This window comes from Demequina sp. (genome assembly GCF_016278775.1).
GTDB lineage: Bacteria > Actinomycetota > Actinomycetes > Actinomycetales > Demequinaceae > Demequina.
On sequence record NZ_JADQBF010000110.1, the window covers coordinates 1 to 54,443 of the forward strand.

Genomic DNA, 54,443 nt, shown 5'->3' on the forward strand with positions numbered 1-54,443 from the left:
GGCTGACGGGGGGGCGGCGTCGGTCATGACGCCCACTGTAGCCAGCCGAGCGCTACGCCAAGTAGTCGTCCACCAGCTTCTCGGCCAGGCCAACGTACGACGCTGGCGTCAGGGCGATCAGGCGCTCCGTGGCGTCGGCGGGGAGCCCCAGCCCGGCCACAAAGGTGCGCACGTCGTCGGCGTTGATGCGGCGACCGCGGGTGAGGTCGCGCAGGGTCTCGTAGGGGTTGTCCATGCCGGGAGCGCCCGCGATCGCGGCGGCGCGCATGGCGGACTGGATGGGCTCGGCGAGCACCTCCCAGTTGGCGTCCAGGTCGGCCTCGAGCGCGGCGGGGTTGACGTCGAGCCCGGCAAGGCCGCGCTTCACGTTGTCGATCGCGAGCAGCGAGTGGCCGAAGGCGACGCCGATGTTGCGCTGGCTGGTCGAGTCGGTGAGGTCGCGCTGCATGCGGCTCGTGACGAGCGTGGCGCCAAGGGTGTCCAGCAGGGCGCCGGAGATCTCGAGGTTGGCCTCGGCGTTCTCGAAGCGGATGGGATTGACCTTGTGCGGCATCGCGCTGGACCCGATGGTGCCTTGGCCACGCACCTGCGCGAAGAAGCCCAGAGAGATGTAGGTCCACACGTCGGTGGCGAGGTTGTGCAGGATGCGGCCAAAGCGGGCCACGTCCGCGTACAACTCCGCCTGCCAGTCGTGCGACTCGATCTGGGTGGTCAGCGGGTTCCACGCGAGGCCAAGCCCCTCGACGAAGGTCCGCGACACCTCGACCCAGTCGGTGCCTGGCACCGCGGCGGCGTGCGCGCCGAAGGTTCCGGTCGCGCCGTTGATTTTCCCTAAGTACTCGGCGCCGTCGATGCGGCGCAGTTGGCGCGTCAAGCGGTGGGCGAGAACCGCGAGCTCCTTGCCCAGCGTCGTCGGCGTGGCGGGCTGGCCGTGGGTGCGCGCCAGCATCGGCTGGGATTTGGCATCGCGGGCCATGTGGGACAGGTCGCCCACCAAGCCCTGCGCGGCGGGCAGCCACACGTTCCGCACGGCGCCTTGAATCATGAGCGCATAACTCAGGTTGTTGATGTCCTCTGACGTGCACGCGAAGTGGACGAGCTCGCGCAGCGGCTCCAGTGAGGTGCCATCGATGCGAGCCTTGATGACGTACTCGATCGCCTTGACGTCGTGCACGGTCTCGCGCTCAAAGGAGGCGTGCTCGGCGATGGTGTCGGCGTCAAAGCCGTCAGGAATCGCGCGCAGCAAGCCCACCTCAGCCGTGGTGAGTGGCCTCACCCCGGGCACCGCATCCATCTCGCACAGGTGGATGAGCCACTCGACCTCGACGTGCAGGCGCATCCGATTGAGCGCGGGCTCGGACAGGTAGTCGACCAGTGCTGCGACGGCGCCGCGATAGCGGCCGTCGAGCGGGCCGAGCGCGATGGCGGGCTCCAGTGCCGCGAGGGACACCGTGGGGGTCAGCGGGTGGGCGGCAGGGTCGCTCGGCGTGGTCACGCGTCCATTGTTTCACGGGAAACACCGCGCGACCGGGAGCGGGACCGCACTCTAGTCCCGGCGCTTCCGCTTCTTGGCGCCGGGAACGACCGCCTCGAGCAAGGCGCTGACCAGAGCGATCACCACGGCGGCGAAGAGGGTCTTCCAGAATCCGCCAACCGTGAGCGTCGCGAAATCGATCTTGTCGGTGATCCACGACGTGAGCCACAGGATGAACCACGCGATCACAAATGAGAACAGGCCCAGCGTGAGGATCTGCACCGGGAGCGTCAGGACCTTGATGAGCGGCTTCAGGATGGCGTTGAGCAGCACCAACACCACGCCGATGATGAGGAATACCAGTGGGCGATGCCACCAGTCCCCGCTCTCCCCGCCCGTCACGACGACGTCGAGCGGTAGCTCCGTCGCCACCCACACGGCCACTGCGGCAATTGCCGACTTGATCACAAATCTCATGCATCGATTCTGGCACGACGCTGGCATGCTTGGACAATGGTGCTACCAGAAGCGTTGCCCAATGTTTCCTCTTTGCCGAGTTACGTGCCGGGTGCGCGGGGATCGGCTTCGGGTCCAGCGCCCATCAAGTTGTCCTCCAACGAGAACCCCTTGCCGCCCCTGCCGTCGGTCTCGCGGGCCATCGCGTCGGCAGGGGAGTCGGTGAATCGCTACCCCGACATGTTTGCCGCTGACCTGGTGAACGCGCTCGCGCAGCGACAGGGACTTCCCGCAGAGAACGTCATGGTGGGGGCCGGTTCGGTGGCGGTCCTCGCACACCTGCTGCAGGCCTACGCGGGGCCCGGTCGCGAGGTCGTCTACGCGTGGCGCAGTTTCGAGGCGTACCCCATTCTCACCGCGCTCACGGGGGCGACGCCGGTGACGGCACCCCTCGCACCCTCCGGGCGCCACGACCTGGACGCGATGGCCGCCCTCATCTCCGATCGCACGGCTGCGGTCATGGTCTGCTCGCCCAACAACCCCACTGGCCCGGCCGTGATGGCGGATGAGTTTGCCGCTTTCGTCGACCGGGTGCCGTCCCACGTGCTCGTGGTGCTCGACGAGGCCTACGTCGAGTTCGTGAGCGATCAGGCGTGCGTCGATGGCAACACCTACATTGGCGCCGATGCGTGGGAAACCCACCCCAACGTCGTCGTGCTGCGGACCATGTCCAAGGCATATGGCCTGGCGGGGTTGCGTGTCGGCTTCGCCTTTGGCCACGCCGACGTATTGGCACCGGCTCGTGCGTGCGTCACCCCGTTCTCCGTCTCTTCCGTCGCGCAAGTGGCGGCGCTCGCGTCTCTTGAGGCGCAGGCAGAGCTGCTGGAAAGGGTCGAGGGCATTGTGGCGGAGCGGGACCGGGTGTTCGCTGCGCTCACCTCCGACGGTTGGTCGATCCCCGAGCCGCAAGGTAACTTCATATGGATAGGAGCCGGTGACCGCACCGCCGAACTGGTCACTCACCTGGGGGCTCAGAGCCCCGCCATCTTGGTACGACCCTTCACCGACGAGGGCGTTCGCCTCACCATCGGCTCCCCCACAGACAACGACGCGGCACTCGCTGCACTCGCGGGGTTGACGTGGCGCGTGTAGAAACGAAGTAGGTGCAGGTAGCGCATCTGCTGCTTGCACACGACGGAAGTCTTGACGACGGACGTCCCAATGAAAGGACCGATCATGCTTAGCTCCCTTAGGGTTCTGGCCCCAGAAGATAGCGAGGAGGTGGGCACCCGAGTCTCTGACTTCCTCGAGACGGCAGGGTGGACCGCGCTCATCGTCACCGCCGCGGTCTTTGTGCTCACCCTCATCTTCACCATCGTCATCGCCAAGAAGGCCGGCTACTCCGGCTGGTGGGGCGCGCTGGCCGTGCTGGTACCCGGCCTGGGCTTCATCCTTTTCCTCCTGTTCGCGATGCTCAAGTGGCCCTCCCTCAAGGAGCGCGACGAGGCGATCGGCGTGATCGATGCGAACGACCTCATGCTTCCCAGTCGCGAGCGCGCCGCCGTCAAGGAGGCCGAGCGCCGCAAGCAATTGGAGGCGGACGCCCGCGCCCGCATGGAGCAGGCCCGCGCCGACCGTGAGAAGGCCGAGGCAGAGAGCGCCAGGTATCGCAGGGCTCAGGCCGCAGATGAAGCAGAGGCGGCCGCCGCAGCCACGGCCGCAGCCGACTCCGCACCCGCCGCAGCGCCAGAGGAGACTCCTGCCAAGAAGGACGACGCTCCTGCCGAGAACGCCGAGGCAAAGCCCGCCGACGCTCCTGCCAAGGAGTCCGAGCCTGCCAAGAAGCGGTCCGCGGCCCCCAAGCCGGATGACAAGCCCGCCGACAAGCCCGCCGACAAGCCCGAAGGGGCCAAGGAGGACTAGCCTGCCGGTCAGCGCGCACAGGGGCACCTGCTTGCCAACCTACGGAACCGTAGCCTACGCTTGCGTAGGTTGCTGGCGGGTGCCCCCGCGCGCAACCATCGACCGACACCACTGAGACCGCAAAGGGGTTCGCATGGCAGGCATCGGGCCGCTGTCAGAAGAGGGACTCGTCCGTCTCCTGAACTACAAGGGCAAGCGGGTCAAGAACGCCAAGTTTGCCTCCTACGCAGAAGACCTGACCCCTGACGACTTGCGCGGGTTCTGGCGCGACATGATGCTTACGCGCGCGTTCGACAACGAGGCCACTAGCCTCCAGCGTCAAGGCGAATTGGGACTGTGGGTCGCGTCGCTCGGCCAAGAGGCCGCCCAGATTGGCTCCGCCAGCGTGCTGCGCGACCCCGACTACGTGTTTCCCAGCTACCGCGAGCACGGCGTCGCCCTGAAGCGCGGCATCGATCTACCCGAGATTCTGCGCACGTTCCGCGGCCACCAGCACGGCGCATGGGACCCCGCGGCCCACCGCTTCCACCTCTACACCTTGGTGATCGGCGCGCACTCGCTGCACGCCGTCGGCTACGCGCAGGCCATGGACTGGGACGGCCTGGTGGGCTCCGGCAAACCGGAGGCCGACGGGGCCGTGATCTGCTACTTCGGCGACGGCGCCACCAGCCAAGGCGACGTCAACGAGGCGCTCATCTTCGCTTCGGTCAACAACGCGCCCATCGTGTTCTTTGTGCAGAACAATCAGTTCGCCATCTCCGAGTCGACCACGCGCCAGTCCAAGGTGCCGCTCGCGCAGCGCGCCGACGGCGTGGGCATGGAGAACGTACGCGTTGACGGCAACGACGCGATCGCCGTACACGCCGTCACCGCATGGGCCATGGAGCACGCCCGCTCGGGCGCGGGTCCCGTGATGATCGAGGCGCTCACGTACCGCATGGGAGCCCACACCACGTCCGACGACCCCACCAAGTACCGCACCAAGGCAGACGAGGACTACTGGCGCGAGCGCGACCCGATCGCGCGACTCGAGGCGCACCTCAACTCGCTCGGCGAACTACCGGAGGACTTCGTGGACTCCGTGGCGGCCGAGTGCAAGGAGATGGGCAAGCGCACCCGCGAGGCAGTGCGCTCGTGGCCCAAGCCACCCAAGCACCTGATCTTTGAACACGTCTACGCCGAACCCCACGCCCGTGTCGAGGCGGAGCGCACCTGGTTCGAACGCTACGAGGCAACATTTGCCGACGCGGAGGTGGCCCGATGACCGCGACAGTCTCCTCTCAGGGCGAGGCCGCGCCGGAGGCTCCCTCCACCGTGCGCACCCTGACCCTCGCAGCCGCCATCAATGCCGGCCTGCGCGCCGCCATGGACCGCGACCCCAAGGTCGTGCTGATGGGCGAGGACATCGGCCCGCTCGGCGGCGTGTTCCGCGTGACGGATGGCCTGCACAAGGACTTTGGCGAGCGCCGCGTGATCGACACCCCGCTGGCCGAATCCGGCATCGTCGGTACCGCGATCGGCATGTCGATGCGCGGCTACCGGCCGGTGGTGGAGATCCAGTTCGACGGGTTCATCTTCCCGGCGTACGACCAGATCACCACCTCCCTGGCCAAGCTCCACTATCGCTCGCAAGGCCGCATCACAGTGCCCGTGGTGATCCGCGTGCCCTTCGCTGGCGGCATCGGCGCGATCGAGCATCATTCCGAGAGCCCGGAGGCGCTGTTCGCGCACACCCCAGGGCTACGCATCGTCGCCCCGGCGACCCCGCAAGACGGCTTCGACATGATCCAGCAGGCCATCGCGTCGCCAGACCCGGTGTTGTTCTTCGAGCCCAAGGCCCGCTACTGGGACAAGGGCGAGGTGGACACCGCCCGCGTGGCCACCCAGTTGGACGCCGACGCTGGCGCCTCCCAGGGCACGGCAGAGATGGGCAGCGCCCGCGTGGCAAGCCCCGGGTCTGACGTGACGCTGCTGGCCTATGGGCCGACGGTGCGGCTGGCGTTGCAGTCCGCTGTGGTCGCGGCCAAGGACGGCGTGTCCGTCGAGGTCATCGACTTGCGATCCATCTCCCCCATCGACTTCGACACCGTGCTGGCCTCCGTCAAGCGCACCGGGCGGGCCATCGTGGTGCACGAGGCGCCCGTCGCCTTCGGGACCGGCGCGGAGATTGCCGCCCGCATCAGCGAGCTCGCGTTCTTCCACCTCGAAGCCCCCGTGCTGCGCGTGGGCGGCTTCCACACCCCGTACCCCGGCTCGACCCACGAGCACGACTACCTTCCCTCACTCGACCGAGTGCTCGACGCAGTCGACGCCGTGATGGCCCACTAGGAGTTCCGATGCCTCAGTTCCAGAGTTTCCCGCTGCCAGACGCGGGTGAAGGCCTCACAGAGGCCGACGTGGTGACGTGGCGCGTCGCCGTGGGCGACCGCGTGGAGATCAACCAGCCGCTTGTGGAGATCGAGACAGCGAAGTCCCTGGTGGAGCTGCCGTGCCCGGTGGACGGCGTCGTCACCGAGCTCGTGGCTCGCGAGGGCGACACCGTCGAGGTGGGCTCGCCCATCTGCATCTTCGACATCGACCCAGACGGTCCGCCCGCGCCGGAGGGGGTTGCTCCCGTGGTGGCGGATCCCCCGCCGTTCGCCGACCACGTGGAAGACGCCCCCGCAGAGGAGCCCGCGCCCGCAGCGTCGTCCGCGCCCGCAGCGTCGTCCGCGCCCGCAGAGCAGGAAGGCTCAGGCGCCGTGCTCGTGGGCTACGGAGTCAAGGCCGACGCTGCGCACCGCCGCCCCCGCAACGTCGAGGTGGTCGAGCAGATCGGCGGAGTGGGCGACACCGAGTACCCCGTGCTCGCCAAGCCCCCGGTGCGCAAGCTTGCCAAGGAGTTGGGTGTTGACCTCACGACGATCAACCCGTCTGGCCCAGGCGGGCTCGTGACGCGAGGAGACGTGGAGCAGAAGGTCAAGACCATGTCCGCGCAGACGCTCGCCACGTACGCGAACGACGACCAGCCGTGGCTCGAGACCGGCTACTCGAACGACGGTGGCCGTTCGACGCGGGTGCCAGTGAAGTCGGTGCGCAAGCGCACGGCAGAGGCGATGGTGCAGTCTGCCTTCACCGCCCCGCACGTCACCGAGTTCCTCACGGTCGACGTGACCGAGACCATGAACCTGGTGGCCAAGCTCAAGGCTGACAAGGACTTCGCCGACGTGCGCGTCACGCCGCTCCTGCTGGTGGCCAAGGCGTTGCTGCTCGCGGTGCGACGCCACCCCGAGGTCAACGCGTCATGGGACGACGCGAGTCAGGAGATCGTCTACAAGCACTACGTCAACCTCGGCATCGCCGCGTCGACCCCTCGCGGTTTGGTGGTGCCGAACATCAAGGACGCCCACCGGCTTCCCCTGAAGGCGCTCGCGACCGAACTGCAGCACCTCACGGCCGAGGCTCGCACCGGTCGCGTCTCGCCGGCGCGCATGGCCGACGGCACCATCACCATCACCAACGTGGGCGCGCTCGGCATCGACACCGGGACCCCGATCCTCAACCCCGGCGAGTCGGCGATCCTGGCATTCGGTGCGATCCGCCAGCAGCCGTGGGTCCACGAGGGCGAGATTCAGATCCGCTGGGTCACGCAACTCGCGCTGAGCTTTGACCACCGCCTGGTGGACGGGGAGCTGGGCGCGCGGTTGCTGTTCGACGTGGGTCGCGTGATGAACGACCCCGCCCACGGGCTGGTCTGGGCTTAAGTGGCCCGGCCCCTCCCGGGGCCTGCGAGAAGGCTCAGCCCTCCATCACCACGCCGTCGAGCAAGGTGCCGTCTGCGATCGCGTTGCGGCGACCGTCGTCGTCCTGAAGCACCACGGTGCCACGCACCACCACGTTCTTCCCGAATGTCCAGTCGCCCTTGACGGTGAGCGACGATGCCTCGCGCAGCGAGGGCGCGCCGTGGGGGAACCGGGCATCGAATTCTGCCATGGTCTTGTAGAAGGCGGGGTCGAGTTCCACCAGCGGGGCACGGCGTACCGCGAGCCGCAGTGCGCCGTCGTCCTGGAGCTCGTAGGCATCCGAGCGCAGCAGCAACAAGTCGTTGGTGGTCTTGACGGGCAGGAACCTGTCACGGCCCACCACAATGGCGGTCGCACCCTCAAACACCTCGATGGCCGCACCCATGGCAGTCTCAATCTGGAGGACCTGCGGCGACTCCTTGTCGGCGGGGTCAACGTTCTTGGTGTTGCGGATGAGCGGCAGGCCCAGCACCGCGCCGCGTTCCGTGAGCGCGGCTTTCAGCTTCTCGAGGTCCCACCACAGGTTGTTGGTGTGGAAGAACGGGTGGTGCTCCTCGTCGGTGAAGAAGTGCATCTCGTCCTCAGCCGTCTGGGCGGTGTCGCGCAGGATGAGTTGCCCATCGGCCTTGCGCACTGCCAAGTGGCCGCCCTTGCGATCGGCGGCGGTGCGCTCACACAGTTCGGCGGCATAGGGGGCGCCCGACGCTGCGAACCAGCCGGCGATGCGCGCATCTGGGACGGCGCCGAGGTTGTCGGAGTTGGAGACGCTCGCGTAGCGGAAGCCAGCCTCCAGCAACGCGTCGAGCACGCCCGACGCGAGTATCGCGGTGTAGATGTCGCCGTGGCCGGGAGGGCACCACTCGAGGTCGGGGTCCGGGGGCCACTCGACGGGCGTGAGGCCGTCCACCAGCAGCTTGGGTTCCTTGTTCTGCACAAAGTCGAGCGGCAGCCCATCGAGCTGGAGGCCCGGGTGCGCGGCAAGGGCCGCGAGGGAGTCGTCCCGCGTGCGGAACGAGTTCATGAGCACCAGCGGCAGCTTTGCGCCCGTGGCGGCCCGCGCCTTCTGCACCTGCCCCACGATGACGTCGAGAAAGCTCTGCTCGCCGCGCACCGGCAGCAGCGACTTGGCGCGGTCCATGCCCATCGAGGTGCCGAGCCCGCCGTTGAGCTTGATCATGGCCGTCTTGGCGAGGGCGGTGCGTGCGGCCTCTTCGTCGACGTCCACGCTATCCAGGTGAGTGGGGTCGGTAAGAGGCTCGATGGTCTCCTCGAGAATGAGGCCGGTGGCCCCCGCCTCGAGCTTGCCGTAGTAGTAACTGAACACGTCGATCGCGGCCTGGTTCACGCCGGCGTTACGCATCTTGTTCTGGGCAGCTATCAGTCCGGGTGCATCGCTCATACCCCGAGCCTAGAGACCTGAGGCAATTGCGCGCGATTCCTGGGGGCCAGCGGCTGAGGGAGTCCCGCCGCACGCCCCGCGCCGTTGCCCCTCGCGTGTGGCGGAGTAAGCCTCTAGGCTTGATGCCACAATCTGAGGAGGTGTCCCCATGAACGAAGACCAGATTGACTCAGAACGGCACAAGAACGTCCAGATGGGCATTGACGGCAAGCCCTTTGAAGTGTGGACTCCGCAGGTGAGCGAGACGGGGCCGTCGAGTCCCCCGCCAGCTCAAGGCGGCTTCACTCACACCCACGACAATGCTGGGCCGCAATACACGAGTCCGGCTCGAGAGGTCCCCGCGTGGGAGCCAGAGCCCACCTACGAAAGGGCCCCCATTGTCGAGGAGTCGTTCCCGTCGTCCGAGAACACCTTGGCGCGAAACAGTTACGCCTGGCTATCGATCGGGCTCGGAGGCGCGTCCTTGCTGAGCTCTTTGATGGTCTACTTCGGCACTCGGGGTGGCCTGACGTGGACGGCGTCGATTGCTCTTGCCCTCGCGGGGCTCTACTTTGGACTGCGCTCGCGAAGTGTGAACTCGCGCGGGTTCAGTCCTCAGAGCAGCCTTGGAATCGCGGGAATCTCCATTTCCGTGCTGGCGGTGATCGCTACCGTGGCACTGGTGGCGCGATTCCTGACGGCGCTATCCCGCATTTTCTAGCGGCGCAGTCGCACGCCGCCACGCCCGGCCTCTACGGCTCTTGCTGAGCCCTCGCGTCGGCTGGTCCAGCCGACTCGCCGTCGGGAACCTCGCCCGGCACCTCGCCCGGCACGTCGCCGGGGACGACGCTGACGCCCGCAGCCGCCGACGCGGCCTCGTCCCGCATCGTCTCCAGGCCAGACTTCTCCTGCAAGGGCACGTGGGGGATGAACAGCGCGAACAGCAAGCCGCCAAGGGAGATGAAGCCCGACAGCAACAGCACACGCGTGATGGCGTCCGCGAAGCCCTCTCGGAACGGCGACGCGAGTACGGGGTCGGCTTCCTTGAGGAACGAGGTGTCGTCGAGCGAGAGGCCCGCGTTCTCAGCGCCCGCGATCGATCCAGCTTCCAGCGTGGCGATAATGGCCGCGTTGGTGGGGTTCGCGGCGGTGGCCGGATCGGCGATCACCTGCTGGAACTCGGCGGTCTGGGAGGCCGCTGAGATCTCGTCGGTGATGTCCCCGGCAACAGTGCCGAACATGATCGACAGGAACACCGCAGTGCCGAGCGAGCCGCCGATCTGCCGGAAGAACATCACGGAGGCGGAGCCCGTGCCCATGTCGCGCGGCGCCACAGCATTCTGTACGGCCAGCATGTTGGGCTGCATCACGCCGCCAAGGCCCAGGCCAAACAGTGCCGCGCCCACAAAGAGGTGCCACAGCGGGCTGTCGGCGGACAGTGTCGACAGGTCAATGCATGCGATCACCAGCAGGGAGGTGCCGATGATGGGGAAGACGCGGTAGCGGCCCGTCTGGTGGATGACGCGCGCCGATATCCCGGCCATGGCGATGATGCCGAACGTCATGGGAAGCATGGCGAGGCCAGACGCAGTGGGTGACATCCCCTTGGCGATCTGCGTGTACAGCGGCAGTCCCGCCATGCCGCCGAACATCGCGAAGCCCATGATGAAGTTCAGGCCCGTCGACACGGCAACCGTGCGGTTTCTGAACACGCGCGGAGGCAGCAGGGCGTCGTCCCCTGCCGCGAATTCGGAGCGCACAAAGCCCAGGATCCCCAGAATCGCAACCCCCGACAGGATGAGCACGCTGGAGGAGGTCCACCCCCAGTCCCTTCCCTGCTCCACCACAATCAACATCGGGACGATGGCGAGAATCAGCGTGCCGACGCCCCACCAGTCGATGCGCACCCGCTTGTGCGTGGCTGGCAGGTGCAGCACGCGCAGGATCACGAACAGCGCGACCGCACCCAGCGGCACGTTCATGAGGAAGATCCAGCGCCAACCGGCGAACCCCAGCAACTCGTCGGCGTCGGCAAAGAAGCCTCCCAGCACGGGCCCCAGCACCGATGCGACCCCCCACACGCCAAAGAACAGCGCCTGGTACTTGGTGCGCTCGCGGGGCGACAGCATGTCGCCCAAGATGATCAGCGCGAGCGCCATCAGGCCGCCGGCGCCCAGGCCCTGGACGGCGCGGTAGGCGGCCAGTTCGTACATGGAGCTCGCCGTGCCGCACAGCAGTGAGCCCACCACGAACGCGCCAAGAGAGAACACGTACAGGGGCTTGCGGCCAAAGATGTCGGACAACTTGCCGTACAGCGGCGTCGAGATGGTCGCGGCGATCAGGTAGGCCGTAGTGACCCAGGCCTGAAGGGTGAGGCCGTTGAGGTCGTCGCCGATGGTGCGGATGGCGGTGGCGACGATCATCTGGTCGAGCGCGGCCAGGAACATGCCGACCATCAGGCCGCCGACGATGAGGTTGATCTGTCTGCGGCTCAACGGCGGAGCGGGGGCAACTGCGGTCACGCGTATTCCTTTCGAGCGCCTGAGGACGATCCGGCGGGGACTGCCGCGTCCATGCGGCGGGTGTGGCGCGGGGCGGGGGTCGCTCGCGGCGCGCAACTCGACAGATTCTACTCACGCGCCGCCCGCTCCTGCAGGCCCCTTACGCTAAACACATGATCCTGGTGACGGTCGCCGCGGTGGTGCGCGACCTGGGCGTGGCTGCGGTGGTGGGCGGCCTCCTGATGGTGGCCGCGGTGGCGCGCGGAGCCGCCGCCGAGCGCGCAGCGCTGGTGGCACGGGTTGGCGCGCTCGTGTGGATCGCGGGCGCGGGCGTGTTCCTCATGGCCTCGTACGTCGAGATCGCGCAAGTGGGGCCATCGGCCCCCGACTTCGGCGCCCAGGTCTGGAGCTTCGTCGCCGACATCGACCTGGGTCGCGCCTACGGGCTCAACATTCTCGCGGCCGTGGTGACCTCGATCATCGTGACACTAGTGCGCACACCGTCGGAGGCCGCGTGGGGGCTCGTCCCCGTCGCGTACGGCCTGGGCGTGCAGGCGATGACCGGACATGCCGCCGGGGCAGAAGACCACCACCTCGCCGTGACCTCGCTCTACGTGCACCTCGCGTCGTCGGCGGTGTGGCTTGGCCTGTTGATCGCGCTTGTCGCGGCGAGACGTCCCCTCGGCAACGACGCGAAGGCCGCCGTGCAGCGCGTGTCCCGCATGGTGCTGTGGGCCGCCGCGGCCATCGTCGCGTCCGGTGCGGCCAACGCGTGGTTGCGCATCGGCTCGGTGACCGACCTCTTCACCACCACGTACGGCCGGTTGCTCGCGCTCAAGTTGGTGCTGATGTCGGGAGCGATCGCGCTGGCCGCCTGGCATCGACGCGTCACGATGCCGCGGCTGAGCACGGCCGACGTGCGGCGTCAGTTCTACCGAGTGCTCGCCTGGGACGTCGCGCTACTGGCGGCGGTGGCTGGCATCGGCGGCGTGCTGTCGAGAACGGCTCCCACCATCCCCGTGGTGGTGGTGCCAAACCCCACCCCGGCCTTCCTGTTGACCGGATACCCACTGCCGCCGCGGCCAGACGCGATCGAGTGGATCACCCAGTGGCGGCTCGAGATTCTCTCCGCCATGGTGGTGCTCGCACTCGTGGTGGTGTACCTGCGGTGGGCCTCCAGGCTTCGGCGCAGGGGTGACGACTGGCCGTGGCAGCGCACGGCGGCGTTCCTCGTCGGCATGGCCGGAATCGCGTGGATCACTCAGGGTGCGCCAACCGTCTACGGGATGGTGACGTTCAGCGGCCACATGATGGAGCACATGTTGCTCGCGATGGCGGTGCCGCTGCCCATCGTGTACGCCGCCCCGATCACGCTGGCGCTGCGCGCGCTGCCGCACCGCACTGACGGCACCCGCGGGCCGCGCGAGTGGATCCGCACCATCGTGGAGTCGCGGTGGATGGCGTTCCTCGCGCACCCTGTGGTCGCGGCCGTGAACTTTGCCGGCTCCCTGCTGGTGTTCTACTACTCCCCCCTGTTCGAGTTCGCGTTGAGCAACCACGCGGGGCACCTGTGGATGATCGTGCACTTCACGCTCGCGGGGTACCTGTTTGCGAACGCGCTCGTGGGAATCGACCCTGGGCCCACCCGGCCGCCGTACCCGCTGCGCGTCCTGCTGCTCTTCGCGACGATGGCGTTCCACGCGTTCTTTGGTGTCTCGCTGACCTCGTCTGAGGTATTGCTCGCGCCCCGGTGGTTTGGGCTCATGGGCCGAGACTGGGGCGCCGACGCCATCACGGACCAGCAGTACGGCGGTTCCCTCGCGTGGGGGCTGGGTGAGTTTCCGGTGCTCATCCTGGCGATCGGCGTGCTGGTGGCGTGGAGGCGCGCCGACGCCCGCACGGCCAAGCGCCAGGATCGCGAGGCAGAGCGCACAGGGGACGCCGACCTCGAGGAGTACAACTCCATGTTGGGTGGACTCGCCGACTCTGACGACGCCCCCACTGCCGGTCGCTAGCGCACTCGGGACCGGCGAGCGGCGGCGAGCGGCGGCCAGCGGCGGCCAGCGGCCCCTCACCGGCGATGGGCGATTGGCGTGTGGCCACGCGCCGATGCGCTGTATCCACAGATTTTATCCACAGCGGTGTGGGCGAATTGGGAAATACCTGGAAAAGCCGGTGGATAAAGCTGTGTATAGGGCATGTGTCAAAGTCGACGCCCCCTGGCCTTGCGTTGGGCACTTCAAGTCCGCTACTACTGGGGTATCGAGAAAGTCACGGCTCGCTCGACCGGGGTCTCCGCCCTGGTGTTCCGTGTCGCTGGGAGACCAACGGCGCGGCGACTGAGGGCGTGTGGGGATGGACTCGGGCGCGTCGGACAACGGCAGTTCACGTTGTGGGGCGGGACCTAGGTTCCGTGTCACGACCTGTGGGTGACGGCACAGGAACTGGCGGCTCCTCGCGTCGACCGATAGGTCGTTTTCCTCGGAAAACGAGGCCGCAACGTCAATTACGGCATTCGGGATTGCCCCTCGGGGCGGTGCCGAGAACTTGAGGTCATGGCAGGGCCCCTCGAACGCTTACTTCGAGGGGCCCTTCGCCTGTCCCCAGCCTGTCCCCAGCCTGTCCCCAGTTGCGAGACCTGTGGACGTCGCGAGGCCAGCTGGCGCGCGGCGACGTGCCCCGCAGTCGCCACGAATCAAGAGGGTTCCTCCACAGATTTCCTCCACAGGCCGGTGGATTTCTCGAAGCCAGACTGGGAAAACGGTGGAAAAACCTGTGCAACAAAAGTGGAAAAAGAAAACCTCGAATTCCGCTTGCGCGCCCCTATGGGCAGGTGTAGACATGGGTTATTCGGATCGCACGAAGAGGAACGAAGTGGTCGGGGCAACCTGGCCGCAGCGGGACTTGAGTCGATGCGAAGTGGTTCACAGGATGTTGTGCTTGCCCCGCAGGATCTCCTCGGAGAGAACGTGGGGGCCGCCAGTAACGAGGTGGTAGCGACGGGCCGTGAACCGCAGAGTGAGGAGGGCTCCGCTTGCGGGGTTCGCTGACCGGGTTCGTGACCCGGCGGTTGCGTCAGGCGCCTAGCGTCGGGCGTGGTCCTCATCTCGACAGCAAGGCCCCCCGGACGCTTACTCCGGGGGGCCTTTGCTGTTGAGTACGGACCGAACCGCTATCTCAGAAATCACCTTACGGGCGCCCGCAGCGTTCGGCCGCGAGCGACACGCGATGTTCACGCTGATGCGGCGCGCTCGCGAATGTGCCAACCTGGGCCTGCGGGTCCCGAGACCCGCGGGCCGGTCAAGCCGATCTGTTCAGCACCCGCCGCAACTCACCTTCGGGCTACCGTGGCCGATAGGACGACAGAGCTGGCAGAGGAGGAGGCGGGCGTGAGCGACTCTGATCCCGAGGCCGACCCCGCCGGAGCGGACGCAGCCGCGGCGCGCCTCGCGCGGCTAGAAACCATCCTCGAGTTGGCCCCAGTCGGTATCGGCTTGGTCGACTTCGAGGGTCGCACCACCATGACCAACAGCGCTCTGCACCGCATGCTCGGCTACTCGGAAGAGGAGTTCGCGGCCATGCCGTGGACGGAGTTCACGCACCCAGACGACATCGAGCCGAACGTGGTGCTATCCCGCCGCTTGGCCGAAGGGGAGATCGACCACTTCACGCTCGAGAAGCGCTTTCTGCGCAAGGGCGGTGGATACCTGTGGACCGCGCTGACCGTGTCCCTGGTGCGCGACGCCGACGGCAATCCCGACTACGAGATCGGGATGACGCTGGACATCACCGAACGCAAGCGACTCGAAAGTGACCTGCGTGCCGCGGAGGAGCGGTTCCGGCTCCTGGTCGAGCGGGTGCCAGCGGTGGTCTATGTGATGCAGGCCAGCCCGGAGCCGATGGGGGTGTACGTGAGCCCCCAGATCGAAAGGGTGCTCGGATTCACGGCCGAGGAGTGGACGGCCGATCCCGAGTTGTGGATACGCCAACTGGATCCGGCCGACCGCGACGAGGTCTTGGCGAGCAGGTTACGGATGATCGACTCTGAGACCCTCGCGGAGCCACGCTCTGACACCTACCGACTCCATCGCGGCGACGGCACTGTGGTCTGGGTGCGTGACGATGCGATGGTGCTTCGCGACCAGGACGGCACCCCCTCGCTGCATGGTGTGATCGTGGATGTCACAGAAGAGAAGCGCCTTGAGGAGCGACTCGCCTATCAGGCCTTCCACGACGCGCTCACAGGACTACCGAACCGCGAACTCTTTCGCGAACGGGTCGACCAGGCGCTGGCCGCTCCCGCCTCGCCGGATGGCGAGGACGTCGTGATCTTCATTGACCTCGACAATCTCAAGACGGTGAACGACACCTTCGGACACGCGTCAGGCGACGAGGTGATTATCTCGGCCGCACGCCGCATCAGGGCGAGCGCTCGGGCCGGCGATATTGCCGCGCGTCTCGGCGGTGACGAGTTTGCGTTGCTGCTCAAGAAGACGACCCTTGAACAGGCGAGAGCTCTCGCGGACAGGATTCTCAACGCCCTACACGACCCGCCCGTCGAGTTCGGCGGCCGCACCGTGGTGATTGGCGCCAGCATCGGCATCGCCGCCGCGGGCGATGGAGAGTCGACGGAGACGCTGCTCCGCAGCGCAGACCTTGCGATGTACCAGGCAAAGCTTCAGGGAAGGGGTCGCCACGTTGTCTATGAGCCGGGCATGCACCAAGATGCGCTCGCTCACTTTCGACTCGCTGCGGCGTTGCAGAAGGCCGTCGCCGCAGGCACCATCGCGCTCGCCTACCAGCCGATCGCGGATCTTCACACCGGGGCAGTCGTTGGGCTTGAGGCCCTGGCCCGCTGGTCCGATCCCGACCTGGGCGACGTCCCACCGTCGTCGTTCATCCCCGTGGCCGAGCGAACCGGCCTCATCCACGAACTTGGCAGGCAGGTGATCGCGCGGGCCTGTCGCGACCTCATGCGGTGGCGCACGGCGAGCGGTAGCGAGGCATACGTGAGCGTCAACGTGTCGCCACTCCAACTGGGCGACGACGAGTTGCCGGACTTCATCGCAGAGACCTTGCGGGATTGCGGTCTGGAACCAGGCAGCCTCGTGCTTGAAATCACCGAGGGTCTGCTCCTGCAGGAGCGCAGCCGCGAGACGCTACGTGAACTCCGGACTCACGGGGTGCGAGTGGCCATCGACGACTTCGGCACCGGATACTCCTCGCTCAGCTATCTGCGCGAGCTCCCAGTGGACATGGTCAAGATCGATCAGGCGTTCGTCACTCCGGCCGTGCCAGGAGCCGCTGACCACGAGTTTCTGCAGGCGATCATCAGGCTGGCTGAGACGCTGCACATGGTGACGATCGCGGAGGGCATCGAGACGGCGAGCCAGTTGGGCGAACTGCGGTCAACGGCGTGCGGGTACGGTCAGGGCTACTTCCTCGCGCGCCCGGGCCCCATTGCGGACACGCCCGCGATTCTCGACACGATGAACTAGGCGCACCACCGCCGGGTATGGGGCCCGTCGGTGCGACGCGGTTACGGCGCCCAGGTGAACGTGAAGGTGCCCTCGTCGGTGGTGGCCAGCAGTGTGGTGCCTTCGCACTCGTACGCGAACGATTCGCCGACGTTCGTCGGGACGCCGTCGGTGGTGGGCATGTCGATACGCCCTTGAGGGGACTCGACATACCCGGTGACCGCAGAACCTGACGACTCGTCTGTCAGGACGGCGCGTCCGTCGCGATCCGCCCAGGTGCCGCTGTCTGTGCCATCGCGAGTGATCACGGCGGTGCCGCCTTCAACGGACATGGTCATGGTCCAGTCCTGATACACGGTCGAGTACGAGCCGTCCGCGCCGAGGCTCAGGAAGACCTCGCCTTCCACCGAGTCAAGGGAGCCTTCAGACGGAATCATGGACCGCAACAGGTCTCCCCACACGTCGTTGTCCAGCACCCAGCGGCCGGTGGGGCAGCCTGCCGCGATCTGTGACTCCAACGGCTGTTCCGTGTTCGTCGGAGTGGGCGACCCAGCGGTCGCCGTGGTTGAGCTGGAGGCGGCCGGGCTACCGGAGCCATCGGTGCCGGTGGCGTCTCCCGTGCCAGCGGAGTCGCTGCAACCGGCAAGTGCCAGGGCCGCTGTCGCGATCAGGGCGAGGGGCATGGGGGGTGTGCGCACGGTGAACTCCCTTGGAACTCGAGTGCTTGGGGGACTCTTCGACGCTAACCGAGCCACACGCCGTGGTCAAAGGGATTGCAGGCGAAGGGGCACTTGCGAGGGTCGATAGCATGAGGGCATCGATGGCGATTGAGGGGGCCCACCATGAGTGACCGCAACGAGTACGACCCGTTTGCGTCGCCGCAATCCCAGCCGGGAGTGGGCGAGCCGTCGTCCATAGCCCCGCAGCCGCTGGCGCAGCCAGGCATGGGAGACGTTCCGCCGATGCCGAGCGCCCCCTACGGCTATGGCGCCCCATCCCCTTACGGCGCCCCATCCCCTTACGGCTACGGCAACCCGTCGCCCTACGGCGGCCCTCCGATCGCGGGCTCCAGCCAAAAGAACTACTTGGGCATCCTCTCGCTCATCTTCCCGTTCGTGTTCCTGAGCCTTGTGGGAATCATCATGGGCCACATGGGTCTGTCTGCGGTGAGGAAGGGCACGGCGAACAACCGCGGAGTAGCGCTCGCTGGCACGATTGTCTCGTGGGTCTTCACGGGCCTGGCAGTGCTCGGCCTGCTCTTCGCGGCTGCAGTCCCGGTCTACGACAGTCAGCAGGACAGGGCCTACGAGGCGGCGGCCAAGTCCGACGTGGCCAATCTCCGGTATGCGGTGGCGACACACTTTCTCTTTCGATCCGACCCCCCGGTCGTCGCCATCGAAGGCGATCACTACGTGGTCGGGGACAACACCGAGGTCAAGTCAGCCATCGTCGAGGACGTTGACTTCGTCATGTTGGGCGACCTCGACTACTGCATAGCGGTGACCTACGACGGGGGCCAGGTGATCTCGAGCAGCGCGGTGGGTTCCTACACTGCTAGCGGCTGCCCCGATGCTGATCAGCAGTATGACGCGCAGGGCGACGGGAAGCCCTCCGAGGGCAGTGTCGCCTTCATTGACCTTGAGGTGGGGGACTGCATCTTGGACCCCTATGCGACCTCGGAGTCAGACGACTCGGCAGAGACGTGGGTCTACGGGGTGACGGTCGTCAATTGCGCCGATGCTCACTATGGCGAGGTGTATGCCTTGCCTGTCCTGCAGGCCGAGACGTATATCGAGTACAAGATCGCGGCCGAGGCCGACGAGTTGTGTCACGCCGCTTACGAGGGCTACATGGGCGTCGACTACGCCGACTCCACGTTCTACTACGTGCCGTACTACCCGAGCCGCCAAGGCTGGAAGCTCGGCGACCACGAGATCACGTGCGTCGTGACGTCGCTGATGTCAGACACGTTGGGGAGCCTGAAGGGCTCCGGTCGGTAGCCGCGACGTGGCTTGATCTGCGTCAAGGAGGTCCGGTTGCGATCTCCGTAGCGTGAGGGGTGACTCAAGAGAAGGAGCACCCCATGTTCATCAAGAACATCATGACCCTGCTGGGCTCGCTGAGGCCCGCCACCGTCGAGGCCCACTGCGATACTGCCGACGGTCCCGCCGTCACGGATGGTCGCAAGGCATTGGTCACGGGCAACATCAACTACGCCCTCAAGTGGATCCCGGCCGACGGCGAGGCCGAGTTGCGTGACGTCTTCGACAAGGCGTTGCAGGTTCGCACCCTCGGCACGGAAGCCGCCGAACTGGCCGATCGTCTCTTCCTGGAGACGATGGTCCGCATCCACCGCATGGGCGAGGGCGTCGGCTTCACCGGCGTCCAGCCCGCAGGAACCGAGATCGATCCGGTGGTGACGGCGGCCGACGAGGCCATTGCCTCTGGTACGGCCGTCGACTTGCTACCGATGGTGCCTCAAGAGCGCCGCACGGAACTCGCCGAGCGCTTCCGGGCCGCGATCGCCGCCAAGGAGTTCGATGTCGACGACGTCGTGGCTGGCCGTCGCTACCTCGCCGCCTACGTCAACTTTTTCAAGTATGCGGAGGGCGAGGACCACGATCACCACGGGCCCGTCCACGAGGGCGACGCGCACGGCGAGCCCTGCCACGCCCACGCTCACTAGGCCACGAGCATGAGGCGTGTGGTCAAGGTGGCTGGCCAGTCCATGGCCCCCACCTACCGCCGGTCCGACCTGCTGCTGACGCGGCCGGTCGGGCGGGGCGGGGCGCGCGTCGGCCGCGGCGATGTGGTGGTCCTCCGTCGCGGCGAGGTGCCGATGATCAAGCGCATCGTCGCCGTCCAGGGTGACCTCGTCGAACTTGAGGCGGGGCGCCTGGTCGTCAACGGCGTCTGCGTTGACGGACGGCCACGGGTGGCGGGCGCCTTCACGCAGGCGTGGACGGTGCCTGGTGATAGCTACTTCATGGCTGGCGACAACCAGGCGGCCTCTGACGACTCCAGGGTGTGGGACGAGCCGTTCGTTGCGGCAGGGAGGGTGGAGTCGGTGGTGACGCGCCGTTTGATGGGTCGGCCCCTCTGGCCGCGTGGCCTCACGCCCCGTCGGCCAGTCGCCGTAGTTGCTCGGGCTGAGTGATCGTCACCGACCGTCCCGCGCCGATCACGATCAACTCCTGCGCTGCCAGAGTCTTGAGGGCGCGGCTAAGGCTCTCAGGCGTGGTGTCGATGAGCGAGGCGACGTCCTTCTTGGCCATCGGCAGGGCCACCGTCACCGCGCCGCCGCTTCGCGTGGCTGGCAGACGGAGCAGGTAGTCGGCGAGTCGGCTCTCCACATCGCGCGAGGTCAGCGAGTTGAGCCGATGTTCAGTATCGGACAGTCGTTCGCTGACCATCGCCAGCATCCGCAGGCCGGTGTCGGGGTACTCGCGCACCAAGGACTGGAGATCGTCGTGGCGGAACACACACAGTTCGCAGCCGTCTAGCGCGGCGGCGTAATCGCCGGGTGGCTGGCCAGTGAAGACCGCCGTCTCGCCGGTGAAGTCGCCGGGCCCCAAGACCCGGACGAGCTGCTCGGACCCATCGGGGGAAACCCGGAAAATCTTGAGGCGTCCCGTGTGCACCACAATGAGCCGCGAGACCTCGTCGTTGGCGGAGTACGCAAACTCACCCGCCTGCAGGCGTACCGGACGCGCCAACTCGGCGACGAGTTGTTGGTCGTTCGCAGCCAGTCCCGCGAAGACCGGGACGCGCGCGACGCAGGTGTCGGCCATCCGGAAAGCGTAGCCGGGTGTGCCGTGGTTGCCGGGACTTAGGTATGGGATGAGGTGGTGCGGCCCGCGTATGCTTCAAACGTGGTTGAATCAAGCGAGACTGATACGACGCTTCCCGGCGCGGACGGAGAGGTCGCCCTGCTCATCGCGGTTGCTGACCCCATTCGGTGGGCCGTGCTCGAGGCATTGGCCGACGCCCAACGCTGCGTCTGCGATCTTCAGGAGCGCGTGCCCGTCCCGGGAAACCTCCTCAGCTACCACCTCAAGGTGCTGCGCGAGGCGGGCCTGGTCACCGCCACCCGCAGGGGCCGGTGGATCGACTACGCGCTCGCGGACGACGCACAGGAGCGCATGCGCCGCGCCCTTCCAGGCGCCCGGACGATGGCACAAGCATGAGCGTCGCCGAGCGTCTGCGCGCCAAGACCCCCACCCGGCGCTGGGTAGGTCTTGGAGCGTCTGCCGTTGTCTGGTTCGCGCTCTACCAGGTCAACCGGCCGTTCTGGGACTGGTTGATCGGCGGCGCGTTCGGGTTGGACCTCGACAGTCGACTCGGGTCCGGGTTGCACTTCTTCTTCTACGACTCGGTGAAGATCGCCCTCCTGCTGATCGGCATCATCTTCCTCATCACGGTGCTCCGCTCCTTCATGAGCGTCGAGCGCACGCGCGCGCTGCTGGGAGGCAAGCGGGAGGGCGTCGGCAATGTCATGGCGTCTGGGCTCGGCGTCGTCACGCCGTTCTGCTCGTGCAGCGCGGTCCCCGCGTTCATCGGCTTTGTGGCCGCGGGCGTTCCCTTGGGCGTCACCATGAGCTTCCTCATCGCCAGCCCGCTGGTCAATGAGATCGCCATCGCGCTGATCTTCGGCCTCTTCGGCATCGGCCCCACCCTGCTGTACGTGGGAGCAGGCCTGGTCATCGCAATCGTCGCCGGGTTTGTCCTTGGACGCCTCAAGCTGGAACGGTGGGTCGAGCCGTTCGTCTTCGAGACGCGCCTTGGCGGCCAGGTCATCGACTCCACGTTCGGGCTCACTTGGGACGACCGGATCCAGATGGGCATCGAAGAAGTCACGAACATCCTCAAGAAAATCTGGCCGTACCTGCTGGTCGGCATCGGCGTCGGCGCTGGCATCCATGGCTGGGCGCCGGAGGACTTCTTCACCCAGTACGCGGGCGAGGGCAACCCGTTCGCCGTGCTGATCGCGGTGCTGATCGGGATCCCGCTGTATTCCAATGCCGCTGGCATCCTGCCGCTCGTCGACGCTTTGCACGACAAGGGCCTGCCGATGGGCACGTTGCTCGCGTTCATGATGGCCGTCGTCGCGCTTAGCCTGCCGGAGATGATCCTGCTGCGCCGGGTCCTCAAGCCCCAGCTCATCGCGACCTTCATCGGCGTGGTCGCCGTCGGCATCGTCGGCGTCGGCTACCTGTTCAATGCCGTGTTGGGCTGACTTGCCCCTCAACCGAAAGGACACTCCCATGATCATCAAAGTGCTAGGCCCTGGTTGCGCGAACTGCGTCAATCTCGAAAAGGTGACCCGCGAGGTCGTCGCCGAACTCGGCGTTGCAGCGACCATTGAGAAGGTCACCGACTATGGTGCGATCGCCGGCTACGGCGTGATGCGTACGCCAGCCCTTGTGGTGGACGAGGCTCTCGTGCTGTCCGGCCGCGTGCCGACCGCGGCCCAAGTGCGCGACATCCTGGAGCCGCTCGGCTCCGGCTCTTGACCGACCCCGGCTACGTGCCGATCAGGGTGAGCCAGCCGACAAGCGCGAGGAGTGTGACGGCGAGCACGGGGATGGTCAGCACAATGCCGACCTTGAAGTACGTGCCCCAGCCGATGTGCATGCCCTTGCGGTCCAGCACGTGCAGCCACAGCAGGGTCGCGAGGCTGCCGATGGGCGTGATCTTGGGGCCAAGGTCGGAGCCGATCACGTTGGCGTAGATCATGAGCTCGCGCGTGAGGCCAGACGCGTTGGCGGCCTCGATGCCGAGGGCCGCGACCAGCACGGTCGGCATGTTGTTCATGACGGAGGACATCCCTGCCACCAGGAAGCCGGTGCCGCCCGCCGCCGCGAGTGGACCCTGGTCGCCGAACCACGCGAACACGTCGCCGAGTGAATCCGTAAGGCCCTGGTTGCGCAGCCCGTACACCACCAGGTACATGCCCAGGCTGAACAGGACCACCTGCCAGGGCGCGGACTTGAGTACCGGCGCGATGGGGATGCGGCCGGCGGGTCGCGGGGCCGACCGGGGTGCCTCGTCCGTGTCGGCCGCCGACGCGTGAGCCGCCACCGCGGCGGCGTGGGCGTCAACCTCCGCCATCGTCGGCGACAACCGGGCGAATACCCAGGCCGGCTTGCGCGCGGCGATCAACAGGATCACGATCGCGCCGAGCCCGGCAACGGCGGCGATGGGGATGCCGATGGGGTCCGCCACGAAGTACCCGACGAGCAAGGCGGCCAATACGACCCACCCGGCCCTAAAGGTGACGTGGTCGTGGATGGCATCGGCCGGTCGCGCCAGGTCGGCGACGTCGTACCTGGCGGGGATGGACTTGCGGAAGTAGATGCGTAGCACCACCAGGCTGGCGACGAGCGAGACCATGCTGACAGGGATCATCACGAGCGCGTAGCGGGCAAAGCCGATGTCGAAGAAGTCCGCAGAGACGATGTTGACCAGGTTCGACACCACGAGCGGCAGGCTGGTGCTGTCGGCCACAAAGCCGGTGGCCATGACGTAGGCGAAGGCGGCCTTGGGGTCGAACTTGAGCGCCAGCAGCATCTGGTAGACGATCGGCGTGAGGATGAGGGCCGCGCCGTCGTTGGCGAAGAAGGCTGCGATCGCGGCGCCCAGCACGACGATGAGGTTGAAGAGCATCCGCCCGTTGCCGCGGCCCCACCTGGCGACGTGGAGCGCGGCCCACTCGAAGGTGCCTGCCTCGTCCAACACGAGCGAGATGAGGATGATGGCCACGAAGGTGAGCGTCGCGTTCCACACGATCACCCACACGTCAGGCACGTCGCTGAACTGGATCACTCCCGTGATGAGGGCGACGGCTGCGCCGCCAAGCGCGCTCCACCCGATGCCGAGACCGCGCGGCTGCCAGATGACCAGGACAAGGGTGAGGACAAAAATGATGACGGCGATCAACAAGGGCTGGTCTCCTGCGTTCTGGTCTGGTGCCAAGCGATTCGGGTGCAGAGCGAATATCCCACGCATCACGATGCGCTGATATCACGCCACACTGATGCACGGTAGCGTATGGGACATGAGTCCGGTCACCGCCCCGTTGCCACGAGTCCCGTTTCCTGCCGCTGTCGGGTCCCAGTTCAGTCTCCTGGCGGACCCGCTGCGACTCAAAATCGTGGAGGCGCTCGCGAGCGAGCAACTGTGCACGTGCCACCTGATCGACATCACGGGTGCCCGCCAAAGCACCATCAGCAATCACCTGCGTGTGCTGCGGGAGGCTGGCGTGGTGACGAGCGAGGCCGACGGGCGCTACACCTGGTATCGGCTGGCCCCCGGCGCCTTCGCCGACGCTCTGGGTGCGCTATCGCGCGTCGTCGCCGATGGTCTTTCGGCTCCGCGGTTGCGCCCCGCCTGCGCGACGTGACGGGGGCCGCGTGCGTGGCGCGGAATCAGGCCGAGATGAGAGCGGGTGACGGGAATCGAACCCGCGCTATCAGCTTGGGAAGCTGAAGTTCTACCATTGAACTACACCCGCGTGCGCCGTCGGCGCGGTACCCATTCTAGGCCAAGGGCGCTACCGCCCCGTCAAACGTGACGCCCCGTCAAGCGTGAGGCTGCGCCACCAGCGTGAACGCGGTGGACCGCGTCTCGCCGGGTTGAACCAGGAACACCCCCGTACCCTCGGAGCCAGCGGCCTCGAGGTTGAAGCCGTCGTTGCCGTTGGTGACGGGCTCGACCGCGAAGAACGGCACGTCAACCGGCAGGTAGACCACGGCGTGCTCGAGCAGCGCGCCAGCCTCGACGTCGATGGTGACGGCGCCGGGGTAGTCGATTGTCGCCAGGGTGGACGACGTGCGGCCAGTGAAGCACCCGTCCATGAACTCCTCACCGAGCGGCTTCATGTGGCGGAAGTCCAGCCGCCCTGACACCTCTTGTGGGGGACCAGTGGGCAGGCACTCGATGACGGGGTACGACGCGACACAGTTGATCTGGAGGCGAGTCGGCTCGCCAGGCGCGACGCCGGGGACGCTCAGTTCCCGCAGAAAGTAGGGGTGATGGCCCAGGCCGGCAGGGAAGGTCTCGTGAGCGTCGTTCGTGATCTCCATGTGCCATGTGAAGCGCTCGGCATCCAGTTCGTACGTGAAGCGCGCTGTGAACGGCCACGGGAAGTTGACCCCGTAGACCGCGCGCGATACGAACTCGAGGGTGACGGACGTGGGCGTCTGCGCGGCCACGGCCCATGGGAACTCGATGCCCGTTCCGTGGATGGCCGTGCCATCTTGAAAGTTGACGCGCAACTGGTAGTCCTTGCCCGCCCACCGGAACGCCGCGTCGCGGATCCTGTTGGACCACGGCACCAACGGGAACGACGCCGTGGACCACACGTCGGCGAGGGACTCTTCAGGGGTGGGACGGAGTACGTCCACCCACTCCCCGCCAACGAGCACGCGGCCGAACGCGACGGAGCCGCCGGTGGCAGGGACGAGGCCTACCTGCCAGTGCTCGTTTTCAAGGGTGACGACGTGGGTCATGGTGACATTGTGACTGATGGGACCGCTCGCGTCCCTGACCAAATGCCCAACCGTGTCGCGAGCGTCACTCGCTACCGGTTTTGAAGCGCGTCGAGACCCACCGCAACGGCTTGCAGCAGTCGAGTGTCGTACTCCTCGGCCGTGACGGTGACCTGATACGTGTCACGCAGACCCCACTTGCGCACGATCTCCATGACGGGGCGCTCCCCCACGCTGAACACGAAGTCGTAGGGGATGAAGCCGAAGTCAGTGAAGCGGCGGATGATGGCGTAGACCGCAGACTTCTCTTGGCCCTTCACCTGCGGCTGGCCAGCTTGGTCGATGAGCCACGTGGAGTTCAGCAGGGAGGCGGCGAAGTCCTTGCGGAACTCGCCGATGGCCTGTCCGGCGCCGTCGTAGACGTCAACAACCGACCTGATATCGAGCACATTGCGGGCCTTGAACGTGAACAGCACGGTGTTCTTCGAGTCATCGGTGTAGAACACCACCTCCTCTCGCATCTTCATGCGCTTCTGCTGCGCGAAGCCGAGCATGGTGGTGGGTTGCCAATGGGCGTCGACGCTCCAGATCTCGTACCGGTTGACCATGGCGGCGAAGCGTTGCTTGATAAGGAAGTTGCGTGTCGTCATACGGGCGACGTTAGCGTGGCTGCGAGGCGCATGGAGAGAGGCGCGCGAAGCGCGTCGCGCCGGGTCCCGCGTGCCGCTCAAGGAATGCGCCGCGGACGCCACACGTTCCCCCTACAGACGCCCTTGTGGCGCGCGTTGCCAGGCGCAGCCGCCCGGCACCCCTGGTACGACCGCAAGACAGGCACGACCGAAAGACAGGAGAGACTCATGGCTATCGGTACCGGCATCTTCTTGATCGTGGTGGGCGCTGTGCTCACCTTCGCCCTCAACGTCACGGTGGACGTCGTCAACCTCGACGCCGTCGGCTGGATCAGCATGATCGCGGGTGCGGCAGCGATCATCATCTCGCTCATCGTCAACGCGCAAAGCACGCGCACCACTCACCGCGAGATCTACCAGGACCGCCCGGGAGCTCAGCCCCCGCCCCCCGAGTCAGGCACGCGCGGCGTCTAGTGCGCCCACAACCGCTACGGGTCCGGGATCTGCACCTCGGGAATGGTGGTGACCTTGAGGAACGGCCTGCGTGGCGACAGGGCCACGTCGAGCCGTCCCTTGCTCACCGATCTGGCGACCACGGCGATGACCACCGCGAGCGCGGTGATTGAGCCGACTGCGATCGCGAGCCGGGGCCCCAGATGCTCGCCCACCCACCCCACGGCGGGTGAGCCAAGGGGGTTGGCTCCCATCAGCACCATCATGTAGAGCGACATGACCCGCCCCCTCATGGGCGCTGGAGTCGTCGTCTGCACCGTCGCGTTCGCCGAGGTGAGCATCGTCATGGCCGTGAAGCCCACTGGGATGCCCGACAGCGCGTAGGTCCAGTAGGTGGGCATGACGGCCATCACACCGCTAGCCACGGCAAACCCAGCTGCGGCGAGGACCACGAGCCGTGCCGACGGTTCCGTGCGTCGCGCGGCCATCACCGCACCGGTGAGCGAGCCGATTGCGAGGATCGAGCCAAGGATGCCGTAGTCCTCAGGCCCTAGCCCAAACTCGATGCGCGCCATCATGGCACTGGTGAGCTGGAAGTTCAGACCAAAGGTCGACACCACGCTCACCACCACAAAGATGATCATGAGGTCGCGTCTGCCGCGCACGTAGCGCAGGCCGTCGATCACCTGGCCGGGCGAGCGGGGTGCCCGCTCCTGGGCGTGGAACTGGGAGGTACGCATCAGCGCCAGCGCGATGAGGGTCGCGGCGAAAGTCGCACCATTGATGACGAAGACCCACCCGGTGCCCACGGCCGCAATCAGCAGGCCAGCGGCGCCGGGTCCGATGAGGCGTGCCGCATTGAATGACGCGGAGTTCAGGCCGACGGCGTTGGCCAGTTGCTTGCGCGGCACCAGGTCCCCCACGAACGTCTGCCGTGCGGGGGCATCGAACGCGGTGACGACGCCGAGCGCGAGGGCGAAGCCGTAGACGTGGAACAGTTCGGCGTTGCCGGACAGGACCAGCACGCCAAGACCCAAGCCCAAAGCACCCGCCGACGATTGGGTCACCATCAGCATCTTGCGGTGGTCAACCCTGTCGGCGACGACGCCGGTGAAGGGGCCGAGCAGCAGGAAGGGGAGGAATTGCAGGCCGGTGGTGATGCCCACCGCCACGCCAGAATCGCGAGTCAGTACGGTCAACACCAGCCAGTCCTGAGCGATGCGCTGCATCCAAGTGCCCAGGTTCGACACGAGGGCGCTGGCGAACCAGAGCCGGTAGTTGAGGATCCCGAGCGAGCTGAAAGTGTTTGTCATTTCTGACATGGAACGGTACGCCTCTACCGCGGCATTCCACCGCCCACAAGTCCCGGGACTATGGCACCGAGACCACCACTTTGCCGCGGGCGTGACGCGAGGCGACTCGCTGCATCGCATCCGCGCCGTGAGACAGCGTGAACATCGTGTCCATCAGCACGGTCAAGCTGCCATCGGTGAGCATGTCGGCCAACGCGCGCAGGTCCTGCTGGTTGGGCGAGGAGTAGAAGACTCCGATGCGCTTGCGCAGCACCTTTCCCCTCCACGCCGCCTTGGTGACGCGGGCGAGCGCCCCGCCGTCTGGTCCAGGCTCGCCGCTGTTGGGCAGCAGAACCCCTGTCGCAGTGGTGAGCTTCTCGAGTGCGAGCATCCGGTCCGCGGCCACGTTGTCAAAGATGAGGTCGAAGCGCTCCTCGGTGTCCAGCACGCTCTCGCTCGTGTAGTCGATCACGCGATGTGCCCCCAGGTCGAGCACCGCCTGCACGTTGCCGGACGAGCACACCCCCGTGACGGTCGCTCCGGCGGCGGCGGCCATCTGCACTGCAAAGGAGCCGATGCCGCCCGACGCGCCGATCACCAGCACCTTGTCGCCAGGGCCGACCGGCCGCACCCTGAGCCCGTGGAGCGCCGCGAGCCCCGCCATCGTCGTCGCGGCGGCCGCCTCGAAGGTGATGCCCGCAGGAATCCTGGTGACCTTGTCCTCTGCCGCCAAGGCGTACTCGGCGAGCGTCGCCCGCCCCTCGCCGAACACCTCGTCGCCCACCCTCCACTGGGTGACGTCGGCTCCCACCGCCTCGACGATGCCGGCCACGTCGCTGCCCCGAATCGTCTGGCGCGGCCTGCGCAACCCCAGCCCGAGGCGGACGACGGCTGGCTTGCCGCGCGTGAGGAAGACGTCGGCCGGATTGAGGGCGGTTGCCTTGACGCGCAGCAACACGTCGCGCGGCCCAGGCGTGGGGACGGGGACGGTGCCGGGTGAGAGCACGTCGGCCTCGCCGTAGTGGTGGTGCATGACGGCGGTCATGGTGGCGGGTGTGTGGGTCATGACTTCCTCCAAGGAAGATACAAAGAGTATGCGCGTCGCCGACGCGGGTGGGGCGTCGGCGACGCGGCTGCGATTAGACGAGCGCGGGCTCGCGCTCGTCGTGAGGCTCTGGCAGAGCGGCAGCGGGGGCGGGGGGAGCGTGGTGCTCCACCCGGGGTAGCCACTCAAGCCACGACGGGAGGTACCAGTTCGCCTTGTCGAGCCAGGTCATCGCGGCAGGCACCAGCAGGATGCGGATGATGGTGGCGTCCAACATCACGCCGACCGCGAGCCCGAATCCCCACTGCGACAGCTCGGGAATCGACGCGGAAGCGAAGCCGCCGAAGACGCCGATCATGATGAGGGCCGCGCCCGTGATGAGCGGCCCGGTCTTGGACACGCCCTCGATCACGGCTGTTCGTGTGTCCCCCGTGGCGTCGTAGCGCTCGCGGATCCGGCTCAGCAGGAACACGTGGTAGTCCATCGACAGGCCGAAGACCAGGGCGAACACCATGACCGGCATGTACGGGGAGATACCGTCGGCGGTTGGCAGGCCGAGCGCCTCGCCCCAGCCCCACTGGTAGGTGGCCACGAGAGCACCGAACGTTGCCGTGGTGCCGATGAGATTCATGAGGATCGCCTTGAGCGGCACCACCACGGAACGGAACATCACCAGCAGCAGCACGAACGTGACGCCGAGGATGAACGCGACGGCCCACGGGGCCATTCTCGCGATCAGGCCAAAGTTGTCGTACTCGGTTGCGCGTGCGCCTCCTACGAATGCCTCGGTATCCGCGCCGGTGAGGTGGGTGGGGATGAGGTCCTGGCGCAAGCGCTCGATCGCGTCGGCCGACTCGGGATCCGCCACGTCGAACGTGTCGTGAGTGTCGATGAACACGGCGCCGCCACGCTCGTCGACCGTGGTACCCCCAAAGCCAGCGTCGGCCTCGATGGCATCGGCCAGCGCCGCAATCTCCCCGTCGGTTCCGCCAGTGACCGCGACCATCGTCGCCGAGTCGGTGAAGCCGAAGTCCTCCGTGTAGACCACGTTGGCCTTGTTGAGCACGAAGTCGTCTGGCCAGGAGTCGGGACTTGGCATCGCGAACTTGAGAGACAAGACGGGCGCCATGATGAGCCCCAAGATCACGAGGCCGGCCGTCGCGGCGGAGCCAGGGCGGCGAGCCACCCACGTGGCAAGGCGGTTCCAGCCGCGCGAGGTCTCGCCTGGGTGGCGCATCGGCAACCGCCAGGAGTTGACGCGATGCCCCAGCAGTCGCAACACGGCCGGGAGCAGGAACAGGGCGATCGACACGGCAGACAGGGCCACCGCGATGATGGCGATGCCGATGCCCAGGAACGTGTTCTGCGGCAACAGCATGAGGCCGCCGATGGACGCCACGACCGTCAGGCCAGACGTGAGCACCGCGCGATTGGCGGTGGTCCCCGTGATGGTGACCGCGTCGAGCACGCTGTGACCGCGCGCGAGTTCCTCTCGGAAGCGCTGGACCGTCAGCAGCGAGTAGTCGATGCCGAGCGCGAGGCCCATCATGCCCACAAAGATGGTGAGACTGTCGGACACTTCGGTCCCAGACGACGCAATGGCCCGCGACGCGATGGCCCCGATCCCCGTGGCGATCACCATGGACGCAAGAGCCACCAGCAAGGGAAGGCCCGCCGCGACCACGGCGCCGAACACGAACACGAGCACCACGAGCGCGATCGCAATGCCGATTCCTTCCCCCCTCGCCAAGTCGCTGCTTGCCAGCTCGTTGAGCGCGAGCTGCATGGACTCGGGCCCCGACACAAACGCATCCACACCGTCGGTCGCTACCGCGTCCACGGCGTCGATCACGTCGAGCATCACCGCGTCGTCCGCCACCACGGTGAAGTCCACGACGGCGGACCCTCCCGCGGGCGCAACCAAGGCGTCGGACGTCGAGACGTCGCTCACGCCCTCGATGGCGTCCAGGGCGGCTACCGCGTTGGTGAGCACCGCGTCGAATGCCGCCGACCCGGATGTCTCCGTATCGGAGGTGACGATGAGTTGCTCGGCGAAGCGGGCGGAATCGCTGTCGCCAACGCGGTACTGCTGATCGAGATCGGCCGCAGTGTCGGCCTCGGTAGAGACCAAGTTGGTCTGAAGCGGGGAGACGTACTTGTCGATCGATCCGGCCGCGATACCTGCGGCGATCATCGCGAGTATCCAGCCGATCACGGTGAGCCACGGCCGCCTGGCGGCCGCGCGGGCAAGACGCCCAGTCATTCCGACATTCATGGTGGTGCCTTTCGAGTGGTGTGTGCCGGGTGGCACGCGGTTTTCGGGTGCGCTCGGTTGTTTTGAGGCGCGCTGAGTAGAGGTGGGGTGGGGTGTGGTGCTCGGGTAAAGGGTGCGCGGGCGGCGTGGGACTAGGCGGCCGCGACCTCCTCCGCGCGGGTGGCAGTCGCGGCAGCCGGAGCCGGGCGAATGCCCTTGACGAGCAGGTAGCCGATCATCCAGAACTCACCGATGGTGGCGGGAATCGCGAGGCTAGCGACAAGCCAGCCAGGTGCGTCGGCGAGGCCGTAGCCGAGCAGGCCGCTCACGACGTAGCCGACGCCGCCGACCACCAGGATCCATCCCATGACTCGCGGGAATCGTGCCGAGGTGACGGCCACCCAGCCCATCGGGATGAGCCAGAGGCCAAAGAACAGGTTGCCCATGCCCCACGCGTTGGTGGAAAGCTCGTACATGAGTGCGACGGTTCCCGACGCGTCGGCGCCGGGGGCGAGGCTGGCGTCGGCCGCAATGGAGTTGGCGGTGGCCATGAACGCGCCCGATGCCATGATCGCGACAGCGTTGACCATGCCGAACGTGGCGGTCGCGTAGGCGGCCGTCGGGTTGATGGGGCGGAACAGTTTGTAGAAATACACGGCCGCAAGCGCCTGGGTGAGGACCACTCCCATCTCCAGCAGCACCAAGAGGTGGGCCTGATCTGCGTGGTCGGTGAGGTTGGCCAGGGTGGCGGCGGGGTCGTCGGCGTCAATCAGTCGAGGACGCAGGGCGAGGAAGCCGAGCATGCCGGTGAAGGCGAGGCCCAGGTACCAGGCGCCGGCGGCCCTGGCGGTTTTGATGTGGTGCGTCATGAGTGCTCTCCTATGAAGTGAGGTGCTTTTTGGGTGAGCGAGGAGGAGGTCTCGTGCCTCTCGGCTCGCTGGGTTGGTCGGTGAGTTGGGGAAAGGGCGCGCGGCCCTAGGTGCTAGAGGGAAGGCTGATTGTCGGTGCCTCCCGTCTCGTAGGCGAAGACGTCATCGAGGGGCCGCTTGAACACCCTCGCGATCTCGAAAGCCATCTCGAGCGACGGGGAGTACTTGCCCTGTTCGATCGCGATGATGGTCTGGCGGGTCACCTTGAGGCGCTCCGCCAGCTCGGCCTGGGTCATCTCGCCACACTCGAACCTCAAGGCGCGAATGCGGTTGGTGACCTTGGTGGGTTTGGGGGCCATGTCAGAAGCCCCTGCGGTAGGCGGCGATCTTGGTGAGGGTCTCGGCGTACGCGCCCACGGTGCCTGCAAGGAACACCAGGTTGCCGATCCAGAAGAGATCGGCGCCGATCATGGCAAGCACGAGTACGCCAAACATCGCCACGCCACTGATCGTTGCGGCACGGCGGTCGCCGAGCCTCTTGATGTCCTTGTCCCGCAGGTCGCCCTCGAGCTGACCTTCTGGGTTGATGCCGCGCGCGGCGAGACTCACGGCGCCACCGATGGCGCCCACAATCGAACCGATGATGGTGCCGACCATAGAGAGTCCGATAGCCCACATCATCGGTGTGATCCAGGAGACGTCCTCGATGGGCTGGGAGATGGCGCGAGGAATGATCACGGCGAAGTAGGCCACCGACGTGATGGTCACGACCGCGAGGTAGACCCACACGGATCGTTCGTCCACGGTCATCGCGACCGGGTCATCGTCGCCAGGGGCGCGCAGTTCGTGGTTCATCGTTCGAGACCTTCCCTATAAGCGGCGACGGTGGTGCCTGACTGAGCGAGCGAGCCCAAGAAGCTGCCAACGAACAGGACGTGGACAGCCCAGAAGGTGTCGGCGCCAAGGGCGAGCATGATCAAGGTGGCCAGGACGGCCAGGCTGGTGAGACCCGCGCCGGCCGACTCTGACGTGCGCATGATTTCCGCGTCGCGCTCGTCGGCGATGACCTGCCCGCGCAGGCGCCACCGCGCCACGCCGTAGAAGGCCGCGTAGAGCGCCCCGCCGATGCCCACCATCAGCAGCATCGGCCCCTGCCATGCCACCTCGGTGAACGACGCGTCGTCCGTCACCGCTCGGGCGATGATCACGATCCAGTACGTGGCGAAGGCCGCGACGCCGAGCGCGAGGCCCAGCAGCTGGTGACGGAGCTCGAATTCCATGGTTACAGCACCTTCGCGTAGAAGACGGCCTTGACGACGACGCCGAACACGGCGGCGAGCGCAAAGGCACCGAACAGGGAGTTGGTGATCCAGAAGGGATCGACTTCGAGCAGGCCGAGCACGAGCGGCACTGCGGCCAGGCAAGAGAACACGTAGAACGAGAGCGCGTCGCCTCTGCGCGTGACATCGCGGTCGCGCTCATCGGTGCGGCGATCGGTGCCCTTCGCGGCGTGCGCGGCGGACCCGCGACCCAGGCTGTTGATCACGAACGAGGCGCCGATCGCCCACAGCATCGCGGGCACGTAGTTGAGCTCCGCCGCTGGGGTATGGCTGAGTTGCACGGCGAGCCACACAAAGTACGCGGCGGCGGTCGCAAACGAAGCGAAGCCGTAAGCCCGCTGGTAGGCCTCGGTGATGGTCATCATCTCTCCCATGTCAAAGTTTGTTGACATCACTCAAGGTAAGGCAGGTTTGACATCATGTCAACAATTATTTACATGAGTTGTGCCGGGGGGCGCCGTCTGCGGCCCGCACGGCCCTCACACGCCAGCCCCCACCGCCCCGACCCGGACACTACGAACCGCAACGGGGAGCGACGCGCCGCGGATCGGCGCTCCCGGGCGATGCGGGTCGGCGTGTCACGGTCAGAACGGTTCACAGTGTTGGGGGGCGTGGCGCGGGCGTGGCGCGGGCGCGGGCGCTGCGTTAGAGACCCAGTCCGGGGCTGTGACGCAGCCGCACGACGCGGGCGCCCAAGAACTCCGCTTCGGTGGGATCGTGCGTGATGAGCACGGCCGTGCGTCCAGTTAGGCGCTCGCGCACGTACTCCATGACGGCGGGCTTGGTGCCCGCGTCGAGGCCGGTGAAAGGCTCGTCGAGCACCACGAGGTCCGCGCCCACCGCGAGCGCCCGAGCGATGGCCACTCGGCGACGCTGGCCGCCTGAGAGCTCGCGCACCGGCTTGGTCAGGTCTGCGGGTTCCAGGCCCACGAGTGCGAGTTCGTCCACGGCTGACGCGCGGTGAGACCTGTCCAGTACCAGCCTCACGTTCGCGACCGCGTCGAGGTGCGCGCACAGCCTGTCCTCTTGGAACACCGCCGCGCGGCGCAATCCGGCCACGCCGGTCACGCTGCCCCAGTCGGGGGTCTCTAGCCCCAGCAGCAGTCGCACCAAGGTGGTCTTGCCCACGCCGTTTGGCCCGGTCAGGGCGGTTACGGTGCCGGGCTCAAGCACAAGGCCGACGCCGTCGAGCACCACGTGGTTGCCATAGCGTTTGGTCACCGAGTGCATCGTGATGGGTTCGCGCGTCATGAGGCGCTCCGCTCGACACGGCCGGGCACCCGCCGCAGCAGGCGCAGCACGGCCGACTCGCACGCGACGCTTAGCACCACGATCACGAGCGTCCACGCAAGGATGTCTTCGGAACTGAGGAACAGCTTTGCCTCGTAGAGCCGCTCGCCGATGCTGCCGTCGGCGACGCCAATCACCTCGGCTGCGACGCCGCTCTTCCACGCGAGGCCGACGCCGACGCGGCAGGCGGCGGCGAAGAAGGGCAGCACGGCAGGCATGTCGATGGCGGCTACCCGGCTCGCGAACGGCACGCGGAACACTCGAGCGGCCTCCAGCAGGGAGCGATCCCTGTGCCTGATCCCCTCTAGCACGCTCGCGTACATGACGGGCAGCACCATGAGGAAGGCGACGATAGCGGACAGCTTGCTGGTGTCCGTCCACAGCAACAGCAGGATGATGAAGCTCACCACGGGGGCGCTGCGGATGGTCGAGATGAGGGGCGACACCAGCGTGTCGACCATGCGGGAGGCTGCGGCGAGCGCCGCGGCGAGTGCACCCACCACGGCGGCGCCAACAAAGCCGATTGCGATCCGGGCGAGGGACCAGCCCACGGTGCCCCAGAAGTCGATCGTGAAAGCGAGCTCCGCGAGGCGCGTCATCACGGCCCATGGGGAGGCCAGCAGAAAGTCCTTGTCGACGCTCCACGCGGCGAACTGCCACACGGCCACCCAGAACAGGGCGGCCACGAGGGGGCGGCCGACGCGCTTGGCGCGCGACGCAGCCTCGCCGTTAGCCGCCGAAGTAGAAGTCATCTCCCGGCATTGTTCCACCGACCGACTTGGGGTCGGCATCGAACAGCACCTGCAGGTAGCCGCTGAGCGACGTCTTCATCTCGTGGCCGTCCACAAACGTGATGTAGGAGCGTGGGATAGCCTTCTCGGCCAGGGCCGCCTCTGGCACGATGCCGGCGTCCACGATGAGCGGCGCGGCGTCGGCCGGGTTTGCGTTGACCCACGCGGTGGAGGCCTCGTAGTCCGCGAGGAACTGTGCGACGGCCTCGGGGTTTTCGGTGGCGAACGCGTTGCGCACCACCACCACGCCCGTGATGAGTTGTGAGTCTGGCGACACCGCCGCCCACTCCTCCGTGAGGTCGAGGGCGATGCGCAGGTCGGGGCTCTTTGCGGACGCGATCGTGACGAAGGGCTGCGGGAGCACCCCGATAGAGCCGGGGGTCGTGGTGAGTTGCGCCACCACCTCGGTGTGCTCCGACAGGTACTCGACCGTGACGTCGACCCCAGGCGTGAGGCCCGCCTGCGTGAGCAGGTAGTTGAGCACGTACTCGGGCGAGGCGCCCTTGCCGGTGCTGTAGATGGTCTTGCCCTCGAGGTCAGCGATCGACTGAATCGAGTCTCCGGACTCCACGATGTTGAGCACGCCGAGCGTGTTGACCGCCATCACCGAGATTTGCGCGTCGGTGCCCTTGGTCTTGCTGTAGAGCACCGCCGCCAGGTTGGACGGCACCAGGGCCACGTCGACGCCCCCTTGCGCGACCAGCGGGACCACCTCGTCTGGCGACCCGTACATGGTGACCTGGTAGTCCTCCGCTGCCGTGCCAGCGGCCGCGTCCTCCATGAGCCCCACCAGGCCCATCGTCGTCGGGCCCTTCAGTGACGCGATGGTGATGGTGGTCGGGTCAGGCGCTGGCGCCTGCGATTCCGCGACCGTGGCCGTGGGGGACGTGTCTGTCGCAGGAGTGCTGGACGCGCACGCCGTTAGCAAGCTGACCGCGAGCAGGGCGCCAAGGGTGGCGAGGGACTTTTTCATGGGGGAATCGCTCTCAGGGTTGGGGAAGGACGTCACCGCGGAACGGCGCGTACGACGTGTGGAGCAGGTCGTGTGCCACGTGCGAGTTGGGCTCGCCGTAGAAGTCTTCGTACAAGCGAAGGATGTCGGGGTTCTTCTGCGAGTCTTTGAGTGCCATCTCCTCGTCAATATTCGACAAGATCATCGTCTTGAGTCCCGACTCGCCCTGGCTCTTTGGCTTGGGGTGACCAGCGCCGTTGATGCAGCCGCCGGGGCAGGCCATGATCTCGACCAGGTCGAAGCCCATGTCGTCGCCAGCGAGCAGACGCTTGATGACGGGGTCCGCATTGCCCAGTCCCGAGATGGCGGCGATGCGCAGCGTGCGTCCAGGCGCCTCAACCTCGGCGACCTTGACGTACGGCAGGCCCTCGACCGGCTGGAAGTCGAGGCGAGTGCGCAACGACTCTCCCGTCAGCTTCTCGACGGCCATGCGGGTCGCGGCCTCGGCCACGCCTCCCGATGAGCCGAACAGCACGCCGGCTCCGGAGACCTGCTTGTAGGGCTCGTCAAACTCTGCAGGCTCGATGTCTTCCTTCTCGAGGCGCAGCATGTGCTTCATCTCGAGGAACTCCGTGGTGGTGAGCACGGCGTCGACGTCGCGGATGCCTTCGGGTGCGAACTCCGGGCGTGCCGCCTCGCTCTTCTTGGCCATGCAGGGGACGATCGACACGACGTAGAGGTCGTCGAGGTTGATGCCCTCGCGCTTGGCGAAGTGGGCCTTCACGGTGGCGCCCATCATCTGTTGCGGTGACTTGCAGCTCGACAGGTGCGGAAGGATCCCGGGGTAGCGCCGTTCGGCGTAGTTGACCCAACCGGGGCAGCACGACGTGTACAGCGGCAGTTTCCCATCGCCCTCGAGGCGACCGAAGAACTCGGTGGTCTCCTCCATGATGGTGAGGTCGGCGGCGAACACGAAGTCGAAGCTCTTGTCGAAGCCCATCTTCTTCATCAGGCCGGCCACGAACGGGGCCGCCTCCATGTGCGAGAGGCCGTACTCCTTGGCGATGTGCGCGCGCACGGCGGGCGCGACGAAGCCCACGACGACCTTTGTGGGATCGTTGATCGCCGTGAACACGTCTCCGCGCTCGCGCTCGTAGTCGAGGGCACCCGTGGGGCAGGCGCGCACGCACTGTCCGCACGAGACGCAGTCGGTCATGCTGAGCGGTTCGCCGGTGCTGGTGCATACCTGCAGCTGTCCTTGGCGGAACTGGAAGGCGAGCACACCCGGGCCCATGATCTCGGAGCACGCGGCCACGCACAGCCCGCAAGAGATGCACTTGTTCTGGTCGCGAATGATGAACTGGTGGTCGCGGACAATCGGGGTGTGGGGCCGCACGTGCAGCGTCGGCTCGAACATGACCTTGTGGTCGCTCGCCTGCTTGCGCAGCGAGCAGCTGTTCTGCGCGGAACAGCCGCACGTGAGGCATCGTGCCGCCTCTGCCTGTGCCTGCTCTGCAGTGAGGCCGAGCTCGACTTCGGGGAAGCCGTCCAAGCGGTCCTCGACCTCGAGTTCCGCCATGACGGACCGTGCGAGCGACGGGAAGTCCTCGAACTCTGCCTGCGGAATGTCTTCGAGCGAGCCGCGCGAGCAGGAGTAGTCCTCGTGGCTCGGCTTGACGTAGCCATGGGTGACGAATTCGCTGATGGCCTCTGCCGCGCGCCGTCCGGCTCCGATGGCCGCCACCACGGTGGAGGGGCCGGTCACGCAGTCGCCGCCGGAGAAGATCTTGGATTCGGAGGTTTGCATCGAGTGGCCGTCGATGTCGATGTCGCCCCACTTGTTGAGGCGCACAGGGAGGTCGTTGTAGAGGAAGCCGGTGTCGGTGTTCTGGCCGATGGCGCCGATGATCGTGTTGGCCTCGATCACAAAGTTGGAGCCCTCGATCGGCACGGGGCGGCGGCGGCCTGAGCGGTCGGGCTCGCCGAGCTCCATGCGCATGCAGTGGAGTGCCTTGATGCCGTTGTCCGCGTGGGTGATGCCTTGAGGCGCGGCGAGGAAGACCATCTCCACACCTTCGCGCAGCGCCTCTTCCACCTCGATGGCCTGGGCTGGCATTTCTTCTTGCGTGCGGCGGTAGACGAGCTTGACTTCCTTGGCGCCCTTGCGCAGGGCGGCGCGCGCGCAGTCGATTGCCGTGTTGCCGCCGCCGATGACGATGACGGTGTCGCCGACGGGGGCGTCGTTGCCCTTGGTGACGTGACGCAGGTAGTCGATGCCGAGCTCGACGCCTTCAACGTTGTCGCCATCGATCCCGAGCGGGGTGGCGCGCCAGGAGCCGATCGCCAGGTACACGGCGTCGAAGTCGCGCTTGAGGTCTTCGAGGTTGAGGTGGGTGCCGAGGCCCCTGTTGCAGACGATGTTGACGCCCAACGACTCGATGAGCGCGATTTCCTTGTCGAGCGTCGCCTTGGGGAGGCGGTACTCGGGAATGCCGTAGCGCATCATGCCGCCTGGTTCCGGCTGGTTCTCGAATACCGTGACCCCGTGGCCGGCGATGGCCAGGTAGTTGGCGGCGCTCAGGCCAGAGGGGCCGGCGCCGATGACGGCGATGCGCTTGCCGGTGGACTCGGCGATGCGGGGGCGCCACGGCTGCTTGCGTGCCATGTCCCAGTCGGCGGCAAAGCGCTTGACGGCGTTGATCGCGACGGGCTCGTCCACGAGGTTGCGGCGGCACTCGTCTTCACAGGGGTGAGGGCACACGCGGCCACACGCCGACGGGAACGGGTTGCGGTCCTTGATGACGTGGATGGCGGCCTCGAAGTTGCCGTCCGCGACGTGCTGCAGGTAGGTCTGAATGTCGATGTTCGCTGGACAGGTCTGCACGCAGGGCGCCACGCAGTCGGCGTTGTGGTCGCACAGCAACTGCTCGAGCCGCACCTTGCGGTAGGCCTCGAGGCGCTCGGTGTGGGTCTTCACCGTCATGCCGGGGGTGACTGGCGTCAGGCAGGCCTTCACGTCCCTCGGCTTGTCTTCGCCCACCTCGACCACGCACAGGCCGCAACTTCCGTTGGCGCGCTTGAGGCGCACGTCGTTGCACAGCGAGGGGATCTCGATGCCCTCGTTGCTGAGCGCGTGCAGGATGTTGAGTCCCGCCTCGACCTCGATTTCACGGTCGTTGACCGTGACGGTCACGCGTTCTGGTTGTGCCTTGTCCACCACGATGTCCTCCGACTGCCTTGTCAGTGAGCTGGCACGACCAGCGGTCGCGGGACGTGCTGCCGTCGGCCATGGGGTGGCCGGGTGCCCTCTGTGCACCAGTTCCCACGCTAGGAGCCGGTGGGCCCAGATTCTAGGGACCAGTGTCCCTGGGACCTCGGGACCAGGGGGTCCCGGGTCGGGTCTGCGCGTGCTTGAGGATTGGGGTGGCGAAACGCCTTATAGTTGACTACAGTCAACAATATGCCGGATCGTCACGTTCAGACCTTTCGCCAGTTCCAGCGCGTGGTGACGCGCGAGGTGGGCGCGCTGCAGGATGACTTCCTGGGACGCGGGCGCCCATTCGGAGCGTCTCGGCTGCTGTGGGAGATGGGCGACGGGCCCGTCGAGGTCTCTTCGCTGCGCGAGCGGCTAGGACTGGATGCCGGTTACGCGTCGCGCCTGCTCCGCTCGCTCGAGGACGAGGGACTCGTGGCCGTGCGCCCAAGCCCGGACGACGCTCGGGCCAAGGTGGCGACGCGCACGCCGGCGGGCACCGATGAGGCGACGCTGCTCGACCGCCTCAGCGACGACGCCGCGCAGGGTGTGCTCGCAGGATTTAGCGACAGCGAGTTGGCCGAAATTGACGCGGCTGCCCGCACGCTCACCCGCGCCCTGACCAGGCGCCACCTTTCCATCGAGACGGTTGACCCGCAGTCGCGGGACGCACAATGGTGCGTCGACCAGTTCTTTGCGGAAATCGATGCGCTGTTCGACTCGGGCTACGACCCCGCCAAGGCCATCGTCGTGGGCGCCAGCGAATTGACCCCACCCCACGGGGCCTTCTTGGTGGCGCGACTCCATGGCCAACCCGTCGGCTGCGGCGGCGTGAAGCTGCCCGCTGGCGAGCCGGCGTTCCTCAAGCGCATGTGGGTGGCGCCGTCGGCGCGCGGGCTCGGCGTGGCCGGACTCATGCTGGACCAGCTCGAAGCGCTCGCGGTCGCATCGGGGGCACCCGCGGTTACTCTCGATACCAACTCCTTGCTCACCGCAGCTGGCCAGTTGTACGAGTCCCGCGGTTATCGCCAGGTGGCGGACTTCAACGGCGAGCCGCATGCGGACAGGTGGTACCGCAAGGAGTTGTAGGCGGGTGCGGCTGCGCGGCCCCGAGCATGTGCGCGGCCCGCGCGATGCGCTACGCCTCGTGCAACTTGGGCCGCTCGAAGCCGCGCTTGACGAGCTTGCGCAACACCGCCTCGTCCACCGCGTCGAGCTTCTTGACGTAGACGCAACCCGCCCCGGTGGTGTGTGGGCCGAGGTCGGCCAGCATGGCCTCCGCGCGTTCGTCGTCCTTGAGCCCATACAGAGACAGGGCGGACTTGCGGGGCGAGAAGCCGACCCGGAAGAACTCCCCCTTGCGGCCGCTCGGATAGCAATACCGGTAGGTGCCGAAGCCGATCATGCTGGGACCCCACATGAAGGGATCAGCGCCTGTCACCTCCGACATGAGCGCCAACAGCCGCTCGCCCTCCTGCCTGCGCTTGAGGGGCTCAACGGAGGTCAGAAACTCGGCGGGGCTTTGCTCGGTCGGCGCGGTGACGTTAGCCATGCAGAAATGTTACGACGCGTGGCTGCCCAGTGTCGTCGATCGGGCGAACGTGACGTTCTGGTCGTCCTCGCCGATGCGCACAAATCCGACCTTGGGGTAGAACGCCTGTGCCGGCTCGTTAGCGCGCGGCACCACCAGGTGCACTCCCTCAACGCCTTGCTCGGCAAGCTGAGCCATGAGCGTGTCCATGAGGCGCCTGCCCCAGCCAGCTCCCTGGAGTTCCGGGAGCAAGTCGATGTGGAGGTGCGCGGGGTAGTCGGCGACCACATCGGAGAGGCACCTGGTGCGGTCGGCGGCGGCGGGCAGTAGCCAGGCGTCGTCGGGCGTCTTGGCGGTGTGAAGCGGCTCCTTCGCTGGCCACCACTCGTTGCTGAACCACTCCTGAAAGGCCTCGGTGTCCGCGGCGCCCACCACGTAGCCGCTTACCTGACCGCCCACGTCCACCACCCACGCCGAGCAGGAGGGGCCGTGCAGATACGGCAGGGCAAACACGTCGGCGAGGACGGTGTCGTCCCCAAAGCGGCCAGCGGCGTCTCCGCCGTCGGCCCCCGTGAGGAGGCACACCCGTGCGATCTGCTGCTCGTCGGCTGGTGTGGCTGGGCGGATGCGCGGCGTGGTCATGTGCCCAGGTTACGGCGCGTGCGCCCCCATGTCAGGAACCGTGACCGTATTGCGACGCTCGACGGCCCGGCGGCGGCCAGGTTACAGTGATCCGACCGCGACACAGGAGGAACCGATGAAGCACTAGGGATGCCAGCTACGTCTGGCCACGGCGACCACCGCTCCAGACCTCAAGGACTCCCTGATGCCATCGACCCTGTCTTTCACCCACCTCTCTTTCGCGTGGCCGGACGGCCGCACCGTGTTTCGCGACCTCACCTTTGCCTTGCCCTCCGGCCTCTCCGGCATGGTGGGCCGCAACGGCATCGGCAAGACGACGTTGGCACGCCTCGCCGTCGCCGACCTCGCGCCTACCGCCGGTTCAGTCGCGCGGCCAGACCGCTTTGCCTACGTGCCGCAGCATGTCGCGCTCGCGGTGGACGACGCTGTTGCCGACGTGCTGGGCATCGGCGCCACCGTGCGGGCGCTGCGGGCGATCGAAGGTGGTTCGACCGACCCCGCCGACTACGACGCCGTCGCCGACGACTGGCTGGTCGAGGAGCGTGCCCATGCCACTTTGGACGCGCTGGGCCTTGGCAATATCGGGCTGGATCGCCGCATCGGCCAGGTCAGTGGTGGTGAGGCGACACTGCTTGCTGTGGGTGCGTCTTTGCTGGCCGCGTCGGATGTGTTGCTGCTGGACGAGCCGACGAACAACCTCGACGCCGACGCCAGGGAACGCCTAGTGGAGGCACTCGTGCAACGCCAGGGCACCACGGCCGTGATCACCCACGACCGCGCGCTGCTGTCACGCGTCGAGCGCATCGGCGAGCTGAGAGAGAAGGCGGACGGCAGCACCGAGCTGCGGTGGTTCGGCGGCGCGATCGCTGCCTTCGAGGAGGCGGTCGCGGCGGAGCAGGATGGCGCTCGCCAGGTGGTGGCGGGGGCGGTGGCGCATGCTGCGCGAGAGCGCCGAGACCTGGTGGCGCGCGTCGAGTCGGCGGGAAAACGCCGGCGGCAGGCGGCGTCCGCGAGGGCCAATGCCAAGGTCACGCGGGCCGGGGTGAAGGTCAAGACAGACCAGGCCGCACGCACGGAGGCGCGGGTGCGCCACGTCCATGAGGACCGGCTCGATGCGGCCACCGCACGGCTTGCCGACGCGCGCGCCGCGATCGAGCGCGATAGGTCCATCCGCATCGACCTGCCGCTGACTGCGGTGCCGCACCGGCGCGTGATCCTTCGGGCCGCGGGACTGGTGACGCGGACAGGTGAGTGCGGGGACGTGAGCATCGTGGGGCCGGAACGCATCGTCATCGCGGGGGCCAACGGCTCCGGCAAGACCACACTGATCGAGACACTGTTGGGCACGCGTGAGCCCGTGGTTGGCACGGTGGCCGTGCGCGTGCCGACCGGGTATCTTCCACAACGTCTCGACCTGCTCGACGACGCGCTGAGCGTGGTCGACAACGTCCGCAGGCGTGCTCCCGAGGTGGCCCCTCAAGAGGTGAGGGACCAACTCGGGAAGTTCCAGTTCAGGGGTGCTGCTGCCGATGCGCTCGCGGCGACCCTGTCAGGTGGCGAGCGGTTCAGGGCGGCGCTCGCGTGTGTGCTGCTCGCGCGGCCGGCCCCCCAACTGCTCGTGCTCGACGAGCCGACCAACAATCTGGACTTCGCGTCCCAGGAGCACTTGGCGCAGGCCCTCGAGGGATACGGGGGAGCGCTCGTGGTGGTGAGTCACGACCCCGCGTTCGTGGAGTCCATCGCCCCCACCAGGCGGTGGACGCTGGGCGAAGGGCTGGAGGATGTGCCGTTGCAGTGACGCTATGCGCTAGCGGAGTCCAACTGCGACAGCTGGTCGGCGGTCAACGTCACGTCGAGCGCCTCGATGCATTCGAGGTACTGGTCCCACGTGCGCGCGCCAATGAGGGGCAGCACGCGCGGCGAGTCCTGGGCCAGCATCCAGGCGAGCACCACCTGGTTGCCCGTGGCACCCGTCGCCTTGGCCACCGCGTCTACGGCCGCGAGCCTGGTATCGGCATCCGCGCCGCGATAGTTGTCCATCGCCCAGAAGTCGTCGGCCCGCTTGGAAGGATCCGAGTACACGCCCTTGAGCACGGGCGAGTAGGCCACCAGTTGAAGGTCGCTGTACGTGCGAAGGTAATCGAGTTGTTCGTCTCCAGGGATCGACAAGTTCTCGACTCCAGCACGCTTGCGGAGGTAGCTGTGCTGCTGTTGGAGCGCCGCAGGCTGCGGCCAGCCGTTGGCCTCTGCCACCGCCCTGATCTGCGCGAGGCGCCACGTCGACACGTTGGACCAGCCGTAGGCGCCGATGCTGCCGTCGGCGACGAACGACGCGAAGGTGCCCACCGCGTCGGCAAGGGGGGTGCGGCGGTCGTCGACGTGGTTGTAGTAGAGGTCGACGCTGTCAACGCCCAGCCGCTCGAGCGAGGCGGCGAGCGACTCCCGCAACACCTCAGGCGCGGCGCCGACGAACTTGGTGCGGGCGACCTCCCAGTTTGGAACGCCGTCGGCGTGCCACACGTCGTCGAGGTCCGTGAGCGTCGCCGTCGCCTTAGTGGCAAGATACGTCGCGTCCCTGGTGCCGGCGTCGGCGAACCACCGACCCAGCAGGGACTCGCTGTGGCCGCCCATGTCGCCCTCGACCTCCCACCAGCAGTAGCAGTCGGCCGTGTCGATCATGCCGCGAGCGGGAGTGCCGTCCGGCGCCGAGTAGCGGGGCGTGACCTCGGTGATGAAGTGGTCGAGGATGCGGCGTGACTCATCCTCTGGAGTGCGGGTGCCCATGATCATGGCGCCCAGCGCGATGGGGGTCAGGTAGGTGTCTGTTGTTCCGAATTGGAATGCATGTGTGTTCATGTCGCCGACGCTAAGACTTCGCGTGCGCTCGAAGTCAAGCGCGGGGTTCACGCGGCCAGAGTCCCGGTCGCGCGCGGCGTGCGACACGTACCCTGGCTCACGTGAAACTTGTAGGTACCGACATCGACGGCACGATCCTGCCCCCCTCTGGCCGATTCTCTGAGCGCACCCGTGCGGCGCTCGCGGCCCTCGAGCCCGCTGGGATTCCGCTCGTGCTCGTGACCGCCAGACCGCCGCGCTGGGTGGACGCGATCGCCGATGCGCTGAGCGTCAAGGGCCTCGCAGTGTGTGGCAACGGCGCCGTGGTGTACGACATGGACTCGCGAGAGATCGTGGACGCCGTGGGGGTGCCCACCGAGACGCTCTTGGTGGTGGCGGCGCGCCTGCGCGAGGCCCTGCCTGGCGTGGCGTTTGCCGTCGAGTCGCCCGCAGGGCTCTCCCGCGAGCCGCGCTTTCCTTTGGGAGAGCAGAACCTCGCCCACCACGAGGTGGGCCCGTTCGAGGAGCTCCCTGCCGTGCAGGACGGCAGCGTGTTCAAGGTGTTGGCGCTGCTCCGAGAGGGCGACGCCGACGACATGCTCGCGGCCGCCCTACCGCTGTGCGACGGCCTGCTGGAGGCATCGCACAGTTCGAGCGTGGCGCCGTTGATTGAGTTGGCGCCCCTGGGCGTCACCAAGGCCTTTGGGCTCGCGCGTCAGGCTGAGCGCTGCGGGATCGACGCGGCGGACGTGGTCGCGTTTGGGGACGCCCCCAACGACGTGCCGATGCTGGCGTGGGCCGGGATGTCGTACGCGGTCGCCAACGCGCACCCCGACGTGATCGCGGCCGCACAGCATCAGACAGCGTCGGTGCGCGACGACGGCGTGGCTCAGGTTCTCGAGCGGTTGTTGGCTGCAGCGAGGGATGCTGCACCCGACGCCAGTCCCGCCGCGAGCGACGCCACGGATCTCAGCCCCACCTCTTGACTTCGAGTGCACTCGAAGCCTTACCTTGAGGTCATGACCGGCTACTCCATCGAACAGGCCGCCGAGCGCATGGGGCTGTCCAAGCACACCCTGCGCTACTACGAGCGCGAGGGGCTCTTGCCTCCCATTGACAAGGCCGCCAATGGGCATCGGCGCTATACGGACGACGATCTTGGCTGGGTGAAGTTCCTCCAGTTACTGCGCGGCACCGGCATGCCGATTCGCGAGATGAAGGACTTCGTGGCGCTCACGTGGGCCGGGGATCACACGGTGGCTGACCGCGTGGAGGTGCTGATGCGGTACCGCGTGGAACTGCGCGACCGCATGGCGCGGGACCGGGAACACATGGCGTTCCTCGACCACAAGATCGGCGTCTACACCGACATGCTGGCTGCGCGAGACGCGACCCCGGAGCGCGTCAACAGCTAGATCCCCGCGAGCTCGGTCTGCTGGTGGACCACCATTTGCCAGGCTCCGGTGGCGCGGGAGTACACGGACGTCACCATGGCGCGGTAAGGCTGGCCGTCACGATCGGCGTCGGCCCGGTAGGAGATGGTGGCCGCCGTGTCGCCCAGCACGTGCACCTGGATGTCATTGAAGTCGAAGGAAGTCCAGGGGTCTGCCGAGGCGAGGCCCGCCTTGGTGGCCTCTTTGTCGAGGTGGCCGAAGGAGAGCACGCACAGGCCGTCGTCCGCCATGTGCGTGTCGTAGTAGGCGGCGCTCCCGGAGGCCGCCCAGAATCCGCGTTCGAGTTCAAGAAGTTCGTCGATGAGTGCCATGCGCTGTACCTCCGCTTCCACCCTAGGCAGGGAGCAGCGGCCGCGCGAACGCTGGTGTTACCGCTCGACCCATCTCACCTCAAGCGGGCGTTCAACATAGGCGGCATACTCCTGGGCGGCGTCGGCGATGCGGGACTTCGCCGCGTCTGTCAACGTGGCAAGCGGCGTCACCTCCACGCGCACTGACGTGGCCATGAGTCTGCGCGACCACAGCGCGACGACACGGCCGTCGTCGATCACGGTGGGCTTGAAGACGCCATTGTTGCCCGGCACCACCGCCGCGTGGTGGGCAGGATCGACGGCCCTCTCTTCTACCGAATACCCGAGCATGAACTCGTCGAACCCCGGCAGTAGGCGGGTGGGCGCGACCTGCGGAGGGTCCAACTCGACTGCGGAGACCCACGCAGGTCCAGCATCGGTCTCCACCTCGACGATGCCGTCGTCGAACGAGGCCGCGGCCTCCCCGAGCCCTGCCCTGCACTCTCGCAGTCCCAGGCCGGTCCAGCGAGCCATCTCGCGATCGGTCACGGGCCCGTGCCCTCGCACGTAAGCGGCGGCGACCAACGCCAGTGCCTCGTCATGCGAAGGCGAGCGATGCTCTGGCGCCCAAGAGTCGAGGCTGACGAACGTCTGCTCCTTGCCCTGCGGGGGGCCGCCGGCAAGATGTCCCAACTGGGAGGCGAACCACAAGAGGTGGTAGCCGCGTTGGCCTTGGGTCGAGACGCCCGCCTCATCCAACGCGGCCAGGCAATCCTTGCGCGCGACGGGGCCGTCTGCGTCGGCGACCAGGTCGGCGAGCACGTCGACCGCCTTGTGAGCGACGTCTTCAGGCAGGCCCAGGAACTCTCGTCGCCTGGCGGCGCCCGCGAGCGCCTTGCCGCCCATGAGGTCGAGCATCCACTTGGCGTCCCGCGAGGGAATCAGGTGGAGGGTCCCCCGCATCGGCCACGTGCGCACCACGTCGCGGCCTTCCAAGGCGCTGGCGGTCGCCCGCTCGGTATGGCCCGTGCGCAACCCAAGTGACCACGCCACGCCGGGAGCGTCCTGAGCCTGCATCGCGAGAAAGTGGTCAACGATTCCGACCGCGGTGCGTACCGGGTCCGCAGCCGTGTCGAGCAGCAACGACGCGAGGCGGACGCGGGCGACGTCGGCGCGCGACAGGTGGGGCGCGAGGGACGGCGTGGACATGGCACCACGCTACGCCGTGCGTGTGACTCACACCTGCGGTGACGGCACGGGAAACGGTCTTCCGCTCCCAGGCTGCAGGCGCTAGCGTGTGGCCGAAGGGGGGCACACATGCCAGAGCAACGGTCAGCGGGTTTTGGTCCTGCACAGCCCCTGGGGGAGAGCGGCGTCGCTGGTCCGGGCGGCGCACCGCATCCTCCAGAGCCAGAGCCAGAGCCAGAGCCGGAGCCGGAGCCGGAGCCGGAGCCGGAGCCAGAGCCAGACCCAGAGCCGGAGCCGGAGCCGGAGCCGGAGCCAGAGCCAGAGCCGGAGCCGCAACCGCCGGCCGCCCCATTGCCTTCACAGGCCGACGTGCGCAGACCCGCCCGCCAGAACTGGTTCGCCTTGGCGTCGCTCGGCACAGTCTTCTTGCTGACGCCCGCCGTCATGCTTGCCACTGGCAGCCCCACGTCGGTGATCGGGACGAGCGTGGTCGGCGTGGTTTTGGCGCAGTTGGGTCGCGGCGCGGCGACACGGACTGCAGGAGCGCTCAAGAGGACTTCGATGTGGGCGCTCGTGCTCAACTTTGTCATGATTCCCGTGTGGATCGCCGCGCTCTTCGTAGTGTCCGCCGAGTGGGGCGGGGAGGTGAGTGGGTCGGTGAGTTTCGGGGACCTCCGCATTGGCGACTGCGTTCAGAACCCAGAGACGACCGTCGACGACGATGGAAATGCCACGGTAGAGACGATCGACCGAATCGTCTGCGAAGACCCGCACTGGGGGCAGGTGTACTTCGTGACGGAACTTGATGACGGACCCTTCCCCGGCAATGACGAGGTGTGGGTCATGTCGGAAGAGGCCTGCTATTCCGACCAGGCTGTCAATGAGGTTCGTCCCAGCTCGTGGGAGGACGTGTGGCCCTTGGTCCTGTACCCAACTCGCGACTCCTGGAGTCGCGCCGACCGCGACGTCATCTGCATCCTCACCCGTCTCGATGAGGAGCCCTTCACGGGATCCTGGTTGCGCGCCGACAGCGCTGGTGCCCCCTAGTCCCAAGCTAGACCCGAGCTAGTCCCAAGCTAGTCCCAAGCTAGTCCCGCGCGGCCTGCGCCATCTCAGCCACGGCGTCGTCCCATGACGTGGCGCCCCACCCGAACGCGTGCTCAAACTCTGCCGACGACGCCACGAAGGGCTCGTCGAACTCGTACATCATCTCCACAGCTTCGCGCAGCATCGGCATGAAGAGCGCCATGGCGCTCAGGGCGACTCCTCGCATGCCGGTCACCTTGGGCTTGCCCTGCTGTCCGAGCGCATCCCACAGCCGCGTCACCACCTCGGCCTGAGTGATGGGCGCCATGACGGGGGTGATCCACGCCCGGCCCCAGCCGACGTCGGAGGTGCCGATGGAGGCCATGGCGCGCGCCGCGTCGGGCACATACGAGAAGGAGTGCGGCTGATCAGTGCGCCCCAGCACGCGGGCGGGCTTGCCTTTGGCGATCTGGTCGAGCACGAGGTCGCGGTAGATCGCGTAGTTCGCGCCCACGTAATTGGAGGGCCGGGTGAGCGCGACACGAGCCTTGCCGGCGGCGTGGGCGGCGAGCGCCTCCTCGGCCATGGCGATGCGCACCCGGCCCTTGCGTGTGGTCGCTTCGCGGGGGCTGTCGTCGGTGATGGTTGCGCCGTGGGGAGCGCTGTAGCCGTAGAGGTTGTCCGCGAGCACGACGCTGGCGCCTGCGTTTTCGGCGGCCGCCAGGATCGAGCGTTGCAGCGAAGGGAACTCGGCGCCCCAGCGCGTGTACGCGGGTTGGGTGACTTGGTAGACGACGTCGGCGCCAGCAACGGCCGACGCCGCGGCGGCTGGGTCGGACAGGTCCGCTTGGCTGAGGGGGATTGTCGGGTCGAGGGCGCCGCGCTCGCCCGAGCGGTTGACGGCGCGCACGGTGTGGCCGTGCGCGGCGAGGTGGTGGGCGAGAGAGGCGCCGACGGCGCCTGTTCCGAGAACGAGGTGAGTGGTCATGGTGGTTCCTTCTCGTGGTTAACGGTGTTAAGTGTGCAGGAAAAAAAAGAGAGAGCCCTGTCCCGGGCGGCGGCTAGGTGAGGGTAGCGATCACCGCCTCGACCATGGCATCGGCGCGCGCCCGTACCGGCTCGGGCTCGAGGCCGCGAATCTCACCAGGCATGGCGATCGCGAGCGAAGCAACTCCGTGCAGCGCGGCCCACAATCGATGCGCGGCCTCGCGCGCATCGCCGGGGGCCAGCTGCCCAGCGGCCTGGCACGCCTCGATGACGGCGATGAGCCCGGCAAAGGACTCCGGGTCCCGCTCGGGGTTGGGCCCGAGAGCCCATTGATGAGGGCGGATCATCATGACGTCGTAGTGCATCGGGTGGGTCAGCGCGAAGTCCACGTACACGCCGCCGAGCTGGCGCAACGCGTCGAGTGGCGTGGCCGCGGCCCTGGCGGTCGCGTCGATCCGCGCCTCGAACTCGGCGAAGCCCGCCTCGCAGGCGGCACTCAGCAGCGCGTTCTTGGAGTCGAAGTGGCGGTAGAGCGCGGTGGCGGACACCCCGATCTCCCGCGCGATGTGGCGCATCGAGACGCCGTCGATGCCCTTCTGGGCGAACACGGCCGACGCCGCCTCCACGATGGAGGTGCGGGCGTCGCCGTCGGTGAAGGGGGGCATGGGGCTCACTCTAGTTAACGGTGTTAACCGGCGTCAAGCGGTGGCACCCAAGCGATGGCGTCGTTCGACCTCGCCCCGCGGCCGCATTCGAGGCAGCGGGCCTCGCGAAGGTCAGCGCGCCGTCGGAGCGCGGTCGCGTCATGCGCGTCGACCTCTAGGTCAAGCGGATGGGGGAGCGATGCGCGTGAGTACCTCGGCCGCGTGCGAGTTCTCCATGATGCCGAGTTTGTGACCGAAAGGATCCGTCACCGCCGCCGTACGAAAACCGGGTCCGCGTTCGACGACCGGCTCCGCCAGGGTTGCCCCGGCCGCGAGCAGCTGGGCGAGGCCGTCTTCGACGTCTTCGACCGACCAATAGATTGTCTGCGCGGTGCCCGCAATGGTGCCTGGCACGTAGGCGGCGTCGATGATGCCGAACTCCTGTTCGGTGGCGCCGACGCGAAACTCGGAGTAGCCGGGCCGCTCAAAGTAGGGGGCGACATCGAACCACTGCGTGTACCAGTCGACCGCGGCGGCGTGATCGTCGACGGCGAGGGTGACGGTTCCAATGGAGAGCAACATGGGGGGCTCCTTCGGTTGAGGTGGTCGGTCTTGACCACAATCACCACGATCCGACATAAAGTGATCATGGACTGATCACTTCATTTGAGTTGGTGGTGGCATGAGAGCCGAACGTCTACTCGCAACGATGTTGCTCATGCAACGCCGCGGGGTGGTGACGGCGGCCGAGATCGCGGCTGGAATGGGCGTCTCGGTGCCGACGGCGAGGCGCGACCTCGACGCGTTGGCCCTCGCCGGTGTGCCCGTCTACGCGAAGCAGGGACGTGGCGGAGGGTGGAGCCTCGTCGGGGGTGCCCGGACGGACCTCACGGGATTTTCGGTAGGCGAGGCGGTCGCGCTCTTCGCCGCACTTGGTTCACTGGGCCGCGCTGACTCGATCGTGGCCCGTAAGCTGCGCCAGGCCCTACCCGAGCCGTTTCGCGGGGTTGCCGATGCCGCGTCGGACGCGATGCTCGTCGATCCCACGCCGTGGGGAAGGGAGAGGGAGCCGGAGCCGGAAGCACTTCTGGCACTAGTCGATGCGGTCGCCCACCGCAAGGTGATGGTCATCGAGTATGTGGATGCGGCAGGACGACAGTCGCGGCGCCAGATCGGGCCGCTGGGGCTCGTCGAGAAGGCAGGTGTGTGGTACCTCCTCGCCAACACAAACGGTGGGAGACGCCACTTCAAGGTGGCGCGCATCGCGGTGGCCACGCCAACGGGCGATCTGTTCGCGCGCCCCGCATCCTTCGACCTGCGGCGCGCGTGGGAACGAGTCCTCGCCGGGCCGGGCGAGTGGTAGGCCGGGAGGCGAAGGCGGCAACATTGCGCGTCACGCCGCAGGTGTACACGATGCGCTCGTCGGGGACGGTGCTCACGCGTTCGAGTGCGTGGAGCGGAGCCGGGCGAAAACCGCAGTGGCACCGCGATCTTCATCCTTCTCGATCCATGCCGTGAAGCCCGCCTCTGATGCCGCTGCGAGGGTCGTGCCGACCAAGTGCTCGCTCGTCTCGACAACGCACGCGCCGCCGGGAGCCAGCAACCTGGCTGCGGCTTTGAACACCCGTGCCTGCATCCGAGCGCCGTCCTTGCCGCCGTCCAGCGCTACCCGGGGTTCGTAGTGGCGCGCCTCGGGCGGCATGAGGGCGATCTGGCGCGTGGGCACGTAGGGCGGGCACGATGCGACCACGTGGGCTCGTCCCGCGAGGGCGGGGGGCAGGCTCGCGTCCATGTCGGAAACGAGCGCCGTGCCGCCGAGTGGCTCGAGCGTACGTCGCGCTAGCTCTACCGCGACGGGGTCGATGTCGGCGGCGATGACGGTGAGGTCCTCGCGCCACGTGGCGATGGCTACGCCGATAGCTCCGGCCCCGCAACACAGATCCACGACGGTGCCGGAGGCGGGGGCCAGGCGTGCGGCCACGCGGGCGACCAGTTCGGTGCGCCGACGCGGCACGAACACCCCTGGCGCTACGGGGATGCGAAGGCCGGCGAACTCGGCCCAGCCCACCACGTGCTCGAGCGGCTCTCCTGAGACGCGCCTCGCGACAAGCCGCTCAAGGTCGGCGGTGTCGGCGGCGGCGGAGTACAGGATGGCGGCCTCTTCCTCTGCGAAGACGCAGCCGGCCTGGCGAAGCCGCGTCACGAGATCGCTCATGGGGCGACGCTACCCGCCGCGGCCGACGATCGCGGGGCGGTCGCGACGCGTGCCCCGATCCCGTCCTCGCGGCGCCTCTCGGCCTCGAGCATCTGCCCTCTTGACACCCCCGCCACCGCGTCGTAACGTACAACCAAATGGTTGTAGAAACTGAGCTCACTGACGACGAGGTGGACCGCATCTTTCGGGCCCTCGCCGATGCGACGCGCCGCGACATTGTGCGCCGCACTCTTACCGCGCAGCCCTCGATCTCCGAGCTCGCCGAGTACTACGCGATGTCCTTTGCCGCCGTGCAAAAGCACGTGGTTGTCCTGGAGAAGGCCGACCTCATCACCAAACGCACCCAGGGCCGCACGACCCTGGTGACAGCGAACCCCGTGGCGATCGCCCGCGCCAAAGGGCTGCTCGACAAGTACGAGCAGTTGTGGCACTCACGCGTGACCCAACTCGACTCACTACTCGCACAAGAATCCCCATAAGCCCCGGCATCGTCCCCCGTGTTGCCAGGGCGCGGTACGAAAGGTCCCCACCATGCCCATCACCTCAGTCACCAAAGATCCCCAGGCCCTCACCATGACCGTGGTTGCCGAGTTCCCCGTACCTGTGGAGCGTCTCTGGGAGGCGTACACGGACCCCCGCCAGATCGAGAAGTTCTGGGGGCCGGAAAGCTGGCCAGCGACGTTCTATCGCCACGACTTCTACCCTGGCGGGCGCTCGCACTACGCGATGCGCGGGCCTGACGGCGAGGCCTCCTCGGGATTCTGGGAGTTCCTCGCGATCGACCCTGGCAAGAGTTTCGAGGTACGCGACGGCTTCGCGAACGCCGACGGCGAAGAAAACCCAGAGATGCCGGCCATGCGCATGGTGTTCTCTTTCGAGTCCACCGCCACCGGTTCGCGCATGACCGACACCACCTTCTTCCCCTCACTAGAGGCGCTCGAGCAGATGGTGGCGATGGGCATGGAAGAGGGCATGCGTTCCGCCATGAGCCAGATCGACGGCGTGGTCGCCGATCTCGCATCCTTCGCCGCGAGCCGCCGTGCCGAGGCGCAGATCCTGTCCGACACCCAGGTACGGGTGTCCCGGGTGGTCCGCGGAACTGTCGACCAGGTGTGGCAGGCCTACCACGATCCCAAGCTCGTGAAGCGGTGGATGCTAGGCCCCGACGGGTGGACCATGCCGGTGTGCGAACTCCCCGCGAAGGTGGGCGACACCTACCGGCTCTTCTGGGAGCCGGAGGGCGAGGGCGACGGCTTCGGCTTTGACGGCGAACTGCTGGAGGTGACGCCGCCGCGCCGCGAGGTCACCACCGAGCACATGACGGACACCGACTACCCCAGCACCACGAACGAGATGACACTCACGCCCGTCGCCGACGGCACCCTCGTCAGCGTCGTCATCACCTACCCGAACGCAGAGGTGCGCGACATGGTGCTTGGCACCGGCATGACCGACGGCATGGAGACTTCGTACGCCAGGCTTGAGGCTCAACTGTCGGGAGCGTCGGCGTAGCGCGCGGCGTTCGCGTCACCGTTGCGCAAGGAAGGACCGACATGACTGATCCACGACTCGTGGTGCCGCAGGCGCAGCCCGGCGAAACGATCAATGGCCCGCGCTCGTACTTTGCGAGCATCGAGAAGACCTACGGGCGGCCCGTCCAGGAGTGGGTCGACCTCACGGCTTGCCGAGGGTGCGAAGCACATGGAGGTGGTCGCGTGGCTCAAGGCGGAGCACTCCATGGGTCACGGCCATGCCAACGCCGTGGTGGCGTGGGTGAAGGCGAAGCTGGGCGCGTAGCGGCGGCGTGCATCCGCGTATGTCGGCGGCGCTAGCGTGGACGTGTGGAACCCGCACGCACCGATCACCTCGCCGCCGCCGAAGCCCCCGCGACCGGCCCCGACATCCGCGCCATGACGTGGGGTTTTCCCGGCACGCGCGGCGAGTGGGGCACGCCGGCGGCGGCCGAATCGATGCGGCTCATGA

Annotated in this window: 55 protein-coding genes, 1 tRNA gene and 1 pseudogene (1 of these 57 running past the window's edge); 26 read left to right on the top strand and 31 right to left on the bottom strand. The window is 67.2% G+C overall.

Features of this window, described 5'->3' with window-relative positions:
* Positions 1-52 precede the first annotated feature (52 nt).
* Positions 53-1,495: an adenylosuccinate lyase gene (gene purB, locus QZZ33_RS11840; protein ID WP_291380222.1), complete on the bottom strand. Its 1,443-nt coding sequence runs from the start codon at positions 1,493-1,495 to the stop codon at positions 53-55.
* A gap of 51 nt (positions 1,496-1,546) precedes the next feature.
* Positions 1,547-1,951: a phage holin family protein gene (locus QZZ33_RS11845; RefSeq protein ID WP_291380223.1), complete on the bottom strand. Its 405-nt coding sequence runs from the start codon at positions 1,949-1,951 to the stop codon at positions 1,547-1,549.
* Positions 1,952-1,987: 36 nt separating this feature from the next.
* Here QZZ33_RS11845 and QZZ33_RS11850 point away from each other — a divergent pair, with 36 nt between their 5' ends.
* From QZZ33_RS11850 to QZZ33_RS11870, 5 genes are all read left to right on the top strand, one after another.
* Entirely contained in the window at positions 1,988-3,082 is a 1,095-nt protein-coding gene (locus QZZ33_RS11850; protein WP_291380224.1) for a histidinol-phosphate transaminase, read from the top strand.
* Positions 3,083-3,166: 84 nt separating this feature from the next.
* Positions 3,167-3,853: a hypothetical protein gene (locus tag QZZ33_RS11855; protein ID WP_291380225.1), complete on the top strand. Its 687-nt coding sequence runs from the start codon at positions 3,167-3,169 to the stop codon at positions 3,851-3,853.
* Between the two features lie 133 nt (positions 3,854-3,986).
* Complete coding sequence (pdhA, locus tag QZZ33_RS11860) at positions 3,987-5,117, top strand: pyruvate dehydrogenase (acetyl-transferring) E1 component subunit alpha (RefSeq protein WP_291380226.1); 1,131 nt, start codon at positions 3,987-3,989, stop codon at positions 5,115-5,117.
* Positions 5,114-6,181 carry an alpha-ketoacid dehydrogenase subunit beta gene (locus tag QZZ33_RS11865; protein ID WP_291380227.1) on the top strand — a complete coding sequence of 356 codons (1,068 nt, stop codon included), beginning with the start codon at positions 5,114-5,116 and terminating at the stop codon, positions 6,179-6,181. The genes pdhA and QZZ33_RS11865 overlap by 4 nt, the downstream gene beginning before the upstream one ends.
* Before the next feature lie 8 nt (positions 6,182-6,189).
* Positions 6,190-7,596, top strand: coding sequence for a dihydrolipoamide acetyltransferase family protein (locus tag QZZ33_RS11870; RefSeq protein ID WP_291380228.1), 1,407 nt, complete (start codon positions 6,190-6,192; stop codon positions 7,594-7,596).
* Positions 7,597-7,630: 34 nt separating this feature from the next.
* Here the strand turns inward: QZZ33_RS11870 and QZZ33_RS11875 are convergent, their stop codons facing one another.
* On the bottom strand, positions 7,631-9,034 hold the full coding sequence (locus QZZ33_RS11875) for a UTP--glucose-1-phosphate uridylyltransferase (RefSeq protein WP_291380229.1): 1,404 nt from the start codon (positions 9,032-9,034) through the stop codon (positions 7,631-7,633).
* A gap of 148 nt (positions 9,035-9,182) precedes the next feature.
* Between QZZ33_RS11875 and QZZ33_RS11880 the strand changes: the two genes are divergently transcribed.
* Complete coding sequence (locus QZZ33_RS11880; RefSeq protein ID WP_291380230.1) at positions 9,183-9,734, top strand: hypothetical protein; 552 nt, start codon at positions 9,183-9,185, stop codon at positions 9,732-9,734.
* Between the two features lie 31 nt (positions 9,735-9,765).
* Here QZZ33_RS11880 and QZZ33_RS11885 read toward each other — a convergent pair whose 3' ends face one another.
* A complete protein-coding gene (locus QZZ33_RS11885; protein ID WP_291380231.1) occupies positions 9,766-11,535 on the bottom strand; it encodes an MDR family MFS transporter in 1,770 nt (589 codons plus the stop codon).
* A gap of 152 nt (positions 11,536-11,687) precedes the next feature.
* Between QZZ33_RS11885 and QZZ33_RS11890 the strand changes: the two genes are divergently transcribed.
* Both QZZ33_RS11890 and QZZ33_RS11895 read left to right on the top strand, forming a co-directional pair.
* Entirely contained in the window at positions 11,688-13,529 is a 1,842-nt protein-coding gene (locus QZZ33_RS11890; protein WP_291380232.1) for a cytochrome c oxidase assembly protein, read from the top strand.
* Positions 13,530-14,903: 1,374 nt separating this feature from the next.
* Positions 14,904-17,012, top strand: a complete 2,109-nt coding sequence (locus QZZ33_RS11895; protein WP_291380233.1) for an EAL domain-containing protein — start codon at positions 14,904-14,906, stop codon at positions 17,010-17,012.
* A gap of 41 nt (positions 17,013-17,053) precedes the next feature.
* On the opposite strand, the gene QZZ33_RS11900 is transcribed toward QZZ33_RS11895, so the two are convergent.
* Positions 17,054-17,689, bottom strand: a complete 636-nt coding sequence (locus QZZ33_RS11900) for a hypothetical protein (RefSeq protein ID WP_291380235.1) — start codon at positions 17,687-17,689, stop codon at positions 17,054-17,056.
* 144 nt (positions 17,690-17,833) lie between these two features.
* Here QZZ33_RS11900 and QZZ33_RS11905 point away from each other — a divergent pair, with 144 nt between their 5' ends.
* From QZZ33_RS11905 to lepB, 3 genes are all read left to right on the top strand, one after another.
* A complete protein-coding gene (locus QZZ33_RS11905) occupies positions 17,834-18,991 on the top strand; it encodes a DUF4190 domain-containing protein (protein WP_291380236.1) in 1,158 nt (385 codons plus the stop codon).
* 83 nt (positions 18,992-19,074) lie between these two features.
* Entirely contained in the window at positions 19,075-19,677 is a 603-nt protein-coding gene (locus QZZ33_RS11910; protein ID WP_291380238.1) for a DUF6448 family protein, read from the top strand.
* A gap of 9 nt (positions 19,678-19,686) precedes the next feature.
* A complete protein-coding gene (gene lepB / locus QZZ33_RS11915) occupies positions 19,687-20,148 on the top strand; it encodes a signal peptidase I (RefSeq protein WP_291380240.1) in 462 nt (153 codons plus the stop codon).
* On the opposite strand, the gene QZZ33_RS11920 is transcribed toward lepB, so the two are convergent.
* Positions 20,105-20,782, bottom strand: coding sequence for a Crp/Fnr family transcriptional regulator (locus QZZ33_RS11920; protein WP_291380242.1), 678 nt, complete (start codon positions 20,780-20,782; stop codon positions 20,105-20,107). The genes lepB and QZZ33_RS11920 overlap by 44 nt on opposite strands.
* Before the next feature lie 81 nt (positions 20,783-20,863).
* Here QZZ33_RS11920 and QZZ33_RS11925 point away from each other — a divergent pair, with 81 nt between their 5' ends.
* Genes QZZ33_RS11925 through QZZ33_RS11935 form a run of 3 tightly spaced genes read left to right on the top strand, consistent with a single transcriptional unit; the run spans position 20,864 to position 22,504 of the window.
* Positions 20,864-21,178, top strand: a complete 315-nt coding sequence (locus QZZ33_RS11925; protein ID WP_291380244.1) for a metalloregulator ArsR/SmtB family transcription factor — start codon at positions 20,864-20,866, stop codon at positions 21,176-21,178.
* Positions 21,175-22,227: a permease gene (locus tag QZZ33_RS11930; protein ID WP_291380245.1), complete on the top strand. Its 1,053-nt coding sequence runs from the start codon at positions 21,175-21,177 to the stop codon at positions 22,225-22,227. Before QZZ33_RS11925 ends, QZZ33_RS11930 begins: the two co-directional genes overlap by 4 nt.
* Before the next feature lie 28 nt (positions 22,228-22,255).
* Positions 22,256-22,504, top strand: a complete 249-nt coding sequence (locus QZZ33_RS11935) for a thioredoxin family protein (RefSeq protein ID WP_291380247.1) — start codon at positions 22,256-22,258, stop codon at positions 22,502-22,504.
* A 10-nt stretch (positions 22,505-22,514) separates the two neighbouring features.
* On the opposite strand, the gene QZZ33_RS11940 is transcribed toward QZZ33_RS11935, so the two are convergent.
* Positions 22,515-23,933, bottom strand: a complete 1,419-nt coding sequence (locus tag QZZ33_RS11940; RefSeq protein WP_366476147.1) for an arsenic transporter — start codon at positions 23,931-23,933, stop codon at positions 22,515-22,517.
* Between the two features lie 115 nt (positions 23,934-24,048).
* On the opposite strand from QZZ33_RS11940, the gene QZZ33_RS11945 reads away from it, so the two are divergent.
* Entirely contained in the window at positions 24,049-24,393 is a 345-nt protein-coding gene (locus QZZ33_RS11945; protein WP_291380251.1) for a metalloregulator ArsR/SmtB family transcription factor, read from the top strand.
* A gap of 40 nt (positions 24,394-24,433) precedes the next feature.
* Here QZZ33_RS11945 and QZZ33_RS11950 read toward each other — a convergent pair.
* From QZZ33_RS11950 to QZZ33_RS11960, 3 genes are all read right to left on the bottom strand, one after another.
* Positions 24,434-24,504, bottom strand: a tRNA-Gly gene (locus QZZ33_RS11950).
* A gap of 67 nt (positions 24,505-24,571) precedes the next feature.
* Positions 24,572-25,501, bottom strand: a complete 930-nt coding sequence (locus tag QZZ33_RS11955) for an aldose epimerase (protein WP_291380252.1) — start codon at positions 25,499-25,501, stop codon at positions 24,572-24,574.
* Between the two features lie 71 nt (positions 25,502-25,572).
* Complete coding sequence (locus QZZ33_RS11960) at positions 25,573-26,130, bottom strand: hypothetical protein (protein ID WP_291380253.1); 558 nt, start codon at positions 26,128-26,130, stop codon at positions 25,573-25,575.
* A 207-nt stretch (positions 26,131-26,337) separates the two neighbouring features.
* On the opposite strand from QZZ33_RS11960, the gene QZZ33_RS11965 reads away from it, so the two are divergent.
* Complete coding sequence (locus QZZ33_RS11965) at positions 26,338-26,583, top strand: DUF6458 family protein (RefSeq protein ID WP_291380255.1); 246 nt, start codon at positions 26,338-26,340, stop codon at positions 26,581-26,583.
* Positions 26,584-26,597: 14 nt separating this feature from the next.
* Here the strand turns inward: QZZ33_RS11965 and QZZ33_RS11970 are convergent, their stop codons facing one another.
* The 12 genes from QZZ33_RS11970 to QZZ33_RS12025 all read right to left on the bottom strand — a co-directional run bounded on the left by QZZ33_RS11970 (position 26,598) and on the right by QZZ33_RS12025 (position 39,612).
* Complete coding sequence (locus QZZ33_RS11970; protein WP_291380257.1) at positions 26,598-27,875, bottom strand: MFS transporter; 1,278 nt, start codon at positions 27,873-27,875, stop codon at positions 26,598-26,600.
* A gap of 58 nt (positions 27,876-27,933) precedes the next feature.
* Positions 27,934-28,920: an NAD(P)-dependent alcohol dehydrogenase gene (locus QZZ33_RS11975; RefSeq protein ID WP_291380258.1), complete on the bottom strand. Its 987-nt coding sequence runs from the start codon at positions 28,918-28,920 to the stop codon at positions 27,934-27,936.
* A gap of 73 nt (positions 28,921-28,993) precedes the next feature.
* Complete coding sequence (locus QZZ33_RS11980) at positions 28,994-31,174, bottom strand: MMPL family transporter (RefSeq protein WP_291380259.1); 2,181 nt, start codon at positions 31,172-31,174, stop codon at positions 28,994-28,996.
* 131 nt (positions 31,175-31,305) lie between these two features.
* Positions 31,306-32,022 carry a DUF4386 domain-containing protein gene (locus tag QZZ33_RS11985; protein WP_291380261.1) on the bottom strand — a complete coding sequence of 239 codons (717 nt, stop codon included), beginning with the start codon at positions 32,020-32,022 and terminating at the stop codon, positions 31,306-31,308.
* Between the two features lie 113 nt (positions 32,023-32,135).
* A complete protein-coding gene (locus QZZ33_RS11990) occupies positions 32,136-32,381 on the bottom strand; it encodes a helix-turn-helix transcriptional regulator (protein WP_291380262.1) in 246 nt (81 codons plus the stop codon).
* Position 32,382: 1 nt separating this feature from the next.
* Positions 32,383-32,877: a hypothetical protein gene (locus QZZ33_RS11995; RefSeq protein ID WP_291380263.1), complete on the bottom strand. Its 495-nt coding sequence runs from the start codon at positions 32,875-32,877 to the stop codon at positions 32,383-32,385.
* Positions 32,874-33,302 carry a hypothetical protein gene (locus tag QZZ33_RS12000; RefSeq protein WP_291380264.1) on the bottom strand — a complete coding sequence of 143 codons (429 nt, stop codon included), beginning with the start codon at positions 33,300-33,302 and terminating at the stop codon, positions 32,874-32,876. Before QZZ33_RS12000 ends, QZZ33_RS11995 begins: the two co-directional genes overlap by 4 nt.
* Positions 33,303-33,304: 2 nt before the next feature.
* Positions 33,305-33,754 carry a hypothetical protein gene (locus QZZ33_RS12005; RefSeq protein ID WP_291380265.1) on the bottom strand — a complete coding sequence of 150 codons (450 nt, stop codon included), beginning with the start codon at positions 33,752-33,754 and terminating at the stop codon, positions 33,305-33,307.
* A 253-nt stretch (positions 33,755-34,007) separates the two neighbouring features.
* Positions 34,008-34,613, bottom strand: coding sequence for an ATP-binding cassette domain-containing protein (locus QZZ33_RS12010; protein WP_291380267.1), 606 nt, complete (start codon positions 34,611-34,613; stop codon positions 34,008-34,010).
* Positions 34,610-35,404, bottom strand: coding sequence for an ABC transporter permease subunit (locus tag QZZ33_RS12015; protein ID WP_291380269.1), 795 nt, complete (start codon positions 35,402-35,404; stop codon positions 34,610-34,612). Before QZZ33_RS12015 ends, QZZ33_RS12010 begins: the two co-directional genes overlap by 4 nt.
* A complete protein-coding gene (locus tag QZZ33_RS12020; protein ID WP_291380271.1) occupies positions 35,382-36,416 on the bottom strand; it encodes an ABC transporter substrate-binding protein in 1,035 nt (344 codons plus the stop codon). Before QZZ33_RS12020 ends, QZZ33_RS12015 begins: the two co-directional genes overlap by 23 nt.
* Positions 36,417-36,429: 13 nt before the next feature.
* Complete coding sequence (locus QZZ33_RS12025) at positions 36,430-39,612, bottom strand: NAD(P)-binding protein (protein ID WP_291380273.1); 3,183 nt, start codon at positions 39,610-39,612, stop codon at positions 36,430-36,432.
* Between the two features lie 243 nt (positions 39,613-39,855).
* Here QZZ33_RS12025 and QZZ33_RS12030 point away from each other — a divergent pair, with 243 nt between their 5' ends.
* Positions 39,856-40,737 (top strand): bifunctional helix-turn-helix transcriptional regulator/GNAT family N-acetyltransferase, encoded by an 882-nt coding sequence (locus tag QZZ33_RS12030; protein ID WP_291380275.1) that lies wholly within the window; start codon positions 39,856-39,858, stop codon positions 40,735-40,737.
* Positions 40,738-40,786: 49 nt separating this feature from the next.
* Here QZZ33_RS12030 and QZZ33_RS12035 read toward each other — a convergent pair whose 3' ends face one another.
* Positions 40,787-41,200, bottom strand: a complete 414-nt coding sequence (locus QZZ33_RS12035; RefSeq protein WP_291380277.1) for a DUF1801 domain-containing protein — start codon at positions 41,198-41,200, stop codon at positions 40,787-40,789.
* A gap of 9 nt (positions 41,201-41,209) precedes the next feature.
* The gene (locus tag QZZ33_RS12040) at positions 41,210-41,821 is read right to left on the bottom strand and encodes an N-acetyltransferase (RefSeq protein ID WP_291380279.1); all 612 of its coding nucleotides are present in this window, start codon (positions 41,819-41,821) and stop codon (positions 41,210-41,212) included.
* A 184-nt stretch (positions 41,822-42,005) separates the two neighbouring features.
* On the opposite strand from QZZ33_RS12040, the gene QZZ33_RS12045 reads away from it, so the two are divergent.
* The gene (locus QZZ33_RS12045) at positions 42,006-43,619 is read left to right on the top strand and encodes an ATP-binding cassette domain-containing protein (protein ID WP_291380280.1); all 1,614 of its coding nucleotides are present in this window, start codon (positions 42,006-42,008) and stop codon (positions 43,617-43,619) included.
* 2 nt (positions 43,620-43,621) lie between these two features.
* Here the strand turns inward: QZZ33_RS12045 and QZZ33_RS12050 are convergent, their stop codons facing one another.
* Complete coding sequence (locus QZZ33_RS12050; protein ID WP_291380281.1) at positions 43,622-44,677, bottom strand: aldo/keto reductase; 1,056 nt, start codon at positions 44,675-44,677, stop codon at positions 43,622-43,624.
* Positions 44,678-44,778: 101 nt separating this feature from the next.
* Between QZZ33_RS12050 and QZZ33_RS12055 the strand changes: the two genes are divergently transcribed.
* The gene (locus QZZ33_RS12055; protein ID WP_291380283.1) at positions 44,779-45,642 is read left to right on the top strand and encodes an HAD family hydrolase; all 864 of its coding nucleotides are present in this window, start codon (positions 44,779-44,781) and stop codon (positions 45,640-45,642) included.
* A 33-nt stretch (positions 45,643-45,675) separates the two neighbouring features.
* Positions 45,676-46,071 carry a MerR family transcriptional regulator gene (locus tag QZZ33_RS12060; protein ID WP_291380285.1) on the top strand — a complete coding sequence of 132 codons (396 nt, stop codon included), beginning with the start codon at positions 45,676-45,678 and terminating at the stop codon, positions 46,069-46,071.
* Here QZZ33_RS12060 and QZZ33_RS12065 read toward each other — a convergent pair.
* A complete protein-coding gene (locus tag QZZ33_RS12065; RefSeq protein WP_291380286.1) occupies positions 46,068-46,421 on the bottom strand; it encodes a nuclear transport factor 2 family protein in 354 nt (117 codons plus the stop codon). The genes QZZ33_RS12060 and QZZ33_RS12065 overlap by 4 nt on opposite strands.
* A 57-nt stretch (positions 46,422-46,478) precedes the next feature.
* Positions 46,479-47,609 carry a winged helix DNA-binding domain-containing protein gene (locus QZZ33_RS12070; RefSeq protein ID WP_291380288.1) on the bottom strand — a complete coding sequence of 377 codons (1,131 nt, stop codon included), beginning with the start codon at positions 47,607-47,609 and terminating at the stop codon, positions 46,479-46,481.
* Between the two features lie 108 nt (positions 47,610-47,717).
* Between QZZ33_RS12070 and QZZ33_RS12075 the strand changes: the two genes are divergently transcribed.
* Positions 47,718-48,635, top strand: coding sequence for a hypothetical protein (locus QZZ33_RS12075; RefSeq protein WP_291380289.1), 918 nt, complete (start codon positions 47,718-47,720; stop codon positions 48,633-48,635).
* Positions 48,636-48,675: 40 nt separating this feature from the next.
* Here the strand turns inward: QZZ33_RS12075 and QZZ33_RS12080 are convergent, their stop codons facing one another.
* The 3 genes from QZZ33_RS12080 to QZZ33_RS12090 all read right to left on the bottom strand — a co-directional run bounded on the left by QZZ33_RS12080 (position 48,676) and on the right by QZZ33_RS12090 (position 50,827).
* Positions 48,676-49,602 (bottom strand): NAD-dependent epimerase/dehydratase family protein, encoded by a 927-nt coding sequence (locus QZZ33_RS12080; protein ID WP_291380290.1) that lies wholly within the window; start codon positions 49,600-49,602, stop codon positions 48,676-48,678.
* A 73-nt stretch (positions 49,603-49,675) separates the two neighbouring features.
* Positions 49,676-50,266, bottom strand: coding sequence for a TetR/AcrR family transcriptional regulator (locus QZZ33_RS12085; protein WP_291380291.1), 591 nt, complete (start codon positions 50,264-50,266; stop codon positions 49,676-49,678).
* Between the two features lie 159 nt (positions 50,267-50,425).
* A complete protein-coding gene (locus QZZ33_RS12090) occupies positions 50,426-50,827 on the bottom strand; it encodes a VOC family protein (RefSeq protein ID WP_291380293.1) in 402 nt (133 codons plus the stop codon).
* 100 nt (positions 50,828-50,927) lie between these two features.
* Here QZZ33_RS12090 and QZZ33_RS12095 point away from each other — a divergent pair, with 100 nt between their 5' ends.
* Complete coding sequence (locus tag QZZ33_RS12095; RefSeq protein ID WP_291380294.1) at positions 50,928-51,608, top strand: WYL domain-containing protein; 681 nt, start codon at positions 50,928-50,930, stop codon at positions 51,606-51,608.
* Positions 51,609-51,680: 72 nt separating this feature from the next.
* Here the strand turns inward: QZZ33_RS12095 and QZZ33_RS12100 are convergent, their stop codons facing one another.
* Positions 51,681-52,460 carry a putative protein N(5)-glutamine methyltransferase gene (locus QZZ33_RS12100; protein ID WP_291380295.1) on the bottom strand — a complete coding sequence of 260 codons (780 nt, stop codon included), beginning with the start codon at positions 52,458-52,460 and terminating at the stop codon, positions 51,681-51,683.
* Positions 52,461-52,597: 137 nt separating this feature from the next.
* Between QZZ33_RS12100 and QZZ33_RS12105 the strand changes: the two genes are divergently transcribed.
* The 4 genes and pseudogenes from QZZ33_RS12105 to QZZ33_RS12120 all read left to right on the top strand — a co-directional run.
* Positions 52,598-52,939 (top strand): helix-turn-helix domain-containing protein, encoded by a 342-nt coding sequence (locus QZZ33_RS12105; protein ID WP_291380296.1) that lies wholly within the window; start codon positions 52,598-52,600, stop codon positions 52,937-52,939.
* Positions 52,940-52,991: 52 nt separating this feature from the next.
* Positions 52,992-53,972 (top strand): SRPBCC family protein, encoded by a 981-nt coding sequence (locus QZZ33_RS12110; protein WP_291380297.1) that lies wholly within the window; start codon positions 52,992-52,994, stop codon positions 53,970-53,972.
* A 41-nt stretch (positions 53,973-54,013) separates the two neighbouring features.
* Positions 54,014-54,257: pseudogene (locus QZZ33_RS12115) on the top strand (DUF4287 domain-containing protein).
* A 44-nt stretch (positions 54,258-54,301) separates the two neighbouring features.
* Positions 54,302-54,443: the 5' portion of a 1,4-beta-xylanase gene (locus tag QZZ33_RS12120; protein WP_366476144.1), read on the top strand. 845 nt of this gene lie beyond the right edge of the window; the window shows 142 of its 987 coding nt (coding positions 1-142); it begins with the start codon at positions 54,302-54,304; its stop codon lies beyond the right edge, outside the window.

What these genes read in the sequence shown, in the direction of transcription:
- QZZ33_RS11865 (WP_291380227.1), top strand. Translation starts at nt 5,114, where the DNA reads ATGACCGCGACAGTCTCCTCTCAGGGCGAGGCCGCGCCGGAGGCTCCC.
- QZZ33_RS12080 (WP_291380290.1), bottom strand. Translation starts at nt 49,602, where the DNA reads ATGACCACTCACCTCGTTCTCGGAACAGGCGCCGTCGGCGCCTCTCTC.
- QZZ33_RS11880 (WP_291380230.1), top strand. Translation starts at nt 9,183, where the DNA reads ATGAACGAAGACCAGATTGACTCAGAACGGCACAAGAACGTCCAGATG.
- QZZ33_RS12030 (WP_291380275.1), top strand. Translation starts at nt 39,856, where the DNA reads ATGCCGGATCGTCACGTTCAGACCTTTCGCCAGTTCCAGCGCGTGGTG.
- QZZ33_RS11930 (WP_291380245.1), top strand. Translation starts at nt 21,175, where the DNA reads ATGAGCGTCGCCGAGCGTCTGCGCGCCAAGACCCCCACCCGGCGCTGG.
- lepB (WP_291380240.1), top strand. Translation starts at nt 19,687, where the DNA reads ATGAGGCGTGTGGTCAAGGTGGCTGGCCAGTCCATGGCCCCCACCTAC.
- QZZ33_RS12015 (WP_291380269.1), bottom strand. Translation starts at nt 35,404, where the DNA reads ATGACTTCTACTTCGGCGGCTAACGGCGAGGCTGCGTCGCGCGCCAAG.
- QZZ33_RS12105 (WP_291380296.1), top strand. Translation starts at nt 52,598, where the DNA reads ATGGTTGTAGAAACTGAGCTCACTGACGACGAGGTGGACCGCATCTTT.
- QZZ33_RS11935 (WP_291380247.1), top strand. Translation starts at nt 22,256, where the DNA reads ATGATCATCAAAGTGCTAGGCCCTGGTTGCGCGAACTGCGTCAATCTC.
- QZZ33_RS12110 (WP_291380297.1), top strand. Translation starts at nt 52,992, where the DNA reads ATGCCCATCACCTCAGTCACCAAAGATCCCCAGGCCCTCACCATGACC.
- QZZ33_RS11975 (WP_291380258.1), bottom strand. Translation starts at nt 28,920, where the DNA reads ATGACCCACACACCCGCCACCATGACCGCCGTCATGCACCACCACTAC.
- QZZ33_RS11920 (WP_291380242.1), bottom strand. Translation starts at nt 20,782, where the DNA reads ATGGCCGACACCTGCGTCGCGCGCGTCCCGGTCTTCGCGGGACTGGCT.
- QZZ33_RS11875 (WP_291380229.1), bottom strand. Translation starts at nt 9,034, where the DNA reads ATGAGCGATGCACCCGGACTGATAGCTGCCCAGAACAAGATGCGTAAC.
- QZZ33_RS11970 (WP_291380257.1), bottom strand. Translation starts at nt 27,875, where the DNA reads ATGACAAACACTTTCAGCTCGCTCGGGATCCTCAACTACCGGCTCTGG.
- QZZ33_RS11955 (WP_291380252.1), bottom strand. Translation starts at nt 25,501, where the DNA reads ATGACCCACGTCGTCACCCTTGAAAACGAGCACTGGCAGGTAGGCCTC.
- QZZ33_RS11945 (WP_291380251.1), top strand. Translation starts at nt 24,049, where the DNA reads ATGAGTCCGGTCACCGCCCCGTTGCCACGAGTCCCGTTTCCTGCCGCT.
- QZZ33_RS12010 (WP_291380267.1), bottom strand. Translation starts at nt 34,613, where the DNA reads ATGACGCGCGAACCCATCACGATGCACTCGGTGACCAAACGCTATGGC.
- QZZ33_RS12040 (WP_291380279.1), bottom strand. Translation starts at nt 41,821, where the DNA reads ATGACCACGCCGCGCATCCGCCCAGCCACACCAGCCGACGAGCAGCAG.
- QZZ33_RS11980 (WP_291380259.1), bottom strand. Translation starts at nt 31,174, where the DNA reads ATGAATGTCGGAATGACTGGGCGTCTTGCCCGCGCGGCCGCCAGGCGG.
- QZZ33_RS11995 (WP_291380263.1), bottom strand. Translation starts at nt 32,877, where the DNA reads ATGAACCACGAACTGCGCGCCCCTGGCGACGATGACCCGGTCGCGATG.
- QZZ33_RS11845 (WP_291380223.1), bottom strand. Translation starts at nt 1,951, where the DNA reads ATGAGATTTGTGATCAAGTCGGCAATTGCCGCAGTGGCCGTGTGGGTG.
- QZZ33_RS11905 (WP_291380236.1), top strand. Translation starts at nt 17,834, where the DNA reads ATGAGTGACCGCAACGAGTACGACCCGTTTGCGTCGCCGCAATCCCAG.
- QZZ33_RS12090 (WP_291380293.1), bottom strand. Translation starts at nt 50,827, where the DNA reads ATGTTGCTCTCCATTGGAACCGTCACCCTCGCCGTCGACGATCACGCC.
- QZZ33_RS12060 (WP_291380285.1), top strand. Translation starts at nt 45,676, where the DNA reads ATGACCGGCTACTCCATCGAACAGGCCGCCGAGCGCATGGGGCTGTCC.
- QZZ33_RS12065 (WP_291380286.1), bottom strand. Translation starts at nt 46,421, where the DNA reads ATGGCACTCATCGACGAACTTCTTGAACTCGAACGCGGATTCTGGGCG.
- pdhA (WP_291380226.1), top strand. Translation starts at nt 3,987, where the DNA reads ATGGCAGGCATCGGGCCGCTGTCAGAAGAGGGACTCGTCCGTCTCCTG.
- QZZ33_RS11965 (WP_291380255.1), top strand. Translation starts at nt 26,338, where the DNA reads ATGGCTATCGGTACCGGCATCTTCTTGATCGTGGTGGGCGCTGTGCTC.
- QZZ33_RS11985 (WP_291380261.1), bottom strand. Translation starts at nt 32,022, where the DNA reads ATGACGCACCACATCAAAACCGCCAGGGCCGCCGGCGCCTGGTACCTG.
- QZZ33_RS12020 (WP_291380271.1), bottom strand. Translation starts at nt 36,416, where the DNA reads ATGAAAAAGTCCCTCGCCACCCTTGGCGCCCTGCTCGCGGTCAGCTTG.
- QZZ33_RS11960 (WP_291380253.1), bottom strand. Translation starts at nt 26,130, where the DNA reads ATGACGACACGCAACTTCCTTATCAAGCAACGCTTCGCCGCCATGGTC.
- QZZ33_RS11990 (WP_291380262.1), bottom strand. Translation starts at nt 32,381, where the DNA reads ATGGCCCCCAAACCCACCAAGGTCACCAACCGCATTCGCGCCTTGAGG.
- QZZ33_RS11910 (WP_291380238.1), top strand. Translation starts at nt 19,075, where the DNA reads ATGTTCATCAAGAACATCATGACCCTGCTGGGCTCGCTGAGGCCCGCC.
- QZZ33_RS12005 (WP_291380265.1), bottom strand. Translation starts at nt 33,754, where the DNA reads ATGTCAACAAACTTTGACATGGGAGAGATGATGACCATCACCGAGGCC.
- QZZ33_RS12095 (WP_291380294.1), top strand. Translation starts at nt 50,928, where the DNA reads ATGAGAGCCGAACGTCTACTCGCAACGATGTTGCTCATGCAACGCCGC.
- QZZ33_RS12070 (WP_291380288.1), bottom strand. Translation starts at nt 47,609, where the DNA reads ATGTCCACGCCGTCCCTCGCGCCCCACCTGTCGCGCGCCGACGTCGCC.
- QZZ33_RS12000 (WP_291380264.1), bottom strand. Translation starts at nt 33,302, where the DNA reads ATGGAATTCGAGCTCCGTCACCAGCTGCTGGGCCTCGCGCTCGGCGTC.
- QZZ33_RS12100 (WP_291380295.1), bottom strand. Translation starts at nt 52,460, where the DNA reads ATGAGCGATCTCGTGACGCGGCTTCGCCAGGCCGGCTGCGTCTTCGCA.
- QZZ33_RS12085 (WP_291380291.1), bottom strand. Translation starts at nt 50,266, where the DNA reads ATGCCCCCCTTCACCGACGGCGACGCCCGCACCTCCATCGTGGAGGCG.
- QZZ33_RS12045 (WP_291380280.1), top strand. Translation starts at nt 42,006, where the DNA reads ATGCCATCGACCCTGTCTTTCACCCACCTCTCTTTCGCGTGGCCGGAC.
- QZZ33_RS11855 (WP_291380225.1), top strand. Translation starts at nt 3,167, where the DNA reads ATGCTTAGCTCCCTTAGGGTTCTGGCCCCAGAAGATAGCGAGGAGGTG.
- QZZ33_RS11870 (WP_291380228.1), top strand. Translation starts at nt 6,190, where the DNA reads ATGCCTCAGTTCCAGAGTTTCCCGCTGCCAGACGCGGGTGAAGGCCTC.
- QZZ33_RS12035 (WP_291380277.1), bottom strand. Translation starts at nt 41,200, where the DNA reads ATGGCTAACGTCACCGCGCCGACCGAGCAAAGCCCCGCCGAGTTTCTG.
- QZZ33_RS11890 (WP_291380232.1), top strand. Translation starts at nt 11,688, where the DNA reads ATGATCCTGGTGACGGTCGCCGCGGTGGTGCGCGACCTGGGCGTGGCT.
- QZZ33_RS11850 (WP_291380224.1), top strand. Translation starts at nt 1,988, where the DNA reads ATGGTGCTACCAGAAGCGTTGCCCAATGTTTCCTCTTTGCCGAGTTAC.
- QZZ33_RS12050 (WP_291380281.1), bottom strand. Translation starts at nt 44,677, where the DNA reads ATGAACACACATGCATTCCAATTCGGAACAACAGACACCTACCTGACC.
- QZZ33_RS12075 (WP_291380289.1), top strand. Translation starts at nt 47,718, where the DNA reads ATGCCAGAGCAACGGTCAGCGGGTTTTGGTCCTGCACAGCCCCTGGGG.